This is a genomic window from Streptomyces tailanensis, from assembly GCF_008386495.1.
GTDB classification, from domain to species: Bacteria; Actinomycetota; Actinomycetes; order Streptomycetales; family Streptomycetaceae; genus Streptomyces; species Streptomyces tailanensis.
The window spans coordinates 89,819-146,432 of record NZ_VTHJ01000014.1; the positions used below are offsets into that span (position 1 = coordinate 89,819).

Annotated in this window: 51 protein-coding genes and 4 pseudogenes (1 of these 55 only partly in view); 29 read left to right on the forward strand and 26 right to left on the reverse strand. The window is 68.9% G+C overall.

What is annotated here, in order from left to right; genetic code table 11:
* The 6 genes from F3T56_RS13980 to F3T56_RS14005 form a co-directional block, all read left to right on the forward strand.
* Positions 1–156, forward strand: partial view of a LacI family DNA-binding transcriptional regulator gene (locus F3T56_RS13980; protein ID WP_149825499.1) — the 3' portion only. The gene continues 891 nt to the left of window position 1, outside the view; 156 of the gene's 1,047 nt are visible here — the last part of the coding sequence; its start codon lies off the left edge, out of view; its stop codon occupies positions 154–156.
* Positions 157–311: 155 nt separating this feature from the next.
* Complete coding sequence (locus tag F3T56_RS13985; protein ID WP_149825500.1) at positions 312–1,313, forward strand: ABC transporter substrate-binding protein; 1,002 nt, start codon at positions 312–314, stop codon at positions 1,311–1,313.
* A 228-nt stretch (positions 1,314–1,541) separates the two neighbouring features.
* Positions 1,542–3,080 carry a sugar ABC transporter ATP-binding protein gene (locus F3T56_RS13990; RefSeq protein ID WP_149825501.1) on the forward strand — a complete coding sequence of 513 codons (1,539 nt, stop codon included), beginning with the start codon at positions 1,542–1,544 and terminating at the stop codon, positions 3,078–3,080.
* Positions 3,077–4,171: an ABC transporter permease gene (locus tag F3T56_RS13995; RefSeq protein WP_149825502.1), complete on the forward strand. Its 1,095-nt coding sequence runs from the start codon at positions 3,077–3,079 to the stop codon at positions 4,169–4,171. Before F3T56_RS13990 ends, F3T56_RS13995 begins: the two co-directional genes overlap by 4 nt.
* Positions 4,168–5,211 (forward strand): galactofuranose ABC transporter, permease protein YjfF, encoded by a 1,044-nt coding sequence (gene yjfF, locus F3T56_RS14000; protein ID WP_149825503.1) that lies wholly within the window; start codon positions 4,168–4,170, stop codon positions 5,209–5,211. Before F3T56_RS13995 ends, yjfF begins: the two co-directional genes overlap by 4 nt.
* 197 nt (positions 5,212–5,408) lie before the next feature.
* Positions 5,409–6,170, forward strand: coding sequence for an SCO2400 family protein (locus F3T56_RS14005; protein WP_149825504.1), 762 nt, complete (start codon positions 5,409–5,411; stop codon positions 6,168–6,170).
* A gap of 30 nt (positions 6,171–6,200) precedes the next feature.
* Here the strand turns inward: F3T56_RS14005 and F3T56_RS14010 are convergent, their stop codons facing one another.
* Positions 6,201–7,040, reverse strand: a complete 840-nt coding sequence (locus F3T56_RS14010; RefSeq protein WP_149825505.1) for an alpha/beta fold hydrolase — start codon at positions 7,038–7,040, stop codon at positions 6,201–6,203.
* Between the two features lie 82 nt (positions 7,041–7,122).
* Here F3T56_RS14010 and F3T56_RS14015 point away from each other — a divergent pair, with 82 nt between their 5' ends.
* From F3T56_RS14015 to F3T56_RS14025, 3 genes and pseudogenes are all read left to right on the forward strand, one after another.
* A complete protein-coding gene (locus F3T56_RS14015; protein ID WP_246203611.1) occupies positions 7,123–7,668 on the forward strand; it encodes a hypothetical protein in 546 nt (181 codons plus the stop codon).
* A gap of 57 nt (positions 7,669–7,725) precedes the next feature.
* Positions 7,726–8,107: pseudogene (locus F3T56_RS14020) on the forward strand (type II toxin-antitoxin system RelE/ParE family toxin).
* The gene (locus F3T56_RS14025) at positions 8,104–8,472 is read left to right on the forward strand and encodes a helix-turn-helix domain-containing protein (RefSeq protein WP_149825506.1); all 369 of its coding nucleotides are present in this window, start codon (positions 8,104–8,106) and stop codon (positions 8,470–8,472) included. Before F3T56_RS14020 ends, F3T56_RS14025 begins: the two are co-directional and overlap by 4 nt.
* Before the next feature lie 16 nt (positions 8,473–8,488).
* Here F3T56_RS14025 and F3T56_RS14030 read toward each other — a convergent pair whose 3' ends face one another.
* Positions 8,489–8,926: a MarR family winged helix-turn-helix transcriptional regulator gene (locus F3T56_RS14030; RefSeq protein ID WP_149825507.1), complete on the reverse strand. Its 438-nt coding sequence runs from the start codon at positions 8,924–8,926 to the stop codon at positions 8,489–8,491.
* A gap of 89 nt (positions 8,927–9,015) precedes the next feature.
* Here F3T56_RS14030 and F3T56_RS14035 point away from each other — a divergent pair, with 89 nt between their 5' ends.
* Positions 9,016–10,014, forward strand: coding sequence for an NADP-dependent oxidoreductase (locus F3T56_RS14035; protein WP_149825594.1), 999 nt, complete (start codon positions 9,016–9,018; stop codon positions 10,012–10,014).
* A gap of 102 nt (positions 10,015–10,116) precedes the next feature.
* Here the strand turns inward: F3T56_RS14035 and F3T56_RS14040 are convergent, their stop codons facing one another.
* Positions 10,117–11,280: a serine hydrolase domain-containing protein gene (locus F3T56_RS14040; protein WP_149825508.1), complete on the reverse strand. Its 1,164-nt coding sequence runs from the start codon at positions 11,278–11,280 to the stop codon at positions 10,117–10,119.
* On the reverse strand, positions 11,270–13,864 hold the full coding sequence (locus tag F3T56_RS14045; protein WP_149825509.1) for a M14 family zinc carboxypeptidase: 2,595 nt from the start codon (positions 13,862–13,864) through the stop codon (positions 11,270–11,272). Before F3T56_RS14045 ends, F3T56_RS14040 begins: the two co-directional genes overlap by 11 nt.
* A 268-nt stretch (positions 13,865–14,132) precedes the next feature.
* On the opposite strand from F3T56_RS14045, the gene F3T56_RS14050 reads away from it, so the two are divergent.
* From F3T56_RS14050 to F3T56_RS14065, 4 genes are all read left to right on the forward strand, one after another.
* Positions 14,133–15,185, forward strand: coding sequence for a serine/threonine-protein kinase (locus F3T56_RS14050; protein WP_149825595.1), 1,053 nt, complete (start codon positions 14,133–14,135; stop codon positions 15,183–15,185).
* A 69-nt stretch (positions 15,186–15,254) separates the two neighbouring features.
* On the forward strand, positions 15,255–15,833 hold the full coding sequence (locus F3T56_RS14055; protein ID WP_149825510.1) for a TetR/AcrR family transcriptional regulator: 579 nt from the start codon (positions 15,255–15,257) through the stop codon (positions 15,831–15,833).
* 4 nt (positions 15,834–15,837) lie between these two features.
* Entirely contained in the window at positions 15,838–17,049 is a 1,212-nt protein-coding gene (locus F3T56_RS14060; RefSeq protein ID WP_149825511.1) for a GDSL-type esterase/lipase family protein, read from the forward strand.
* Positions 17,050–17,059: 10 nt separating this feature from the next.
* Positions 17,060–17,875 carry an EI24 domain-containing protein gene (locus F3T56_RS14065; protein ID WP_149825512.1) on the forward strand — a complete coding sequence of 272 codons (816 nt, stop codon included), beginning with the start codon at positions 17,060–17,062 and terminating at the stop codon, positions 17,873–17,875.
* Here the strand turns inward: F3T56_RS14065 and F3T56_RS14070 are convergent.
* Together F3T56_RS14070 and F3T56_RS14075 are read right to left on the reverse strand one after the other, a co-directional pair.
* On the reverse strand, positions 17,856–19,181 hold the full coding sequence (locus F3T56_RS14070; RefSeq protein WP_149825513.1) for a pyroglutamyl-peptidase I: 1,326 nt from the start codon (positions 19,179–19,181) through the stop codon (positions 17,856–17,858). The two genes, F3T56_RS14065 and F3T56_RS14070, sit on opposite strands and share 20 nt — an antisense overlap.
* Before the next feature lie 212 nt (positions 19,182–19,393).
* A complete protein-coding gene (locus tag F3T56_RS14075; protein ID WP_149825514.1) occupies positions 19,394–19,987 on the reverse strand; it encodes a TetR/AcrR family transcriptional regulator in 594 nt (197 codons plus the stop codon).
* A gap of 275 nt (positions 19,988–20,262) precedes the next feature.
* Here F3T56_RS14075 and F3T56_RS50055 point away from each other — a divergent pair, with 275 nt between their 5' ends.
* On the forward strand, positions 20,263–20,622 hold the full coding sequence (locus tag F3T56_RS50055; protein WP_425473572.1) for a glycoside hydrolase family 3 N-terminal domain-containing protein: 360 nt from the start codon (positions 20,263–20,265) through the stop codon (positions 20,620–20,622).
* A pseudogene (locus tag F3T56_RS50060) lies at positions 20,577–21,254 on the forward strand (glycoside hydrolase family 3 C-terminal domain-containing protein); the annotation flags it as partial. The gene F3T56_RS50055 and the pseudogene F3T56_RS50060, both read left to right, overlap by 46 nt.
* A gap of 5 nt (positions 21,255–21,259) precedes the next feature.
* Here the strand turns inward: F3T56_RS50060 and F3T56_RS14085 are convergent.
* Positions 21,260–22,175 (reverse strand): annotated as a pseudogene (locus F3T56_RS14085) (aldose epimerase family protein).
* A 51-nt stretch (positions 22,176–22,226) separates the two neighbouring features.
* On the reverse strand, positions 22,227–23,135 hold the full coding sequence (locus tag F3T56_RS14090) for an SGNH/GDSL hydrolase family protein (RefSeq protein WP_149825515.1): 909 nt from the start codon (positions 23,133–23,135) through the stop codon (positions 22,227–22,229).
* A 290-nt stretch (positions 23,136–23,425) separates the two neighbouring features.
* On the opposite strand from F3T56_RS14090, the gene F3T56_RS14095 reads away from it, so the two are divergent.
* On the forward strand, positions 23,426–23,920 hold the full coding sequence (locus F3T56_RS14095; protein ID WP_149825516.1) for a DUF3145 domain-containing protein: 495 nt from the start codon (positions 23,426–23,428) through the stop codon (positions 23,918–23,920).
* A gap of 72 nt (positions 23,921–23,992) precedes the next feature.
* Here the strand turns inward: F3T56_RS14095 and F3T56_RS14100 are convergent, their stop codons facing one another.
* The 5 genes from F3T56_RS14100 to F3T56_RS14120 form a co-directional block, all read right to left on the reverse strand.
* Positions 23,993–25,264 carry a beta-ketoacyl-[acyl-carrier-protein] synthase family protein gene (locus F3T56_RS14100; protein WP_149825517.1) on the reverse strand — a complete coding sequence of 424 codons (1,272 nt, stop codon included), beginning with the start codon at positions 25,262–25,264 and terminating at the stop codon, positions 23,993–23,995.
* Between the two features lie 105 nt (positions 25,265–25,369).
* Complete coding sequence (locus F3T56_RS14105; protein ID WP_007381745.1) at positions 25,370–25,618, reverse strand: acyl carrier protein; 249 nt, start codon at positions 25,616–25,618, stop codon at positions 25,370–25,372.
* 101 nt (positions 25,619–25,719) lie between these two features.
* A complete protein-coding gene (locus F3T56_RS14110) occupies positions 25,720–26,751 on the reverse strand; it encodes a ketoacyl-ACP synthase III (RefSeq protein ID WP_149825518.1) in 1,032 nt (343 codons plus the stop codon).
* A 12-nt stretch (positions 26,752–26,763) separates the two neighbouring features.
* Positions 26,764–27,678 (reverse strand): ACP S-malonyltransferase, encoded by a 915-nt coding sequence (locus F3T56_RS14115; protein WP_149825519.1) that lies wholly within the window; start codon positions 27,676–27,678, stop codon positions 26,764–26,766.
* A gap of 89 nt (positions 27,679–27,767) precedes the next feature.
* The gene (locus tag F3T56_RS14120) at positions 27,768–28,970 is read right to left on the reverse strand and encodes a PucR family transcriptional regulator (RefSeq protein ID WP_149825520.1); all 1,203 of its coding nucleotides are present in this window, start codon (positions 28,968–28,970) and stop codon (positions 27,768–27,770) included.
* A gap of 161 nt (positions 28,971–29,131) precedes the next feature.
* On the opposite strand from F3T56_RS14120, the gene F3T56_RS14125 reads away from it, so the two are divergent.
* Positions 29,132–29,794: a pirin family protein gene (locus F3T56_RS14125; protein WP_172638937.1), complete on the forward strand. Its 663-nt coding sequence runs from the start codon at positions 29,132–29,134 to the stop codon at positions 29,792–29,794.
* A gap of 7 nt (positions 29,795–29,801) precedes the next feature.
* On the opposite strand, the gene F3T56_RS14130 is transcribed toward F3T56_RS14125, so the two are convergent.
* The 3 genes and pseudogenes from F3T56_RS14130 to F3T56_RS14140 all read right to left on the reverse strand — a co-directional run bounded on the left by F3T56_RS14130 (position 29,802) and on the right by F3T56_RS14140 (position 32,514).
* On the reverse strand, positions 29,802–31,643 hold the full coding sequence (locus F3T56_RS14130; RefSeq protein ID WP_149825521.1) for a protein kinase domain-containing protein: 1,842 nt from the start codon (positions 31,641–31,643) through the stop codon (positions 29,802–29,804).
* Between the two features lie 130 nt (positions 31,644–31,773).
* Positions 31,774–31,874, reverse strand: a pseudogene (locus tag F3T56_RS47750) (serine hydrolase); the annotation flags it as partial.
* A 100-nt stretch (positions 31,875–31,974) separates the two neighbouring features.
* Positions 31,975–32,514: a hypothetical protein gene (locus F3T56_RS14140; protein WP_149825522.1), complete on the reverse strand. Its 540-nt coding sequence runs from the start codon at positions 32,512–32,514 to the stop codon at positions 31,975–31,977.
* A gap of 1,184 nt (positions 32,515–33,698) precedes the next feature.
* On the opposite strand from F3T56_RS14140, the gene F3T56_RS14145 reads away from it, so the two are divergent.
* The 6 genes from F3T56_RS14145 to F3T56_RS14170 all read left to right on the forward strand — a co-directional run bounded on the left by F3T56_RS14145 (position 33,699) and on the right by F3T56_RS14170 (position 39,773).
* On the forward strand, positions 33,699–34,310 hold the full coding sequence (locus F3T56_RS14145) for a peptidase inhibitor family I36 protein (protein WP_149825523.1): 612 nt from the start codon (positions 33,699–33,701) through the stop codon (positions 34,308–34,310).
* A 72-nt stretch (positions 34,311–34,382) separates the two neighbouring features.
* Positions 34,383–34,811 (forward strand): hypothetical protein, encoded by a 429-nt coding sequence (locus F3T56_RS14150; protein ID WP_149825524.1) that lies wholly within the window; start codon positions 34,383–34,385, stop codon positions 34,809–34,811.
* Between the two features lie 424 nt (positions 34,812–35,235).
* Positions 35,236–35,898 carry a GmrSD restriction endonuclease domain-containing protein gene (locus tag F3T56_RS14155; protein ID WP_342786925.1) on the forward strand — a complete coding sequence of 221 codons (663 nt, stop codon included), beginning with the start codon at positions 35,236–35,238 and terminating at the stop codon, positions 35,896–35,898.
* A 387-nt stretch (positions 35,899–36,285) separates the two neighbouring features.
* Complete coding sequence (locus F3T56_RS14160) at positions 36,286–38,529, forward strand: glycoside hydrolase domain-containing protein (protein ID WP_149825525.1); 2,244 nt, start codon at positions 36,286–36,288, stop codon at positions 38,527–38,529.
* Between the two features lie 6 nt (positions 38,530–38,535).
* Entirely contained in the window at positions 38,536–39,027 is a 492-nt protein-coding gene (locus F3T56_RS14165; RefSeq protein ID WP_149825526.1) for a hypothetical protein, read from the forward strand.
* An 11-nt stretch (positions 39,028–39,038) separates the two neighbouring features.
* Positions 39,039–39,773, forward strand: a complete 735-nt coding sequence (locus F3T56_RS14170) for a hypothetical protein (protein WP_246203613.1) — start codon at positions 39,039–39,041, stop codon at positions 39,771–39,773.
* Between the two features lie 549 nt (positions 39,774–40,322).
* Here the strand turns inward: F3T56_RS14170 and F3T56_RS14175 are convergent.
* Together F3T56_RS14175 and F3T56_RS14180 are read right to left on the reverse strand one after the other, a co-directional pair.
* Positions 40,323–40,520, reverse strand: coding sequence for a DUF397 domain-containing protein (locus tag F3T56_RS14175; RefSeq protein ID WP_149825528.1), 198 nt, complete (start codon positions 40,518–40,520; stop codon positions 40,323–40,325).
* Complete coding sequence (locus tag F3T56_RS14180; RefSeq protein ID WP_149825529.1) at positions 40,480–41,328, reverse strand: helix-turn-helix domain-containing protein; 849 nt, start codon at positions 41,326–41,328, stop codon at positions 40,480–40,482. The genes F3T56_RS14175 and F3T56_RS14180 overlap by 41 nt, the downstream gene beginning before the upstream one ends.
* 83 nt (positions 41,329–41,411) lie before the next feature.
* Here F3T56_RS14180 and F3T56_RS14185 point away from each other — a divergent pair, with 83 nt between their 5' ends.
* Positions 41,412–41,828 (forward strand): ATP-binding protein, encoded by a 417-nt coding sequence (locus tag F3T56_RS14185; RefSeq protein ID WP_149825530.1) that lies wholly within the window; start codon positions 41,412–41,414, stop codon positions 41,826–41,828.
* Positions 41,829–41,868: 40 nt separating this feature from the next.
* On the opposite strand, the gene F3T56_RS14190 is transcribed toward F3T56_RS14185, so the two are convergent.
* Positions 41,869–42,999 carry a DUF5954 family protein gene (locus tag F3T56_RS14190; RefSeq protein WP_149825531.1) on the reverse strand — a complete coding sequence of 377 codons (1,131 nt, stop codon included), beginning with the start codon at positions 42,997–42,999 and terminating at the stop codon, positions 41,869–41,871.
* A 286-nt stretch (positions 43,000–43,285) separates the two neighbouring features.
* Here F3T56_RS14190 and F3T56_RS14195 point away from each other — a divergent pair, with 286 nt between their 5' ends.
* Complete coding sequence (locus tag F3T56_RS14195; RefSeq protein ID WP_149825598.1) at positions 43,286–44,539, forward strand: RNA-guided endonuclease InsQ/TnpB family protein; 1,254 nt, start codon at positions 43,286–43,288, stop codon at positions 44,537–44,539.
* Positions 44,540–44,573: 34 nt separating this feature from the next.
* On the opposite strand, the gene F3T56_RS14200 is transcribed toward F3T56_RS14195, so the two are convergent.
* Together F3T56_RS14200 and F3T56_RS14205 are read right to left on the reverse strand one after the other, a co-directional pair.
* Positions 44,574–45,392, reverse strand: a complete 819-nt coding sequence (locus F3T56_RS14200) for a serine hydrolase domain-containing protein (protein WP_149825532.1) — start codon at positions 45,390–45,392, stop codon at positions 44,574–44,576.
* 19 nt (positions 45,393–45,411) lie between these two features.
* A complete protein-coding gene (locus F3T56_RS14205) occupies positions 45,412–45,882 on the reverse strand; it encodes a GNAT family N-acetyltransferase (protein ID WP_149825533.1) in 471 nt (156 codons plus the stop codon).
* Positions 45,883–45,978: 96 nt separating this feature from the next.
* On the opposite strand from F3T56_RS14205, the gene F3T56_RS14210 reads away from it, so the two are divergent.
* A complete protein-coding gene (locus F3T56_RS14210) occupies positions 45,979–46,446 on the forward strand; it encodes a MerR family transcriptional regulator (RefSeq protein WP_149825534.1) in 468 nt (155 codons plus the stop codon).
* Positions 46,443–47,456 (forward strand): aldo/keto reductase, encoded by a 1,014-nt coding sequence (locus F3T56_RS14215; RefSeq protein ID WP_149825535.1) that lies wholly within the window; start codon positions 46,443–46,445, stop codon positions 47,454–47,456. The genes F3T56_RS14210 and F3T56_RS14215 overlap by 4 nt, the downstream gene beginning before the upstream one ends.
* A gap of 114 nt (positions 47,457–47,570) precedes the next feature.
* Here F3T56_RS14215 and F3T56_RS14220 read toward each other — a convergent pair whose 3' ends face one another.
* The 3 genes from F3T56_RS14220 to F3T56_RS14230 all read right to left on the reverse strand — a co-directional run bounded on the left by F3T56_RS14220 (position 47,571) and on the right by F3T56_RS14230 (position 50,487).
* Positions 47,571–48,422 (reverse strand): DUF4429 domain-containing protein, encoded by an 852-nt coding sequence (locus tag F3T56_RS14220; RefSeq protein WP_149825536.1) that lies wholly within the window; start codon positions 48,420–48,422, stop codon positions 47,571–47,573.
* Between the two features lie 75 nt (positions 48,423–48,497).
* Positions 48,498–49,706 carry an alpha/beta hydrolase gene (locus tag F3T56_RS14225; protein WP_149825537.1) on the reverse strand — a complete coding sequence of 403 codons (1,209 nt, stop codon included), beginning with the start codon at positions 49,704–49,706 and terminating at the stop codon, positions 48,498–48,500.
* 124 nt (positions 49,707–49,830) lie between these two features.
* Positions 49,831–50,487, reverse strand: coding sequence for a TetR/AcrR family transcriptional regulator (locus F3T56_RS14230; protein WP_149825538.1), 657 nt, complete (start codon positions 50,485–50,487; stop codon positions 49,831–49,833).
* Positions 50,488–50,587: 100 nt separating this feature from the next.
* On the opposite strand from F3T56_RS14230, the gene F3T56_RS14235 reads away from it, so the two are divergent.
* On the forward strand, positions 50,588–52,213 hold the full coding sequence (locus F3T56_RS14235; protein WP_149825539.1) for an MFS transporter: 1,626 nt from the start codon (positions 50,588–50,590) through the stop codon (positions 52,211–52,213).
* Between the two features lie 571 nt (positions 52,214–52,784).
* Here F3T56_RS14235 and F3T56_RS14240 read toward each other — a convergent pair.
* Both F3T56_RS14240 and aceE read right to left on the reverse strand, forming a co-directional pair.
* A complete protein-coding gene (locus tag F3T56_RS14240) occupies positions 52,785–53,543 on the reverse strand; it encodes a potassium channel family protein (protein ID WP_149825540.1) in 759 nt (252 codons plus the stop codon).
* A 108-nt stretch (positions 53,544–53,651) separates the two neighbouring features.
* Positions 53,652–56,399, reverse strand: a complete 2,748-nt coding sequence (aceE, locus tag F3T56_RS14245) for a pyruvate dehydrogenase (acetyl-transferring), homodimeric type (protein ID WP_149825541.1) — start codon at positions 56,397–56,399, stop codon at positions 53,652–53,654.
* Positions 56,400–56,614: the final 215 nt, after the last annotated feature.

Genomic DNA, 56,614 nt, shown 5'->3' on the forward strand with positions numbered 1-56,614 from the left:
TTCGCGGCGGTGGGCAAGCAGGGCATCGCCCTGCTGCTGGACCTGATCGAGGGCCGTACCCCCTGCGGTACGTCCCAGGTCTCCATCGAGCCCCAACTCGTCGTCCGCGCAAGCACGTTCCCGTACCTTCCTCAGCCGGGAGCCGCTCCCGGCTGACACCGCACCACCCGGTCGCCTTTCGTTCTCCGGGCCGAGCGTGACCGACATTTCGAACGATGATCGACAGGCTGGACGCAGTGCAGCCGGTCCCACCGAGTAGCCAACGAGTACCAGCGGTCCATCCCAGGGCCGGCTCTTCAAAGGAGAAGAACATGCTCAACAGACGGAACTTCCTCACTGCGGCGGTCGGCGTGGCGGCCACGGCCGGTCTGGCGGCCTGCGCCAAGGAGGACAGCTCCTCCACCGGCTCCTCCTCCGGCGGCAGCGACACGATCACCCTCGGCTTCTCCCAGGTCGGCTCCGAGAGCGGCTGGCGCAGCGCCAACACCGACTCGGTGAAGTCGGCCGCCAAGGAGGCGGGCTACAAGCTGCAGTTCTCCGACGCGCAGCAGAAGCAGGAGAACCAGATCTCCGCCATCCGCAGCTTCATCGCGCAGAAGGTGGACGTCATAGCCTTCTCGCCGGTGGTCGTCACCGGCTGGGACGCCGTGCTCAAGGAGGCCCAGGCGGCGAAGATCCCGGTCGTCCTGACCGACCGGTCCGTCGAGAGCGACGAGTCCCTCTTCGCCACCCTGGTCGGCTCCGACTTCACCGACGAGGGCCGGCGCGCCGCCCGGATCCTGGAGAAGGTCCTGGAGAAGGCCGGCCACAAGGGCGACGTGAAGATCGCCCAGCTGGAGGGCACCACCGGTGCCGCCCCCGCGATCGAGCGAGCCAAGGGCTTCAAGGAGGTCATGGACGCCGACCACGCGGACGACTGGAAGATCGTCGTCACGCAGACCGGCGACTTCACCCGGGCCGGCGGCAAGCAGGTCATGTCGGCCTTCCTGCAGTCCAACCCGGACATCAACGTCCTCTACGCGCACAACGACGACATGGGCCTGGGCGCCATCCAGGCCATCGAGGCGGCCGGCAAGAAGCCCGGCAAGGACATCCTGATCATCACGGTCGACGGTGTGAAGGACGGCTTCATCGCCATGTCCGAAGGCAAGATCAACGCGATCGTCGAGTGCAACCCGCTGCTCGGCCCCCAGCTGATGGACGTCGTGAAGAAGGTCCACGCCGGCGAGACGGTCGAGCGCTGGATCAAGACCGAGGAGAGCGACTTCATGCAGGACCAGGCCAAGGACGCGCTCCCCACCCGTAAGTACTGACCGACCGCACCCACCGGCAGGGGCCTCCGGCCGACCGAATCTCGGTCGGTCGGGCCCTGTGGGCCTGCAGCGGCTCGTAGGAGCGCTGCCGTGACTCCGCCTCACGTGGGGGCTTCCAGCCAAAAGGCTGCGGTCCAGCCCGAACCGACCCCTTGCGGGGCGTAATCAACCTGACACGGAACGAATTCCATACCGGCAAAGCCGGTGACCCCCTCACTAGGGAGAGGTATGGCAGAGCCGCGGCCCGTCCTGGAGATGACGGGCATAGTCAAAGAGTTTCCGGGGGTACGGGCTCTGTCGGGCGTCGACTTCCGGCTCTTCCCCGGCGAGATCCACGCCCTCATGGGCGAGAACGGGGCCGGGAAATCCACCCTCATCAAGGTGCTGACCGGGGTCCACACCCTGGACGGCGGCACCATCACCCTCGACGGCAAGACCGTGCGGATCGGCAGCCCGCTGGAGGCCCAGCACGCCGGCATCAGCACGGTCTACCAGGAGGTCAACCTCTGCCCCAACCTCTCGGTGGCGGAGAACATCTTCATCGGCCGTGAGCCCACCCGCGGCGGCCGCATCCAGTGGAAGCAGCTGCGCAAGGAAGCCGCGGAGATGGTCGACCGCCTCGGCCTCGACATCGACGTGACGGCGCCGCTGTCCTCGTACCCGCTGGCCGTGCAGCAACTGGTCGCGATCGTACGGTCGGTGGGCCACGGCGACAGCGACGGCCAGGGCTCCGGCACCAAGGTGCTCGTCCTGGACGAGCCCACCTCCAGCCTCGACCGCGACGAGGTCCTCGAACTGTTCCGCCTGATGCGGCGCCTGCGGGACGAGGGCGTCGCGATCCTCTTCGTGTCGCACTTCCTCGACCAGATCTACGAGATCTGCGACCGCATGACCGTCCTGCGCAACGGCACCCTCGTCGGCGAGCACATGGTCGCCGACCTCGACCAGGTCGGGCTGATCGAGCTGATGATCGGCAAGGCCCTGGACCAGCTGGAGGAGCTCCACGAGCACCAGCTGCGCTCCGACGTCGGCGAGACGCTCGTCAAGGCCGAGGGCCTCGGCCGCACCGGCGGCATCGCCCCCTTCGACCTGGAGATCAAGAAGGGCGAGGTGCTCGGCCTCGCCGGACTGCTCGGCTCCGGCCGCACCGAACTGGCCCGGCTGCTCTTCGGCGCCGACCAGCCCGACAGCGGCAAGGTGACCATCGCCGGCAAGCAGGTCTCGATGAGCGCCCCCAACGACGCCATCGGCGCCGGCGTCGCCTTCTGCTCGGAGAACCGCAAGACCGAAGGCCTCGTCCCCGACCTCACGGTCCGCGAGAACATCATCCTCGCCCTCCAGGCGTCCCGCGGCTGGACCCGGCCCATCCCGGCCTCCCAGCGCGACGAACTCGTCGCCAAGTACATCAAGGCCCTCGACATCCGCCCCGCCAACCCCGAGGCCCGCGTCGGCCAGTTGAGCGGCGGCAACCAGCAGAAGGTGCTCCTCGCCCGCTGGCTGATCACCCAACCGAAGCTGCTGATCCTCGACGAGCCGACCCGCGGCATCGACATCGGCGCCAAGGCCGAGATCCAGAAGCTCGTGGTCTCCCTCTCCGAGGACGGCATGTCCGTGCTGTACATCGCCGCCGAACTGGAGGAGGTCCTCCGCCTCAGCCACACCATCGGAGTGCTCCGCGACCGCAAACTCGTGGCGCAGCTGACCAACGGGCCGGAGATCACCACCAGCAAGATCCTGGAGACCATCGCGAGCGGAGAGCACCAGTGAGTACCCCGGCAGTGACCACCCCCTCCCGCTGGCGAGCACTGACGCACCACCACCTGTTCTGGCCCGTCGCGGTCCTGATCGCCCTGCTGCTCGTCAACGTCCCCTTCACCCCCGACTTCTTCGCGATCCGGATGACGGACGGCCACCTCTACGGCAGCCTCGTCTCCATCGTGCTGTTCGGCTCGCCGCTGATCCTGGTCGCCGTCGGCATGACCCTCGTCATCGCCACCGGCGGCATCGACCTCTCCGTCGGCGCCGTCGTCGCCATCACCGGCGCCCTGACCTGCTCGTACATCAGCGACCAGGCCGACCAGAACGCGCTGGCCGGGGTGTTCCTCGCCATGGGCATAGGCCTGGTGGCGGCAGTGCTCTGCGGCCTGTGGAACGGCTTCCTGGTCGCCCGCATGGGCATCCAGCCGATCATCGCGACCCTCATCATCATGGTCGCCGGACGCGGTGTCGCCCAGCTGATCACCGACGGCCAGATCATCACCATCAACAGCGAGCCGTACAAGCTGATCGGCGGCGGCTACTGGCTGACCCTGCCCTTCTCCATCTTCGTCGTCGCCGCGGTCGTGGCCGTCACCATCGCCCTGACCCGCCGTACGGCGCTCGGCCTGCTCGTCGAGTCGGTCGGCGGCAACGCCGAGGCCAGCCGCCTGGTCGGCATCAGGTCCATGCGCATCAAGATCATGGTGTACATGTTCTGCGCCCTGTGCGCGGGCATCGCCGGCCTGATGATCAGCTCCAACACCTCGGCCGCGGACGGCAACAACGCCGGCCTGTGGATCGAGCTGGACGCGATCCTCGCGGTCGTCATCGGCGGTACCTCGCTGCTCGGCGGCCGGTTCTCCATCGGCGGCACCGTGATCGGCGCCCTCGTCATCCAGACCCTGACCACCACGATCTACACCATCGGCGTGCCCACCCAGACCAACCTGGTCTTCAAGGCCGCCGTCGTCATCGTCGTCTGCCTGCTGCAGTCCCCGAAGTTCCGGGCCAAGGTCTTCGGCGCCCGCGGGCGGGCCGCCGCCCCGGTGACGCCCGCCGCGCCGGCCGACGCCGCCCCGAAGATGGAGGTGTCGCGATGAGCGCGACCACCAAGACCCGTACGGCACCGGAAGGCGGTCCGTCCACGCCGTCACCGGCGTCCGCGTCCGCGGCCGCACGCCTGCTCGGCGACCGGCGGCTGCCCGTCCTGGTCACGGCCGGCCTGTTCCTCGCGATGTACATCGGCGGTCTCAGCCGCTACCAGAACTACGGTTTCGGCGAACCGCAGGTCTTCCTCAACCTGTTCATCGACAACAGCTATCTGCTGGTCGCCGCCGTCGGCGCCACCTTCGTCATCATGTCCGGCGGCATCGACCTGTCCGTCGGCTCGCTGATCGGCTTCACCACCATGTTCACGGCGTGGCTGGTGGAACGTCAGGGCCTGCCGCTGCTGCTGGTCATCCCGCTCGCCCTGGGTGTGGGCGCGTTCGGCGGCTTCCTCATGGGCTATGTGATCCACAACTTCGAGATCCAGCCGTTCATCGTGACCCTCGCCGGCCTCTTCCTCTTCCGGGGCCTCTGCCTGGTCATCAGCAAGGAGTCCATCTCCATCAGCGACTCCACGGTGAGCAGCATGGCCCAGACACGGGTGTCGCTCGGACTGGGGGAGCTGTCGATCGGCGCCATCGTGGCCCTGGTGGTGCTGGGAGCCGCGTTCTACGTGTTGCATTACACGCGCTTCGGCCGCCGGGTGTACGCCATCGGCGGCAACGAGCAGTCGGCGCTGCTGATGGGGCTTCCGCTGGGCGGCACGAAGATCGCCGTGTACACCGTGAGCGGCTTCTGCTCGGCCCTGGCCGGCCTGCTGTTCATGCTCTACATCCAGTCCGGTGACCCGCTGCACGCCGTCGGCATGGAGCTCGACGCGATCGCCGCGGTCGTCATCGGCGGCACGCTGCTGACGGGCGGCTCCGGCTACGTCCTGGGCACCCTGTTCGGCGTTCTCGTGCTGGGCCTGATCAAGAGCATCATCCAGTTCGAGGGCACGCTCAGCTCGTGGTGGACGAAGATCGCCACAGGTGTGCTGCTGTGCGCGTTCATCCTGATCCAGCGGGCGATGACGGCGCGGAAGCAAACGTAAGCCGAGGCAAGATATTCGGGCTGACGCGGCCCGTCGCACGTACGCCGTGCGACGGGCCGCGTGGCGTTCGCCGTGACGTTCGCGCCGAATGGTCGGGCTTGACCTCGACCGACCAAACAGGAAGGGCCAGTTCCGCACACAACTTTCACAGCAGCCGCTAGGAAAGGTGCGGGTCGGTTACCTAGTCTTCCCGCGTCATGGACTACTGCCACCCGTGCCGAAGGCACCTCAACGGCGCCCTCGCCTGCCCGGGGTGCGGCACCTCGGTCGAAGAACTCCACGCGTACGCGGAGGAGTCCGACGCGCGCCCCGACGACGAACCGGAGGCCGCGGCGGAGAGCGAACCGGGCTCCCGCGCCGCGCGCCGCCAAGGCGCCCGCGAGCGCGGCGCGAGCGCGGGGAGTGCGGGGAGCGCGGGGAGTGCGGGAAGCGCGGGGACGCGTTCCAACCGCCGCGACCGCAAGGCGGCGGCCCACCGGCGCCGCCGCAAGCGCGTGCTGCTCATCGGCAGCGGCCTGCTGCTGGCCGCCGGCGCCCTGAGCCTCGCCGAACTGGGCATAGAGACCCCCGGCTCCGGCTCGACGACCACGGCGGCGGACGAGGACTCCGCGGGCGGCGCCTCGGCCTCCCCCGACGGCGGGACGTCCGAAAAGGACGGCACGCCCGGAGCCTCCGGCAAGAACGCCTCCCCGTCCACGACCCCCTCCGGCTCGGCCTCCCCCTCGGCCTCCGAGTCGGAGAAGGCCGACAAGGGCGAGTCCGACAAGGACAAGAAGGAACGCGAGTCGGAGTTCGCCACGGCAGGCACCCGCCCCGACGCCACCCCTTCGGCCCCGGCCGTCTCCTCGGCCCCCGACCCCACGACCGAGCCCACCACCGACGACCCGACGGCCGACGACCCGACACCGGAGCCCTCGCCTTCGGAGACATGCGAGAAGATCCTCTGGTGGTGCGCGTAGGGGGTCGGCCGTCAGGTCAGGAACTCGCCGTCAGGCCAGGAACTCCGCGACGGTAGCCGTGAACCGCCCGGCGTCGTCCATCCAAGGATGGTGCGAGGCTCCGCCCTGAACGACCAGCCGGGCATCCGGGAAGAGTTCGGCGTACTCGGCCATCGCGCGCGGCGGTGAGTTGAGGTCGACCTCCCCGGCGAGCACGAGGACGGGGGCCCCGAAGCGGGCGAGGGCCGCCCGGCTGCCATCGGGGTCGAAGGCCCCGCCCGCCCCGAAGGCGCCAGCGGCTTCCTGGTTCTTCTGCGCGGAGTCGGCGGCGTGCAGCTCTTGGGCGGCAGAGTCCCAACGCCCATGGAAGAACGGCGCGATGGCCTCCCAGTGCCCGCCCTCCGCCCGCCCCGCCGCGATCTCCTCCAACGCCGCGAACGCCTCCCCGAACCACGTCTCGCCGTCCCGCGCCCGCGCGACCTCGAGCCGGTCCTCGACGCCGACCGAGATCCCGACACCGATGGGACTGGGCGTGACCAGCACAAGTCGGCCCACGCGCTCCGGATACCGACTGGCGTACGCCACCGCGAGATTCGCCCCGGCACAGTGGGCGAGCAAGTCGATCCGCTCCAGCCCCAGATGCACGCGCAGCGCCTCGATGTCGTCGACCTGCCGGTCGCAACGGTAGGTCGCGGTGTCCTCCGGGACGGCGGAATCCCCCGTACCCCTGAGATCGAGCCGAATCAACCGCCGATGCGCGGACAGCCCCCCGAGGTCGCCGAGATAGGCGGAGGCACGCATCGGCCCACCGGGAAGACAGACCAGGGGCGGCCCGTCGCCGAGGGCGTGGTAGGCGAGCGAAGTACGGTCGGTTGCGAGGAAGTTGGCCATGAGGGCGACCCTCACAGCCGGCCCCGACCCGGGCAACAGAATTCCTCGCCTCCTCCTCCCACCACCGGGATACCTTCGCCCCATGACGCACCTCCCCGCCGACCGCTCCGCCGACCCGCTGCACGACTGGTGGACCCGCCTGGACGACGAAACCCGCCAGGAGGCCGACACGAACGTCCTGCGCGACGGTTACGTGATGGCGGTCAGGACGGTGTGGGAGGCCCTACGCCAACAGGGCCTGCCCCTGCACGAGGCGGAGAAGCTGATCCACACCCGCTACGAGGCCCTCGCCGCCCACATCCAACGCACCCCACCCGACCCCCTCGACCTCCCCTCCCTCACCGCCCGCGCCACCGCGCACCCCGGCCGGGCAGCCGCGATCGAGGCCGTCTGGGACGGAGACACGGTCCACAGCTGGTTCGTCGTCCTGCTCGCGATCCTGGAAGACCCGCCAGGAGAAGCCCACCTGGCCACCATCTACGAACGCCGGGACGGCCCCTCACCGGCCACCCCCGCCACCGAGACCGGCCAGGCTTTGGCCCACCACCTTGGCGTACCGTTCCACTTCGCTTCCCCGGACGTACCGGACGACCAGGCCCCGCGCTGGCGATCGCGGCACATCGAGTGAGACCTGGGGAGCGAGGGCTGAGGGCCGCGGTATACAGATATCTGTGTAGTCGGCGATGTGGACGAGCCGTGGCAGATCGAGATCGAGCCGGAGGTTCGGCAATGGCTGGAGCTCCTCTCGGACCAGCACTACGGCAAGGCTGAGCGTGCCGCCGACATGCTCGCGGCTCAGCCGACGACCTTGGGGGAGCCGTACTCCCGGTATCTCGGCGGCAAGGTCCGCGAGCTGCGCTTCATGATGGAGGGGAATGCGGTCCGGACCACGTACTGGCTTGCTCCCGAGCGGCGGATCGTGCTCCTGAACGGTGTTCCGCAAGACAAGGCAGCGCGAGGCTGACGAGGTCGACCGTGCCAAGCATGCTCAGAAGGCATGTGAGGCGGACCACGGCCCTGCCCAGCACGACTACGACCGGATCCGCAGCGAGGAGGAGATCTCGTGAACCACTCTCAGTGGAAGACGCGCCGGACCCGGAGGCTCCTGGGGGAACGTGTCGAGGAGTCTCCGGCGTACGTCGAGGCCGGGTACGCGTTCGCTCTTGGCCAGGCCGTTTACGACCGCCGTATGGAACTGGGCCTTTCGCAGACCGAGTTGGCGCGCCGTGCCGACATGACCCAGCCGCAGATCTCGAACATCGAGGGCGGCGACTCCGTGCCGACGCTGCCCTTGCTCACCCGTCTGGCCAACGCCCTCGACGCGTCGCTGACGATCGACCTCGACGGCGACAGTTCGACCTTCGTCTTCACCGCCCACGGCAGCCGAGAGCCGGACGAGGCGCCGCCCGGCGGTCGGCACTCGGCGGCCTGACTCACCGATCGGGCGGCTACTCCCCGAGCATCCGCCGCAGCAGATTCCGCAACGACTCCCGCTCCTCGGTCGACAGCCCCGCCAGCGGCTCCCGTGCGAAGTCGAGAGACTCGCGGAGGCTGCGGGCCACCCGGCGCCCCTCCGCCGTCGCGGCGGCCAGCTTCACGCGGCGGTCCTTGGGGTCCGGGCGGCGTTCGACCAGCCCGCGCCTCTCCAGCCGGTCCACGATCCCCGTCACGTTCGACGGCTCGCAACGGAGTTTCTGGGCGAGGCGGCGCATGGGGAGGGGTTCAAGGGAGAGGAGGCCGAGGAGGCGGGCCTGGGCGCCGGTGAGGGCGTGGCCGGCGGCGGCGTCCTCGTACTCCTCGTGGTAGCGGGCCACGACCGTGCCGATGAGTTCGATGACCTCCAGGGTCAGCGGGTCGATGCGGGGGGTCGTCTTCTGTGGGGCCATGGACTCCAGCGTACCCCGTTACTTGACAACATGAAATATTCATGAGCATGGTTGTTTCAGGTACTGAACTAAATGGGAAAGGCTCCATGATGATCAACCGCGAATGGCACCTGCTCAGCCGCCCCGTCGGCTGGCCCAAGGACGAGGACTTCGCCCTGGTCGAGGCGGAGATCCGGCAGCCGGGCCCGGGCCAGGTCCTCGTGCGGAACAAGTACCTGTCCGTCGACCCGTACATGCGCGGCCGCATGAGCGACGCCAAGTCGTACGTCGCCCCCTTCGAGCTGGGCAAGGTCATGCAGGGCGGCGCCGTGGGCGAGGTCGTCGCCTCCGAGGCCGAGGGCATCGCCGTCGGCGACCACGTGCTGCACTTCGGCGGCTGGCGCGAGTACGCCACGTTCGACGCCGCGCAGGCCGTCAAGGTCGACCCGGACGCCGCGCCGCTCTCCACCTACCTCGGCGTCCTCGGCATGACCGGCCTCACCGCCTACGCGGGCCTGCTGCGGGTCGGCGCCTTCAAGGAGGGCGACGCGGTGTTCGTCTCCGGCGCGGCCGGTGCCGTAGGCAGCCAGGTCGGCCAGATCGCCAAGCTCAAGGGCGCCTCGCGGGTCATCGGCTCCGCCGGGTCCGACGAGAAGGTCAAGCTGCTGGTCGAGGAGTACGGCTTCGACGCCGCCTTCAACTACAAGAACGGCCCGGTCTGGGAGCAGCTCAAGGAGGCCGCGCCGGACGGCATCGACGTCTACTTCGACAACGTCGGCGGCGAACACCTGGAGGCCGCGATCGGCGCGCTCAACCTGCGCGGCCGGGCCGTGATCTGCGGCATGATCTCCCAGTACAACGCGACCGAGCCGACCCCCGGCCCCCGCAACATGGTCAAGATCCTCCAGAACCGGCTCCGCGTCGAGGGCGTCCTCGTCGGCGACCACTACGACCTCCAGCCCGAGTTCGTCCAGGAAGTCGGCCCCTGGGTCGCCTCCGGCGCCCTCAAGTACCGCGAGACCGTCGTCGAAGGCATCGAGAACAACCTGGAAGCCTTCCTCGGCGTCCTGCGCGGCGACAACACCGGCAAGATGATCGTCAAGCTCTGAGCCCACGACCGTGACGTCCGCCTGATCCCGTCGTTCACACGACGGAGTCCGCACCCCTGGACGTGGGGTGCGGACTCCGTCATGTGCGCGAACGTACGGGTCTCAGCTCGCCAGTGCCGCCGTGTGCACCGCCCGCACCAGCCCCTCGTTCTCCGGCGCCGCCCCGCCCGGGAAGGCCATCCGGCGGCGGGTGTAGCCGTACGCCAGGCCGCTGCGGGGGTCGGCGAAGGCCTGGCTGCCGCCCGCGCCGCTGTGGCCGAAGGTGCCGGCGCCGAGGAAGGGGTACAGGTTCTCGGCGGTGGCCTGGAAGCCGAGGCCGAACGCCCTCCGGTCGCGGGCGACGAGGTCGAAGCCGAGGGAGTGGATCTGGCCCACCTCGGCGATGGTGTCGGGCTTCAGCAGCGGCGGTCGGCCGTCCACCATGCTGATGGCCGCCGCGTACATCCCGGCGAGGCCGCGCGCGGAGGCGATGCCGCCCGCCGACGCCTGGCCGCTGGCGCGGACGGCGGGGGAGTTCGGGAAGTCCGTCAGCTCTCCCGGGTCCGGCACCTGGTTGTTGAACGCGATCGAGGACAGCGTGTGCGGGCCGCGCGGTACGGCGTCCAGCTCGGCCTGCTGCGCGGGCGTCGGGGTCATCGGCAGTACGGTGCGGAAGCGGCGCTCGTGCTCGGGCGGCAGCCCCAGGAAGAGGTCGAGGCCGTATGGGGCGCGGACCCGTTCCTCGTACACCTCCTGGAGCGTGCGGCCAGTCGCCCGCCGTACGACCTCTCCGGTGAGCGCCCCGATGGAGAACGCGTGGTAGCCGAAGGCGCTGCCGGGGCGCCAGAACGGGCGCTGGGTGGCGAGGCGTTCGGCGATGACGCGGTCGTCCGCCAACTCCTCTTCCGTGAACCCGGCGTCGGTGCCGATGAGCCCCGCCCGGTGTGTGATCAGCTCCCGCAGGGTCACCGCGCCTTTGCCCTCGGCCGCGAACTCGGGCCAGTAATAGGCGACTTCACGGTCCAGCTCCAGCACACCGTCCTGGACGAGGCGCGCGACGACGAGATGGGCGGCTCCCTTGGTGGACGAGAACACGCCGTACAGCGAGTCCCCGTCCGGCTGCCCCGCCCACAGGTCGACGACCCGCCGCCCGTGCACATAAGCGGTCAACTGCCCCTCGTAGTCGGCCCGTTCGGTGGCGACGAACGCGGCGAACTCCGCGCGCACCGCCTCGAAGCCGTCGGCGACCGTGCCGTGGACGGTGACCGTACCGGTCTCATCGATCATTCGCGCTCCCGTTGTTCGATACGTTCAGCAACGCCCGGCCCACCTGCGGGAATTCCCCCTTCGGGTGAGCGCGGAAGAGGGTTTCCGTGCCGAAGAGGACCGCGTTCGGGTCGCTGACCACGGATGCCTGCCCCGCCGCCGCTGCCGGGCCGCCGGTGCCGTCGTCCAGGGGGCGCCAGTGGCCGGAGACGAGCGGGTTGCCGGTGCCGTACGACTGCTCGACGGTGACCTCGGGGCCGAGGTCGGTGAACCAGACGGGCGCGTAGACGAAGCCATGGTCGGGCGCTCCGCCGGTGACGGCGCCATCACCCGAATTCACCACGCGGACCACGCCGTTGGCGTCCCCGTTGCCTTCCACCGCGGTCGCCTTCAGCAGTCCCGTGGCGGTGCTCAGTGCGGCCCCGGTCGTGCCCCGGCCGACCAGTCCGTGGGTGGTGAGGAAGCCGGTCAGGGCCGTACGGGCGGACGTGTTCAGACCGCCGTACGACAGTCCGGACGACACGAACAGCACATCGGCCTTGGACCAGTCGAAGCCCGCGTTGAGGATCGCGGTCGACACCGGGACGACGTCGAAGTTCATCTCCCGCAGAGCGAACAGTTCGCCTGCCGTGACGGCGGCGGCGACGCGGACGTGGTGGAGGGGGGTGCCTTTGACGGTCGTCGTCGCGTCGAAGGCCACGTCGTACGACCTGGCGAGTGCCTCGGCCTTCCGCCGCGCCGAGGACGGCACGAGGGCACTTCCGTCGGCCGCCTGCCGTACCGAAACCCCGTCGCTCAGAAGAGAGTTGAGCGCGGCGATCTCCTGCGGGGAGTCGAGGCGGAGGCGTAGATCGCCGCGCGGGGCCACGTAGCCGACGCGGGCCGCCGCCGTCACCGGGCGTGCGGGGACGGCCGACAGCCGGCCGCTCTCGACCTCCACCACGCTCGCGCCCCACAGCCGCCCGAGGCTCCAGCCGGAGATGTCGTACATCACCGAGACCTTGTCGCTGATGTCCCGCCCGTCGGCCAGCAGGACGTTGGTCAGGCCGCGCTTGGGCTGGCGCATGTCGACGACGTACGAGCCCCTCGCGTACGCGCGTCCGCCGAGCCGGAAGGAGTGGGTCGCGCGGGTGACGCGTACGTCGTTGGCGAGCAGGTGGTCGACGAGGCGCGCGGCGGCCGTGGCGGACCGCTGGGCGGTGCCGGCCGGGATGACGTACGCGCGCGGGAACTCGGTCGTGTAGACGTCCTCGGGGCCGATGCCGGGCACGCCGGGGACGGTCTCCTCGGAGACCGGGACCTGGGCGGCGCCCGTGGCACCGCGCCGGAAGACCTCGATCTGGTCGGCGATGAGGGAAGTTCGCTTCTGCCGCACGAAGTCGAGGGTCGCGTCCATGGTGGCGCCCGCCACGTCCACGTTGATCGCGGACCGGCGGCGCAGTTCGCTCACCGGCAGCGACTCGTACGCCGCGTTGTTGACCTGGAGCGGTATCTCCACGGTGTGCGCGGCGACCGTGCCGTGGAAGGCCGCGTACTGCGGGGTGAAGATCGGCGGCCAGTCGTCCCAGCCCTCCGCCGAGTCGCGGAAGGGGATCTGGACCGGGTCGACGCCGTCCTTCTCGGGCGTGTAGCCGAGGCCGTTGACGGCGGACTCCATGCCGAGGGCGTTGGCGTAGGTGTTCTTGAGGAAGAGGTCGTACTCGTAGTTCTCGCCGTGCGGGGGAGTGGTCGGCTCGATGAGGGTGCCGTTGACGTACCCGTGCAGGTCGAGCATGACGGCCGGCTGCTTGTCGATCTGGATCTGCCGCATCGCGCGTACCTCGGGCTGCGAGGCGGTCACGAAGTCCCGGTTCATGTCGAAGCCGCCTGCGTTCGTCCGCGTGCCCGCGACACGGCCGTCCGGGTTGGCGGTGATGTTGAAGTACAGCCGGGAGTGGGCGAGGAGGTCCTTCGTCTTCGTGTCGCTCGCGGTGGCGAGCCGCTCGATGAGCTTCAGGGCCGCGTCCGTGCCCTCCCACTCGTTGCCGTGGATGTTGTTGTTGAAGAAGACGGGTGTTTTGTACTTCTGCTTGACCGCCGGGTCCTTGGCCGCCAACTGCGGGGCGGATTCGATGAGTTCGCGCATACGCGCCTGGTCGCGGGCCTGCCGTGCGGTCTCCGGGGCGGTCACGGTGACGAGGTAGAGCCGGTGGCCGCCCGCCGAGCGCCCGGCGATCTCGACGCTCACCCGGTCGCCGAGCGTCTGGAGGGCGTTCAGCTTCGGCGCGATGGCGTGGTACGGGGTGAGGCCGAGCTTGAGGGACTTGTCGGTGGGGTTCTCCGGGTCGGGGGAGAGGATCTGTTCGCGGGGGTAGCCGCGACTGGAATCGGCCGTGTCGGCGAGGTCGGCGACCGGTGCCGTGAGGGCTCGCTGGGCCGCGCTCGCCGGGGCCTTGGCGGCGCCCTGCGGCAGCGCGGAGCCCTCGCGGACGGGGGGTTTCGGGTCGGCGCCCGCGGGGTGCGGGGCGATCAGGAGCGATCCTGCGGTGACAGTGACGGCGGCAAGGCTGAACAGTGCGGATCTGCTGAACAGTGCGGATCTCGGGCCGGGTCTCGGCGGACGCACGCTACCTCCTGGAGTGGGGTTCCTCGGATGTGCCGGTGCCAGTGCGAGTACGGGTGCCAGTGCGGGGGTGCGGGGGTGCGGGTGCCAGTGCGAGGGCGGATACGGATGTAGACCACGTGCGGTCGACCACAGGTGGTCTACCTGTTCGACTCCTGGGCAACAAGAGGGCGCCACCGTCACGAGCGCCTCGAACGGCCCCGATCCCGACGCTGATTACGTCCCGTGAGCCGCCTCCAGGTGCTACGCATCAGCGGTGAACTCTTCCGACATGTCACGCGGTGCGCGTCTGACCGCCCACGGCGCCGTCTCCACCGCCCTCGCCCTGCACAGCGACCACGCCCTGGCTGAACTCCTCGACACGGCCGCCCCGCTCGGCACCGGTATCGGCGGCAAGTCAGCGTTGCTGGAGGTCGCCGGAACCCCGGTCTTCGTCAAACGCGTGCCCCTCACAGACCCGGAGCGGCGCCCGGAACACGTCCACTCCACGGCGAACCTCTTCGGCCTTCCCCTCTACTGCCATTACGGCATCGGCGGCCCCGGCTTCGGCGTATGGCGGGAGCTCGCCGTCCACACGATGACGACGAACTGGGCGCTGGCGGGGGCGTACGACGGCTTCCCACTCATGTACCACTGGCGGGTGGTGCCGGACTCCACGCCCCTCCCCGAGGAACTGGCCGACATCGAACGCGTCGTCGCCTTCTGGGGCGGCGGACCCCACGTACGCGACCGCATCGAGGCCCTCCAGAAGTCCTCCGCGAGTGTCGCGCTGTTCCTGGAGTACATCCCGCGCAACCTCCACCAGTGGCTGGGCGAACGCACCGCCGCCGGTGCCGAGGCGGCCGACCGGGCCTGCGCCATGGTGGAGAGCGAGCTGGCGGCCGGACTCTCGTTCATGAACAGCCGGGGCCTGCTGCACTTCGACGCCCACTTCCAGAACATCCTGACCGACGGCCACCGCCTCTACTTCACCGACTACGGCCTCTCCTTCTCCTCCCGCTTCGACCTGTCCCCGCAGGAGAAGGCATTCTTCGACCGCCACCGCTCCTACGACCGCTGCTACGCCCTCAACCACCTGGTGAACTGGCTGGTCGCCGACCTTTACGGCTGCGGACCGGACAAGCGCGAGGAACGCGAGACCCGGATACGCGCGTACGGCCGGGGCGAGCGCCCCACCGGCATCCCCGACACCGCTGAGGCGATCATCACCCGCCACGCCCCGCTCGCCACGGTGATGGCGGACTTCTTCCGCCGCCTCAGAGGCGAGAGCAGGCAGACGCCGTATCCCGTGGACGCGCTTCGCCGGCTCGATCTCTCGGCCTAAAGATGAGTGGCAGTTGCCTAAAGGCTTTAGGTAACTGCACAATCGACATCGGCGAGCGAAAGGATGGTCATGTCACGCGTAGGGCTCACCCCGGAACGCCTGGCGCAGGCGGGCGCGGAGCTGGCCGACGAGATCGGCTTCGACGCGGTGACCGTCTCGGAGGTCGCCCGGCGGTTCGACGTCAAGGTCGCGAGTCTGTACTCCCATGTGAAGAACTCTCAGGACCTCAGGACCCGTATCGCCCTGCTGGCCCTGGAGGAACTCGCCGACCGGGGCGCCACCGCGCTCGCGGGGCGGGCCGGGAAGGACGCCCTCGCCGCCCTGGCGAACGTCTACCGCGACTACGCCCGCGAGCACCCCGGCCGCTATGACGCGGCCCGGCTGAAGCTGGACCCGGAGTCGGCGGCCGCGAGCGCCGGCGGCAGGCACTCCCGGATGACGCGGGCGATCCTGCGCGGCTACGACCTCGCCGAACCCGACCAGACCCACGCGGTCCGGCTGCTGGGCAGCGTCTTCCACGGCTACGTGAGCCTGGAGTCGGCGGGCGGCTTCAGCCACAGCGCCCCCGACCCGCAGGAGAGCTGGGAGCGGATCCTCGACGCTCTCGACGCCCTGCTGCGCAACTGGCCCGCCGACCAACAAGGTTGAGGTCATGGACACCACACCCGACTGGATCACCACCCCCATCACCGCCGACCTCCTGCGCGGCGCCCTCGACATCGAGCGCACCGAGCACGGCGTCCTCCCGCACCGGCTGCCCGCCCGGGCCCGCGCCCAGTGCACCGACCCGCAACTGGCCATGGCCGAGGCCCAGCCCTCGGGCGTACGACTGGTCTTCCGTACCCGGGCCACCGCCGTCGAACTCGACACCCTGCCCACCAAACGTGCCTACGTCGGCGCCCCGCCCCGCCCCGACGGCCTGTACGAACTCCTTGTCGACGGCCGTCCGGCAGGCCGGGCGAGCGTGCCCGGCGGCAACACCGTGACCATCGACATGACCACCGGCACCGTCGAGAGTCGACCGGGCACACCCGGCACCCTCCGCTTCGCGGACCTGCCCGACGCCCTCAAGACCGTCGAGATCTGGCTCCCGCACAACGAGACCACCGAACTCGTCGCCCTGCGCACCGACGCCCCCGTGGAGCCCGCCGAACCGGACCCGGACCGCAAGGTGTGGCTGCACCACGGCAGTTCGATCAGCCACGGCTCCGACGCCGCCGGCCCCACGACCACCTGGCCGGCCTTCGCGGCCTCTCTCGGCGGCGTCGAACTGATCAACCTCGGCTTCAGCGGCAGCGCCCTGCTCGACCCCTTCACCGCCCGCGCCATGCGCGACACCCCCGCCGACCTGATCAGCGTCAAGATCGGGATCAACGTCGTCAACCACGACGTGATGCGCCTGCGCGCCTTCACACCCGCCGTCCACGGCTTCCTCGACACCCTCCGCGACGGCCACCCCACCACACCCCTCCTGGTCGTCTCGCCCCTCCTGTGCCCCATCCACGAGGACACCCCCGGCCCCTGCGCCCCGGACTTCACCGACATCGCCGAAGGCCGCCTGCGCTTCCGCGCGCTGGGCGACCCGGCGGAGAGCGCGACCGGGAAGCTCACCCTCCGGATCATCCGGGACGAACTCAGCCGCATCGTGGCCCAGCGCGCCACCGACGACCCCCACCTCCACTACCTCGACGGCCGCGCCCTCTACGGCGAGCCCGACGCCACCACCCTCCCCCTCCCCGACGACCTCCACCCCGACGCCGCGACCCACCGCCACATCGGCGAACGCTTCGCCGAACTCGCCTTCACCGCCAGGAACGGTGCCTTCGCAAACCCGGTCGGCGCCGTTGTCGGTCCCCCTCGATAGGGTTCGTCCCATGAGCGATCTGGGGACGGGCTTCAAGTACCTGCTACGAGGACAGCGCTGGGTGGCCCAGCACGGCAAGCAGTACGGCTTCGGCCTGATCCCGGGCCTGATCACGATGGTCCTCTACCTGGGCGCCCTGGTCGCACTGGCCGTGTGGGCCCCGGACTTCGTCACCTGGGCCACGCCCTTCGCGGACGACTGGTCGAGCCCCTGGCTGGGCCTCTTCCGCGGTTTCCTCATCGCCGTCCTGTTCGCCCTGGCCCTCCTCCTCGCGGTCATCACCTTCACGGCCGTGACCCTCCTCATCGGCCAGCCCTTCTACGAGAACCTCTCCGAGAAGGTCGACCGCGACGTCTCACCCGACGGCACGGCCCCGGAGTCCGGCCTGCCGCTCGGGCGGGAGCTGTGGCTCTCGGCCCGGGACAGCCTCCGTATCGTCATACGGGCGGCTCTGTGGGGCGTGTTGCTCTTCGCGCTCGGTTTCGTGCCCTTCATCGGCCAGACGGTCGTCCCGGTGGTCGGCGTCTTTGTCACCGGCTTCTTCCTGACCGAGGAGCTGACGGCGGTCGCCCTCCAGCGCCGCCGCGTCGAACTCCGCGACCGCCTCGCCCTCCTGCGCTCCCGCAAGACACTGATCTGGGGCTTCGGCACGCCCCTCGGCCTCGCCTTCCTCGTCCCCTTCGTCGCCGTCTTCCTCATGCCCGGCGCGGTCGCGGGCGCCACGCTCATGGCCCGCGACCTGCTGGGCGAGGAGACGAACGACGAGGACGAGACCCCGGCTCAGGGCCCGGCCAACCCCATGTTCGTCAAGCCGCGGACTCCGTAGCACTGGCGTCGAGCGCCACCGTCACGATCGCCCGCACCTGCGCGATGATGTCCAGCCGGTTCCGTACGAACTCCGGATCCGTCACCGCCCCGGTCGCCGGATCCGTGTTGCCGGCCCCGAACTGCAGCACGGGTGTGTGCACATGCCCGCCCGGCAGCGTGTCGTGCAACCCCAGCCGGTCGCGCAGCAGCGTCGCCCGGTAGGCGATCTCGTTGGACAGGTAGTCACCGCCGCCCCCGGCCCGGGCGGTCGAGCCCGGGGTCGGCCCCTGCGGCCGTACGACCGCCGCGGTACCGCCCGCCGGGATCTCGGTCACGCTCGTGTTGTCGTACACGGGGAAACGTCCCGTGCTCGCGCCGACGATCGCCTCGTACGGCAAGGTCGTCGACGTCCACTGCGGCTGCGAGGCGGGGCCGGTGACCGGGATGGTCCCGGTCCGCCCGACGTTGTCGTTGTCGGCGAAGCCGCCGCGCCAGGCCCCGTTGGTCCGCTCGATGTCGAAGCGGCCGACCCGCCCCTGGCTGACGGTCGCGAAGAGGTCCACGTGGGGCAACTGCCGCCGGAGCGTGCGTTCGACGGTCCCGTCCGTGAAGTCCTGCCAGCGCACGGGGAAGACGGCGGTCTCGATACGCGCCGGCCCGTCGGCGGTCTGGATCACCGTCCCGTCGAGGGCGAGAGCCGTGGCCCCGGAAGGATTGGAGATCCGGACATCCCGGTCCAGCGTGAACGGATCGAACCCGGTGACAAGCACCCGCTTCAGCCCCTTGCCCCCGCCGGAGCCTGAATACCGGATGTCGTCCTGCCCCCGCGAAGCACGCTCCAACGCGCCCAGCAGAGCAGCCCGTTGCCGATCCGACAACCCGAACCGGGGCTCCCACCCCCGCACTTCCCGAGTCATCCCCAACCGAGCCCAGTACAACGGCCGATCATCATCCCGACTCAGGCCCACCCGTCGCCCGCCACCACCCGTCCAAGGAAGCGCTTCGCGCTTTTCATATTCCACCGGCCCACGCCCCTGCGCCCGCTCCACCGCCCGCGTCCACAACCGCGCCCCCTCCCGCACGACAATCCGCTCGGCCTGCGCATACGACCGCGCCCCACCCAGCGCCCGCGCCAACTCCGCCGCCACGCTGTCGAATCCGGAACGCCGAAGAATCTCCTGAGGCGCGGCCCGATCGAGCCGCCGCTCCTCGACGGTAAAGGCCACCGCCGAAGTGGCGGCGGCCGGGGAAGCCACGAGGCCGGCCACCAGGCCGGCCGACAGTCCGAGTACTACGGGCATGGCGAGCCGAACACGTATGGGCATCAAGGAAGTTCGGTCCTTCCGTCACTGTGGGGGTGTCGCCGGACGGCGGCAAGTATTCCGTGACACCCGAGGCATACGCCATCCACAGAGCCCTCTGGTAGCTGCGGGCAGTCGTGCCGCTGGGGCGATGGGGGAGGGTGGGCGCAGCGGCACCCGGCCGGCGCCGGTGAGCGAAACCAACCCCCGCTCAGCCCCAACCGCCGGGCAACCAGTCAGCCCCGGCCCGCGCCCCCGCCCTCCCCGAGCAACGTCAAGAAGTCCCGAAACGCCCCCGGCATATCAACCCCCTCCGGATCCAGCAGCCACTGGTACTGCAACCCGTCCATCACAGCCACCAGCAACGGAGCCGCCCGCTCGGGTGTCAGCCCATTCGGCAGCCGCTCCCCGTACTCGGCCCGCAGCACCTCCGCCATGGTCGCCCGCACCCTCCCGTACCGCTCGGTGAAGTACTCCCGCACGGGATGCCCCTCGGTGACACTCTCACCCAGCAGCGCCGAAAAGGTCTGGATGATCCCGGGCCGCATGGCGTTGTACTCCACCAGCGAGGCAAGCAGATCCACCCGCCACGTCGTATCCGGCACGGCATCCCACTGATCCCGCTCCTTGAGCACGGCGACGAGCAGCGCCTCCTTCGTGGGGAAGTAATGAAGCAACCCCTGCTGGGTGAGCCCCACCCGCTCCGCGACCGCGGCCAGGCTCGCCCCGCGATAACCACGCTCGGCGATCACCGCCAGTGCGGCCCGCACGATCTCCGCGCGCCGTTCCTCACTTCTGGTCCTGGCCGTCATGGCGCCACCGTACGACATGCACCGCCACCCACTATTACGGAAACATAACGAAACCTACCCATCTACTGGTGACACGTGCAGGATGGAGAGGCCCAGGCTTTCGACGAGGAGGTGCCGCAGTGGCGAAGACGGTGGCGGAAGCGGAAACGGCCCAGCGGGACGACAAGGCACGCGAGGCGGTGGTCGAGGCGGCCCTGGCCGAGCTCGACCTCGACGCCAAGGCCCGGCTGCTGTCCGGCCAGGACATGTGGACCCTGCCCGCCCTGCCCGAGATCGGATTGCGGTCCCTCGTCATGTCGGACGGCCCGATCGGCGTACGAGGAGTGCGCTGGACGGCGGACGACCCGTCCGTCGCGCTGCCCTCCCCGACCGCCCTCGCCGCCACCTGGGACCCCGAACTGGCTCGCAGGACAGGCGTGTTGCTGGCCCAGGAGGCCCGCCGCAAGGGCGTCCACGTCCTCCTCGCCCCCACGGTCAACCTGCACCGCTCCCCACTCGGCGGCCGCCACTTCGAGGCGTACAGCGAGGACCCGTACCTGACCGGTGAGATCGGCTCCGGCTATGTGACCGGCGTACAGTCCGGCGGAGTGGGCACCACGACGCGGCCGGCCGGGTCCGCGCCGTGGCGGCCGCCAACGCCGACACGATCGTGATCGTCAACTCCGGCTCCCCGGTGGAACTCCCCTGGCGCGACGAGGTGGCCGCGATCCTCCTCACCTGGTTCCCCGGCCAGGAAGGCGGCGCCGCCCTGGCCGACACCCTCACCGGCACCCACGAACCCGGCGGCCGCCTCCCCACCACCTGGGGCACCCTCACCGAGGCCCCGGTCACCCGAGTCCTCCCGTCGAACGGCGAACTCCCCTACGACGAGGACCTCTTCATCGGCTACCGAGCCTGGGAAAGGGAGAACAAGACCCCCACGTACCCCTTCGGCCACGGCCTCGGCTACACCGACTGGACCTACGAGTCGATCGAGATCACGGGACCGAGCACGGCGACAGTCCGCATCCGGAACACCGGCGACCGCCCAGGCCGAGAAACCGTACAGCTCTACCTGGCCCCGACAACCCCGGACGCGACCCGCCCGCCCCGCTGGCTGGCCGGCTTCGCAACGGTGGAGGCGGCTCCGGGCGAGACCGTAGAGGCAGTTGTCGAACTGCCCTGCCGAGCCTTCGAGACCTGGGACGAGGCAACCAACTCCTGGACATACGTGAACGGTTCGTACGAGGTAGAGGCCGCCCGCTCAATCGCAGACCGCCGCGTAAGGGCGACTATCGGAGCGTAAGGGGCCTACCGCACCCCAAACCCATAAACCGTCTCCGACCGATAGACCGCCCCCGGCCGCAACTCCGTACTCGGAAAGTGCGGCCGGTTGGGCGAATCAGGAAAGTGCTGCGTCTCCAAGGCGATCCCATCCCCGGGCCCGAACGGGCCCTCCAAGTGATCCGCCGTGTACAACTGCATCCCCGGCTCAGTCGTAGCCACACTCAACACCCGCCCCGACCCCGGCTCGAACAACTCCGCCACCACCTCCGCACTCCCCGTCGAACCGAGTCCCCTCCACCGCGGCCAACTCCCCCGTGGGAATCAGATCCGCGTCCACCGGCGTCACCCGCGACGCCTCGATCCGCAGCTCATGCCCACCCGCGCTGCCGGCGGCGGCCCCCGCGAGGTTCCAGTACGAGTGATTGGTGAGGTTCACGACGGTCGGCGCATCAGTGACCGCCTCGTACGAGACCCGCAGCGCACCCCCGCCCTCCTCCAAGGTGTACGTAGCGGACACCGACACCCGCCCGGGGAACCCCTCCTCCCCATCCGGACTGACGCGGAACAACCGCACACCGCCCTCGACGGCCTCCACGTCCCACACCCGCTTGTCGAATCCGACCGCACCCCCGTGCAGGGAGTTCGGCGGATTGTTGCGCGCCAGCTCGTACGTCCGTCCGTCCAGCGTGAACCGCCCGTCGGCGATCCGGTTGGCGTACCGCCCGATCAGCGCCCCGAAGAACGGCCCCTGATTCCGCAGATATCCGTCGAGGTCCGCGAACCCCAGCACCACATCCGCCGATCGCCCGTCCCGGTCCGGGACCTCGACGGACTGCACGATCCCGCCGTACGTCAGGATCCGCACCCGCGTGCGACCCCGCTCCAGCGTCCAGCGATGAACAGGCGTGCCGTCGGAAAGTGTGCCGAAAAGTTCGGTCATGAGCGAAACCCTAGGTCACCCCGGAACCCACGGTCACCCCGGAACCCCAGGTCACGCGCCCTTCCCGCTCACGACCCGATACGCGATCTCCGCCAGCCGCGCCTGCCCGTTCACGCTCGGATGGAACCAGTCCCACTGGCTGAGCTGCGCCTGCCCGAACCGGTAGTCGAAGACGGCGTCCCCGTCGTAGCGGCAGTGGCGGTCCTCGGCGCAGACCTCGCGCAGGACGTTGTTGTACGCCACCACGCGTCCCTGGACGGCGTCGCGCCGCTCGGTCGCGGCCGAGGTCATCACATCCGGGTCGGCGAGCATCGACGGACAGATGCCCAGCTTCCAGACCTGCTTGCCGAGCGGGTTCGTCCGCCCTTCGCTCCACAGCCGCTTCAGATCGGGCACGCTCGCCACGAACACCTGCGCCTTCGGCAGGCTCTTGCGCAGCGTGGCCATCGTGTCCTCGAAGTCGGCGCGGAAGTCGGCGACGGGGGTCATGTCGGTTTCGGTGGCCCGGCAGGCGTCGTTCGCGCCGATCATGACCGCGACCAGCTCGGGCTTCCGGGGCACGGCCCGCGCCACCTGGCTCGGCAGGTCGGCCATCCGGGCCCCGGTGACCGCGTAGTTCCAGCTCCGCTGGCCTGCCCCGGCCTTGCCCAGCAGCCGTACGGCGAGACTGTCGACGGACGCGTCACTGCCGGTGGCCCAGGACACCTCGGGGCAGTCGGAGAGCACCTCGCACGCGTCGAAGCCACGGGTGATGGAGTCCCCGACGGCGACCAGCGACTCGGGGGTGCTGTCCCAGGTGGGGGTGGGCGACGCGGAGGGCCGGGTCTTCGCCTCGGTGGCCCGGGGCGCGGCGGAGTCGCCACCGCTGGCGTCGCACGCGGCCGTACCCAGCAGGAACGCCGCCACGACGGCACCGACCCCCACCCTCGAACGGTGCGCACGGTGGCGTCGCTTCCGCATCCCTGGTCCCCTCTTCTCTCCGTACACGTGCAACCCCCACTCATGACAACGCACGAGAGTTCCCGACGAGGGGGCCCGCCGACGGAGAAAGATTGGGTTTGACGGGACGGAAGGTGCAACTGTTCCCATACGTACAGGCGTCCACTCGGATGAAACCCGAGTTCTTCCTGGCGCCGGCTCCGACGGTACGTCACACTCCTTGCCCCACCGCACGGTAGCCTCGCCACGTGGCCCGCTCCGCCACTGCCGTTCCGTCAAGTTACAAGAAGCACCGCTCTGTGGAGGCCCCGGTGACGACACGTGGAGTTCTGTACGTGCACTCCGCGCCGCGCGCGCTGTGCCCGCACGTCGAGTGGGCCGTCGCGGGGGTTCTGGGGACACGGGTGAACCTCGACTGGATCCGGCAGCCGGCCGCCCCGGGCCACTGGCGCTCGGAGTTCTCCTGGCAGGGCCAGGCCGGCACCGCCTCCAAGCTCGCCTCGGCGCTGCGCGGCTGGCACCTCATCCGCTTTGAGGTCACCGCCGAGCCCTGCCCCACCGCCGAGGGCGAGCGCTACAGCTGCACCCCCGACCTGGGCATCTTCCACGCCGTCACCGGTATCCACGGCGACATCCTCATCCCCGAGGACCGCCTCCGCGCGGCGCTCACGCGCTCCCGGAGCGGAGAGACGGACCTGGAGGCGGAGATCGCCAAGCTCCTGGGCAAGCCGTGGGACGACGAGCTGGAGCCCTTCAGATACGCGGGAGAGGGCGCCCCGGTCCGCTGGCTGCACCAGGTCGTGTAAGCGACAAGTCCGGACACGAACGAAGGGCTCCCACCGACCGGTGGGAGCCCTTCACGTTCGTACGACGGGAAATCAGACCGTCCGGAACGCCAGCACCACGTTGTGCCCGCCGAACCCGAACGAGTCGTTCAGCGCGGCGATGCGGCCCTCGACGGGAAGCTTGCGCGCCTCGCCCCGCACGATGTCGGCGTTGGCCTCGGCCTCGGGGTCGAGGTTGTCCACGTTGATCGTCGGCGGAGCCACCCGGTGGTACAGCGCGAGCACCGTCGCGACGCTCTCCACACCACCGGCACCGCCCAGCAGATGCCCCGTCATGGACTTCGTCGCGGACACGGCGAAGTGGTCGGTGTCGTCGCCGAACACCTTGCGCAGCGCCTTCAGCTCGGCGATGTCACCGGCCGGCGTCGAGGTCCCGTGCGCGTTGACGTGCATGATCTCCGCCGGGTCCAGGTCCGTGCGCTCCAGCAGGTGCTCCAGGGCGGCGGCGATGCCCCGCCCCTCCGGCTCCGGCTGCACGATGTCGTGGCCGTCCGCCGAGATGCCCTGCCCGACTGCCTCGGCGTAGACACGGGCGCCACGCGCGGCGGCGTGCTCCGCGGACTCCAGGACGATCACACCCGCGCCCTCGCCGAGGACGAAGCCGTCGCGGCCGGTGTCGTAGGGACGCGACGCGCCCTGCGGGTTCTCGTTGTTCTTGGACATCGCCATCATGTTGCCGAACGCGGCGATCGGCAGCGGGTGGATGGCGGCCTCGGTGCCACCGGCGACCACGACATCGGCGCGGCCGGTGCGAATCATCTCGATGGCGTAGCCGATGGCCTCGGCGCCCGACGCGCAGGCGGAGACCGGGGTGTGCACACCGGCGCGCGCGCCGACGTACAGACCGACGTTGGCGGAGGGGCCGTTGGGCATCAGCATGGGCACGGTGTGCGGGGAGACACGGCGTACGCCCTTCTCCTTCAGCACGTCGTACTGGTCGAGGAGGGTCGTCACACCGCCGATGCCGGAGGCGATGACCGCGCCGACCCGGTCGGCGTCGACGGTGCCGTCGTCGGCGGACGTCTCGGTGTAACCGGCGTCGGCCCACGCCTCCTTGGCCGCGATCAGCGCGAACTGCGCGGAGCGGTCCAGTCGGCGGGCCTGCGGGCGCGGAATGACCTCGGTCGGTTCCACGGCGATCTGCGCGGCGATACGGACCGCCTGGTCGGCGGCCCACTCCTGCTCCAGGGGGCCGACACCGGAACGTCCGGCGACCAGCCCCTCCCAGGTGGAAGTCGCGTCGCCACCCAGCGGTGTGGTTGCGCCGATACCGGTGACGACCACGGTGCGATTGGTCGAACTCACGGGAATTTTCTCCAACGGTTACGAGGAATCAGCGGCGCCACCGCCGGGTGGCGGGGCAAAGCGGACTGATCCGGGGACCGGGCCGGGGCGGCCCGATCCGGTGGATCAGGCCTGGTGCTTGAGGATGTAGTCGGTCGCGTCGCCGACCGTCTTGAGGTTCTTGACGTCGTCGTCCGGGATCTTGACGTCGAAGCGCTCTTCGGCGGCGACGACGACCTCGACCATGGACAGGGAGTCGACGTCCAGGTCGTCGGTGAAGGACTTGTCCAGCTGGACGTCCTCGACCGGGATGCCGGCGATCTCGTTCACGATGTCGGCGAGACCGGCGACGATCTCTTCCTGAGTGGCGGCCATGAGGGCGCTCCTTCGTAGATATCCAGAGGGTTGGGCGTCCGCCGCGTCGGCGGCAGGTGTTGCGTTTCCCGTGCCGGACCGCATGATCCGGCAGCGGTTGCCTAGGGGAGGGTAACGACCGTCGCTGCGTACACGAGACCCGCCCCGAAGCCGATGACGAGCGCGGTGTCGCCGCTCTTCGCCTCGCCGGTCGCCAGGAGCCGCTCCATCGCGAGCGGGATCGAGGCGGCCGAGGTGTTGCCGGTGGTGCGCACATCACGGGCGACCGTGACGTGCTCCGGCAGCTTGAGTGTCTTCACCATCGAGTCGATGATCCGCTCGTTGGCCTGGTGCGGGATGAAGACGTCCAGGTCGTCCGGCGAAAGTCCGGAAGCGTCCAGCGCCTCCTTGGCGACCTTCGCCATCTCGAACACGGCCCAGCGGAACACCGCTTGGCCCTCCTGCGTGATCGCGGGGAACTTGACGTTGCCCTCGCTGTCCAGCGGAAGCTTGTCGACGTCACCGATCCGGAACTCGTTCCACGGCACCGTCTGCTTGATCGTTCCGGCTTTGTCGCCCTCGGAGCCCCACACCGTCGGGCCGATGTGCGGCTCCTGCGAGGGACCCACGACGACCGCGCCCGCGCCGTCACCGAAGAGGAACGCGGTGGCCCGGTCCTCCAGGTCGGTGAGGTCGGACAGCCGCTCGACGCCGATGACAAGGACGTACTCCGCGGAGCCCTCGACGACCATGCCCTTGGCGAGAGTCAGGCCGTAGCCGAAGCCCGCGCAGCCGGCCGAGATGTCGAACGCGGCGGCCTTGTCGGTGCCGAGCTTGTCGGCGATCTCGGTGGCGACGGCCGGGGTCTGGCTGAAGTGCGAGACGGTCGAGACGATGACGCCGCCGATCTGCTCGGCCGAGATACCGGCGTCGGCGATCGCCTTGCCGGACGCCTCGATCGACATGGCGGCGACGGTCTCCTCGTCGTTCGCCCAGTGCCGGGTCTCGATGCCGGAGCGGGAGCGGATCCACTCGTCGGAGGAGTCGATCCTCTCCAGGATCACGTCGTTGGGCACCACCCGGACCGGGCGGTAGCCGCCGACACCGAGGATGCGTGCGTACGGGGCGCCCTTGCTCGGCCTGATCTTCGACATGCTCCAGGGCTCCTAGTTGAGGTGCTCGGCGACGAGCGCGCGAGCGGCGTCGAGGTCGTCGGGGGTCTTGAGCGCCACCGTCGGCACGCCCGGCAGGGCGCGCTTGGCGAGACCGGTGAGCGTGCCACCCGGGCACACCTCGACGAGCGCGGTCACGCCCAGCTCCTTGAAGGTCTCCATACACAGGTCCCAGCGGACCGGGTTGGCGACCTGGCCGACCAGCCGGGCGAGCACGTCGGCGCCGGTGGCGACGGCCTTCCCGTCCTTGTTCGAGACGTACGTGAACTTCGGGTCCGCAGGGGAGAGACCGGCGGCGGCCTCGGCGAGCGCGTCGACCGCGGGGGCCATGTGGTGCGTGTGGAAGGCGCCGGCGACCTTCAGGGCCACGACCCGGCGGACGCCCTCGGGCTTGTCCGCCTCCAGCGCTGCCAGCTGCTCCAGGGTGCCGGCGGCCACGATCTGGCCCGCGCCGTTCACGTTCGCCGGGGTCAGGCCCAGCTTCTCCAGATGCGGAACGGTCGTCTCGGGGTCGCCGCCGAGCAGCGCGGACATCCCGGTCTCGGTGATCGCGGCGGCCTCGGCCATCGCCAGACCCCGCTTGCGCACGAGGGCCAGGGCGGCGTCGTCGTCGAGGACACCGGCGAACGCGGCGGCGGTGATCTCGCCGACGCTGTGGCCCGCGACCGCGCCGGGGGTTACGTCACCGAGTGCCGTGGCGGACAGCAGTCCGGCCGCGACCAGCAGCGGCTGGGCCACCGCGGTGTCCCGGATCTCGTCCGCGTCGGCGTTCGTCCCGTAGTGGACGAGGTCGAGCCCGATGGCGTCCGACCACGCGGCGAGGCGGTCGGCGGCACCGGGGAGTTCGAGCCAGGGGGTCAGGAAGCCGGGCGTCTGGGCGCCCTGGCCGGGAGCGACGAGTACGAGCACTCTCACACTCTCTCTTGGGGACGGCCGACGCCGCCCGTGGGGACAGGGACGAAGAACGCGAGGGGGATTTGTAGCCCCCCGACAAAACCCTAGAGCTGAAGATCCCCATCCACCAGACGCCCCAGGATCAGCGCGATCCGCAGTGTGAACGCAGAGCGTACATCTGAAGGAGACCAACCGGTGACGTCAGTCACACGTCGAAGCCGGTAGCGCACGGTGTTGGGATGGACGAAGAGCATCCGGGCCGCGCCTTCCAGACTTGAGGCCTGTTCGAGATAGACGCTGAGCGTCTCCAGGAGCGCGGAGCCGGCCTCCTCCAGTGGTCTGTAGATCTCCTCCACCAACTGCTCACGGGCGCTCGGGTCCCCCGCGATGGCCCGCTCCGGGAGCAGATCGTCCGCCAGCACGGGCCGGGGCGCGTCCTGCCAGGCGGAACAGGCCTTGAGCCCCGCGGCCGCCGCCTGCGCGGACCGGGTCGCGGCCTGCAGGTCGGGCACGATCGGCCCCGCGACGACGGGTCCCGCGGCATACGGTCCGATCAGCGACTTCGCCACCTGCAACGGATCGTTGCTGCCACCGGCGATGACCACGAGCCGGTCGCCGAGCACCCCGGTGAGCACCTGAAGCTTGGCGTGCCGGGCCGCCCGCCGGATCGCCTCCACGGTCAGCTCACTGTCGCCGTCCGGGGCGGTGCCGAGGACCACGCACACATGCTCGGGGGAGTTCCAGCCGAGGGCGGCGGCCCTGCTCACCGCCCCCTCGTCGGCCTCCCCGCTGAGCACCGCGTTCACTACCAGCGACTCCAGGCGGGCGTCCCAGGCACCTCGTGCCTCGGCGGCCTGCGCGTACACCTGCGCCGTGGCGAAGGCGATCTCCCGCGCGTAGACGAGGAGCGCCTCGCGCAGCACGGACTCGTCACCGGGAGCGGCCACCTCGTCGATGGCGGACTCCATGACCTCGATCGTCGTCCGCACCATCTCCACGGTCTGCCGCAGCGTGATCGCCCGGGTCAGCTCACGCGGCGCCGTACCGAACACGTCCGTCGAGATCGCCTGCGGAGCGTCCGGGCGCCGGAACCACTCCGTGAACGCGGCGATACCGGCCTGGGCCACCAGCCCGATCCACGACCGGTTCTCCGGCGGCATCGCCCGGTACCAGGGCAGCGTCTCGTCCATCCGCGCGATGGCCTGCGCGGCAAGGCTTCCGGACGACTTCTCCAACCGCCGCAACGTTCCGGCGTGCGGATGGACGTGCGGTACGGGTTCGGATTTGCTGGCTTCGGGTTCGGGCACGGGACAAGACTGCCTTATCGCTGCGCTGGCGTGCGCCGTGGGTCGTGGGCCGGGGGCCGCGTGCCGCTGGGGGCTGCCGCCCTCAGACCCCCGCTTCGGCCTGAACGGCCTCGTCCTCAAACGCCGGACGGGCTGAACGGCACCGGCGATACCTTGGATGCGTGATCGACGTACGGCGCGCCCACGAGCGCTACCCCGGAGGCGACCCCGAGTCCGGGATCGCCTCCCTGCACGCCTTCTCCTTCGGGGCGCACTACGACCCGGACAACCTCCGCTTCGGCGCGGTGATCGCCTGCAACGAGGAGCGCCTCGCCCCCGGCGCCGGGTTCGACGAGCACCCGCACAGCCACACCGAGATCGTCACCTGGGTCGTCGAGGGCGAGCTCACCCACCGCGACACCACCGGCCACGAGACGCTCGTCCGCCCCGGCGATGTCCAGCGCCTCAGCTCGGCGGCGGGCGTCCGCCACGTGGAACGCAACGACGGCTCCGCGCCCCTGACCTTCGTACAGATGTGGCTGGCCCCCCTGGACCCGGGCGGCGACCCGTCGTACGAGATCGTCCACGGCATCGCCGACTCCACGCCGTACGCCGTCCCGGAGGCGGGCGCCATGCTGCACGTACGGCGGCTGGGCACGGCGGGGGAGCGCACCGCCGTACCGGACGCGCCGCGCACGTATCTGCACGTCGTACGGGGTGCGGTGCGGGTCGGGTCGCATGAGCTGGAGCCCGGGGATTCGGTGCGGGCCGAGGGGGAGAAGGGGCTGGAGCTGGACGCCGTTTCCGCCTCGGTGGAGGTGCTGATCTGGGAGCTGGCCGAGTGACGGGCCGTCAATTGTCGGTGGTCGGCTCCTCCGCGTTACGCCATACCGTGATGTCCAGCGTGACGTAGTCGCTGGGGTCGGACTGCGATGCCGTGCCCTTGAAGGTGACCAGGGCGATATGGCCGGAGGAGGTGTGCACGCACAACTGGGAGCCCTTCGTGATTCGGGAGAGCGAGATGTCCCTCGCGTATCTCGTCTCGTTCCGGCAGGTCTTGAGCGAGCCCTTCTGAGCGTTGTTCAGCAGGACGAGCTTCTCGCTGTTGCTGCCCAGCACCGGTGAATCGTCCTCGGAGTAGTACCACTTGTCGTCGTAGTAGAGGTCGCTGTCGTCGATCGAGTACGCGTCGCCGGATCCGTCCACCGGCTTGAGAGGCGAGTCGGCGAACCGGACGTAATAGCCCTTGGTGACGTCGATGCCCTTGTACGTCACCGGCTTCGGGTCGGGCAGCGGTGAGGAACTGCCGGAGCCCGAACTCCCACCGGAGGCCGAGCCGCTGGAGGAGCTGTCCGAGGAGGCCCCCAACTCCTTGATGAACGACACACAGCCGCTGACCCACACCAGACCGACCACCACCGCGATGCCGATCCCGATCCAACTGCCCACGCTCCTGCGCGGCTTGACGGCGAGCGGGCGCGGCTGGGGGTGCCAGGTGTGCGGCGGCTGCGGGTAGGGCGCCTGGTGGCCGGTCGGCACGGTGTGCGGCCCCGGCTGCGGGTGGTACGGCATGGTCGGCTGCGGGGGGTACGGCGTCGACGGCGGACCCGGCGGGGGCGGGGTCGCCGGACCGGCGTGCCCGGAGTGCATGGTCGGGGCCGCGTGCACCGGCGGTGCGGCGTGGCCGGCGGCCTGAACGTCCGGCTGGGTCACCGGGGCGGTGGGCGGTACGGGCGCGGGCGCCGCGGTCGGGGCCTCCGCCGCCTTGTTCCGCGCGGCCAGCAGCTCGGCCGACGCCGAGACCCGGCGCGTGATGTCGGCGCCGATCGCCTCCGGCAGCCAGGAGCCGGACTGGACCAACGGGGTGGGCGAGGCCTCCTGGCACAGGGCGATGACCTCTTCGGGCGAGGGTCGGTCCTCGGGGTTCTTCGCCAGGCAGCGCTCGATGAAGCGGAGTTCGTCCGGGAAGCCGGAGAGGTCCGGCTCCTCGTGGACGATGCGGTACAGCACGGCGTGCGAGGGCCCCTCGCCGTACGCGCCGCTGCCCCGCCCCGCGTACGCCGCCACCTGGCCCAGCGCGAACACGTCCGACGCGGGAGTGATCGGCTTCCCGGCCGCCTGCTCCGGCGACATGAACGCCGGGGTGCCGATGGAGACGCCCGTGCCGGTCAGGGCGGTGGCGTCGGCGGCGCGGGCGATACCGAAGTCGATGACCCGGGGGCCGTCGGAGGCGAGCAGCACGTTGGCGGGCTTCAGATCGCGGTGGACGATGCCCGCCGCGTGGATGACCTTGAGCGCCTCCGCCACCCCGGCGAGCAGCAGCAGGACCGAGGAGACCGGCAGCGCACCGTGCTCGGCGACCGCCGCGTGCAGCGACGGACCGGGCACGTAGGCGGTGGCCAGCCACGGCTGGGCGCCCTCGGTGTCGTAGTCGATGACCGGCGCGGTGTACAGACCCTGCACCCGCTGGGCGGCCTGGGCCTCCTGCTTGAACCTGCGGCGGAACTCGGGGTCCTCGCTCAGCTCCGGTCGGATCGTCTTGAGGGCGATCGGATGGCCACCCGGCGTGTACGACAGATACACCGTGCCCATGCCGCCCGAGCCGAGCCGCGCCGCGAGCCGGTAGCCCGCCACGGCCTTCGGGTCGCCGTCCTCCAGCGGGCGGAACTGCCCGCCCTGTTGTACCCCGCTCATCGTTCTCCCCCGAGGCCCTGCGTTCGCTGTGGCGTGTGTGCAGGGGGAGGTTATCCGAACGGATCAACCACTGTCCGTCGGGGAGCGGTTACCGACCGATCTCGGACAGCATCGCATTCGTGAACGGCGTTCACTCCTCAACCGCCCATGCCCGAAGGCCGGATCGGTCAACGCGACACAGGCCACCCCGGCCACCGGGTCGATCGACAGGAAGGTCCCCGACTGCCCGAACGGTCAAAGGGGTCAGCTGTCGAGGGTGTGTCGTACCGTTCTACGGGCTCTTCTCTCCGAGGACGTTTGGTTGGCGCCTTCGAATCTAGGGAGAAGAGTCCTACTCCCGTTGCCGCCTTGACGATTGTGCTCCGTCCTTCCGGCCGGCAGTCGTGAAGCGGCCCGGCCCGTCCTCGGTCAGCCGGCCGCGGTTCACGAGTCGTTTCAACTTCGCACGCAGTCCCTCGACCTTCGACTTGTCAGTGCTCAACCCGGCCGCGGTGGCCACCTGGGCAGCCCGCAACGGATGCCCGGCATCGACCAGGACCTCGACGATGTCCTGATACGCCTTCGGCAGCACCGCCACCGCGATACCCGGTCGCCACGGCGGCACCGTCAGCACTCCGACCGGCGAGGCCGGAGCGGACTCCACAGACACCGCTCCCGCCTCCGCGACCACGGCCGAACCGGCCTCCACATGATCCGAGCCCGCCTCGCCGAGGATCTCGGCGACCGTCTCCCGGGCGATCTCCAACCGAGCCAAACGCTCCTCGGCCTGCGCCAGACGCTCGTTCAACGAGTCGATCTCACGGCGGAGCCCGGCCGCCTCCTCCCGCGCTGCCGCCTCATGCCGATGCAGCTCTTCGATCAGCGAACTCATCTGACATCACCCTCGCTCCCACCCGAAACGGTAGAAGCCACCACGCCATCACGGCAGATCGACCCACAACTACGCAGGTCAACAAGTCACTTCAGGAGAGCTGCACCCAAGTCCGCTTCGCCGGCACGTGGGTCGGCAACGCCATGTGCGGCGCCATCGTGTATGCCGGCCGCCGCGGCGAAGACGGCACGATCGAACGTGCCCCGACCCACTCACCAGACCCGTGAGCAACAACTTCACGATGCGCACCTCTCATTGGGTGCGGCGGCGCGCGGCGGGATTTCGGAGCTGGTGCCTCTTGCTCGAAGGGTGAGATCTTCTGTGCGGCCTGATCGAGGTGGGAACTAAGGTGGACACGTTTGTAGTTGATCGGGGCTTGCTTAGCTCCGTGCGGCCGTTGATGAGGCTTGCCCTTCGGGGCATGTGCTGGTCTGCCATGCGGCAGCGGTCAGCGTAACTGATCTCTGCTCGACGGCAGTTGCACATTTTCAGTCAAGATCCGCCCGCCAACTGGATCCGGCCAACCTGATCAACACCCTCCACGGGAATTACTCCCTCCGCTTTCCCGACGGAAGACTGCAAGCGCTTACTGTGATGTGTGGAGTGCAGATTCCGTTTGACCGCGGCACGCGGCGGCTGATCCGGCCAGGCGCATTTTCAGGGATGTCTGACCCATAGCGGCTGCAACTACAGTGACCCGAGTTGCGCGGCAAGACGTCCTTGCTCGCTACACGCATAGAGCTGCGGACAGCAGGCCGTGTCACGTTCGGTGCTCAATCTGGGGGATGGATCGTGTTTTGGGGGAATACTGCACGGCTGCCGAACGGCCTCGCCTTCAGGCAGGCGCCTGCGCAGGGTTTCCTTACGGACAGCACGGTGTGCGAAATCCGGCTCCGGCGAGGGTGATCGTGCTTCTCTCCCGATGCATTGAGATCCGCTGATCTGTCGCCGTTCGCTCAATATCGCAGCATCGACTGTCCGGTTGCCCGTTACCGCCGACTGAGAGCGGTCAGGCAAACCCCATCACCTTCTTTCCTGTCCGGCCAGCTCCACGCTGCCTACAAACCGACTACTTCCCAGGGAGACCACACGTGCGCATTCGTCATCTCGCTATTGCCGTTGCCCTCGCGCTCGCGGCCACCACAGCCCCCGCCGTTGCGGCAGACACTGAAGAGACACCTGGGGTGATCACTGGCTTCCTCTCCCCTGAGGAGGAGGCCGAGATGCACGCCGCGGCCGACCCCGATCTCGAGATAGACATGTACTACAACGGCGAGAAGATCGATCCGGCCGGCGACTGGGAAGGTGCCCAGATCTGCGCCGAGGTCGACGAGGACGGCACCATGGAGTGCTTCGACGACGACACCGAGGCCAACACTCGTCTGGCCAGCGCCGCCCCCACCAAGGAGGCCCGACAGGGAGCCGCTGCTGCCCTCACCGGGCAGGCGAGACAGGCCATGGGCAGCGCTTCCGTGCTCGCCTATGACGACTGCCGCAGCGGGTGGGTCTGCCTGTGGCAGGACGCCAACTACAAGGGGCACCGCCTGCAGTGGCCCACCTACGACACCTCCAAGACCCGCCACCTCGACATATACTCGCCCTCCTTCCGGGACAAGGCGTCCAGCGCGGCCGTCATGCGCTCCCAGCGCGGTGTCACCCTGTACGACATCCGGAACAATCTGCCCGACCCCAAACTGATCCTCGCCTCCGGCTACACCATCTGGCCCCGCTTCAGTAGCTACGACTACCCCGTCAGCGGCAATTGGAACGACAAGGCCGACGCCATCCTGTTCTGACACACTGAGTCCTGCGCCCTTCCGGGCTTCGGCACCGGAAGGGCTCCTCTCGCCCCCCACGCTGGAGAGACCATGCGCGCAGTGATCACCCCGCTGCTGGGCATCGCAGCCACGGCCGCGCTGCTCACCGGATGCAGTCTTCAAGACGACTCAGTCGGGCCCGGTCCCACCGGCGTGGCCACGAAACTCCCCCAGGACACCGATCGGGCCAAGTCCTCCGAGCAGGCGCGGGAGTTTCGGTCGTGGGTGGACAAGCACGGTGACAGGAGCCAGCAGAAGGCGGCCGCGCGAGTCCAGAGGATCATCGGTGACTGGGACGACAAATCCGGAGCAGCCTTCATCTCCACCGACATCAACGGCGGCCCGACCCCGGTCAAGGACCCCATGTCCACGGCAGAAACCATCGTGAAGACGTTCACCGCCTACATAGAACCGCAGCAAACCCGCGTCAACGTCTACGACGTCTTCGGCCAGGTACTTACCGGCAACGCAGGGACGTGAGCTCGGTATCGCGTGCAGGGACCCCCAGTTCAGGAATTCGTCAACCGACGGTGATCCAGTCACGGCGTGCAAGCCAGAGACCGACAGCGCACATACGAAATCCTGCCGCTTCGGAGCTCGGCCCGGACAGAGGTCCCGTCCGCCACGCGGGCCGGCATAACGGTATTAGCGCGATAGCGGCAGCCCCCTTCGACCCTGGGCGCTGCTGCACCCGATGTCCGGATCGGTACGTCACCACCTGATCGCCCATCAACGTATGTGGCGTGAACATGGCCACCTCCACACCCTGGGCAGATAGCGTGCACGAGGTCCGATTGTCGAGCCGGAAGAGGCCAGAGTGCGGAACACGAACCATGAGCAGCGGCGACGGACATGGGGGCTGGCAGTGACCGTCCTGGCCGTCACGCTGACAGGGTGTTCAACGGTGACCGAGCCGACCCCCGACGCCAGTGGCGTCACCCCTGCGGGCGTCACCGCTCCCACTGAAGGCAGCGCTGCAGGAGCAGATGGCGGGCAGGAAAAGGCAGCGCCGAAGCTTCCGGGGCTGCCAACCACCGAAGCGGCCCGCACCGCGCTGAATGGTCTGAAAGTGGCGGCTCAGGGGTCGATGGCGGGCTACAGCCGCGCGAAGTTCGCTCACTGGTCCTCCCAAGGCGACAACTGTGACACCCGCGAAATGGTTCTTCAGCGCGACGGCTCCGATGTACAGCGCGATGACGAGTGCCGGGCCGTGTCCGGGAAGTGGGTGAGCGTCTACGAGAACAAGACCTTCACCGTCGCTGCCGACCTCGACATCGACCACACTGTGCCTCTGGCCAACGCCTGGCGCTCTGGCGCCGACACCTGGACACAAGACGAGCGCGAAGCTTTCGCCAACGACCTCACTCATCCGCAGCTGCTGGCCGTATCCGCCGCCACGAAGCGCTCGAAGGGCGACCAAGGACCGGACCAGTGGCAGCCACCGGAGATGTCCTACTGGTGCACCTACGGCCGCTCCTGGACCACCGTCAAAGCCGCTTACAAACTGAGCGTCACCCAGGACGAGAAAGCCATGCTCAGCAAGATGCTGGACACCTGCACCCCATGAACACGCCCTCAGCGCCGGACGGCATCACTGCCGCCGAGCAGAACGTCGGCGGTCCGAGTGGAGTTCCGGCAAAAGGTGCCTCAGGGTAGTGGCGAATATATCCACCTGCCCGTGTGCGGCACCTGCCTTCCAGTAAGTATTGAACCACTGGCTAATTTCTGCTGGGCCGCAACGGGCGAGCTGTCGCAGACCAACCGTCGATAAGCTGGCGGCCTTGTCTCGACGGTCCCCGCCGACGCAGGTGCCGTCCGGGAGCCGCGAACCGGGGCCCTTCCCTGATTGAGTCCGAGACCTGTTGGATCGAGCCCCCCTGAAACACGCAGGGAACGAATTCCCCTGCCTCCGCACGCCTGGATATTTCTTCTCCATTTCCATGAAAGGGACTTTATGGCTGACGAAATGGTGCGTCGAGCTCAGCAGTTCATCAACGCGACGTACAGCGACGGTGCGACGCTCGGCATTTCCAAGCTGGACGAGAACGGGCAGACCGGCTGGACCGTGATGTACGCCCTTACCCGGGCGTTACAGTATGAAATGGGTATCACGACCCTGTCGAACAATTTCGGTCCGACCACCCTTGCGGCGATCGGGGAGAAGTACGGAAAACTGGACGACACCACCATCCCGTCGGCGAACTTCTGCCGAATAATCCAGTCCGCCCTGTACTGCAAGGGCTACGACGGGGGTGACATCGATGGTAAGTACAACGACCGTGTCAAGGCCGCGGTGTGGAAAATCAAGCAGGACATGGGCGCGCATGTTCCCTATCCGGACGATGCCCTGTGGCCGAAGGTGGTCAAGGGTCTGTTCAACATGGACGCCTACGTCACCGTCAATAACGGTTCGAGCACCATCCGCCTGATCCAGCAGTGGCTGAACGGCCAGTACCTCCTCCGCAAGGACTTCTACATCATCCCCTGCGACGGCCATCACTCCCGTGACGTGGCCAAGTCGCTGATTCTGGCGGTCCAGTACGAACTGGGCATGGCCGATGGTGTCGCGAACGGAGTCTTCGGGCCTGGCACGCAGTCCGGCTTGAAGAACCGCACCCTGTCCACCGGTGACTCGGGCGTGTGGGTACAGCTCTTCTCCGGGGCCATGACGCTCAACGGCCGCCCGGAAACCTTCACCAGCTCGTTCCAGGCTGTGTTGGCCAATTCCGTCCGGGAATTCCAGGCGTTCCTCAAGCTGCCCGTAACCGGACAGGGCGACTTCCAGACCTGGTCCTCGCTGCTGGTCTCCTACGGCGACCAGTCCCGCAAGGGAGAGGCGTGCGACGGCGTCACGAAGATCACGCCCGCCCGTGCGCAGGCGCTGAAGGACGCCGGCTACAAGTACATCGGCCGCTACCTGTACAACCCTTCCACCACCGACCTCCCGGAGAAGGAGATCCAGCCCGGCGAGCTCGCGACAATCAAGGAGTACGGGCTCCGCTGCTTTCCCATCTACCAGACGTGGGCGCGCTCGGTCGACTACTACAGCGTCTCGCAGGGCGTCACGGACTGCCTGAACGCCGCGTTCAAGGCAGAGGAGCACGGATTCAAGCCGGGCTCACGCATCTACTTCGCGGTCGACTACGACGCGGTGAACGACGAGGTCACCTCGCACATCCTGCCGTACTTCCGGAGTGTCAGGGACGAGATGGACCGGCTGGGCAGCCCCTACAAGATCGGGGTCTACGGCCCACGGAACGCATGCTCCCGAATCTCCGAGGAGGGCTATGCGAGCGCCAGTTTCGTGTCCAACATGTCGTCCGGCTTCTCCGGCAACCTCGGCTACTCGATGCCGGAGAACTGGGCCTTCGACCAGATCGTCACCAAGGTGGTCGGCTCAGGTGGCGGCCGCATCGAGATCGACAACAACATCGCCTCCGGACGCGACTTGGGCCAGGGCGACTTCCACCCCGCTCCGTCCCAGAAGCTCGACATCGGCTTCGACATGGACCACTGGGACGCCTTGCTGAAGGAGGCCGACGACTACATGGAGTCGATCGGCAAGCCCGGCAGCACGGGCTACGTCTACACCCGACGGCAGTGCCTTGAAACGATCATGAGTCACGACGCAGCCATCACGTCGGCGGCCCGCAGGTACCGCATGCGCAAGTCGCTCATCCAGACGTCGGCCTTCTGGGAGTTCTGCCACTACAGCTACGTGGACGTGGCGCAGGACGCGGGCGTGGTGTTCTACCACACCGGTATCATCCCGGACTGGGGCAAGGACCTGCCAGGTGTCAGCAGGACGGTCGACAGCAGCACCGGCATCGCCAAGATCTCGGGACGTACGTGCATCCTGTCGCGGAACAACTCCATCCGGTCGGGGCTCCTGGAGGGTGAGATCCTCAACTCGGCCTCCGACGGCGACAGATGGGCGATGTGGCAGAAGGCCAACCAGGACAACGCGTTCAATCTGAGCACCGTCCCGCACCTGCACATCTGGGCGGCCGACGGAAAGGCGGGCGACCATGCCGAGACCCCGATCCGCCGCCCCGCCCTCGACTACACCGACACGGAGACCTTCGAGATCCTCCGCCGCTACCAGGGCTTCGGTGACCTGGCCGAGTCCCACGCGCAGCTGCGGATGCCGCTCTATGCGATCTTCGAGAAGTACAACCGCATCGTCCGCGAGTCCTGACCGCTCATGATCACGACATCCGACCCCTGGCAAGAGCACAGCCCCGGAGTGCTTCTCATCCTCCTGCTCACCGGAGCGGCGACCCTGCTGGGCCTCACCGTCTACCTGTGCTCACAGTTCGCACGGCACGCCCGCCGGAGGTACACCCCGTTCGCCGTATGGCGGGACATGTCCCTGGCGGCCGTCGCGGTGGCGCTCGCCCTCTATCTGTGGGGATGTCTCCACCTTCTCTTCCTCGAAGACGAGAAACAGGGCGAACCGTGCGAGCGGCAGCGCCCCGAGGGGATATCGAAACTGGTCGGCCGCCGAGCTGACTTCATCCCGCTGCGGCTCGTGTGCGAGGCGTCGAACGGCCGTGACTACTCCGTCGTCATCCCCGATTACATCAACCCGTCCGTCGCCGTCCTGCTGCTGCTCGGTCTCGTCTGCGCCGTCGTCTCCGCCGTTCTCCACCACAAGCAGCGCACGACAACACGGAAGAAAGGCCTGACCCGTTGAGTCACACCGATATGACCCGCAGACACGCTCTCACCGCGGCGGTCGGCGTCACAGCCGCCGTGAGCCTCGCCTCCACCGGTCTCCTCGCCACTCCGGCCATCGCCGCGCCCCAGCCTCTCAGGAACGACGACCTGAAGGAGGCTCTGCGACGCGTCGAAGCTCGACGCCGCCGCCTCCTCACGGGCCGTCCGTCCGCCAACCGGTGGGAGATGCAGAAAGCCACGGACGACGGTGGTGACATCGTGACCCGTCACGTGGAAGGCACCGGCCTCAGCGTCACCGTACGCATGGGAGACACGGAAACGCTCCTGGTCCATGTGATCCGCCGATTCCACTACGAGGTCGACGCCCTCGGCCTGCACGGCGAGCCCAACCCGGTCGAAGGCTGGGTGGCACCGTCCGCGGTCCGAGACAGTTCGCTCCCAGAATCCAACCAGGCGTCCGGCACCGCCGTTGTGATCCGGCCGGACTTCTACCCGCCTGGGGTGCGGGGCGGCTTCAGCGCAGGACAGCAGCTGATCATCCGTGACATTGTCGCCGACACCGAGGGGGTCGTCCGCTGGGGTGGCGAGGACCGCCGCCCCTACGAGGGCCTGTTCTACCTCACTGTGCGCCCCGGCGACTCCCGTCTGGCACGGGTAGCGACCAAGGTCCGGACCTGGGACGAGACGCCTGGGCTGGGAGCCGGAGTCATGGCCGATATGACACAGCCCTCCCGACGTCGCCGCGCCGCGCAGTACCAGTGAGCTTCGGCGGGCGTGCGCAGGCCGCCCGCCGACAGCCGCTTCAGCAGGCGTCGGGGTTATCGACCAGGGCGATTGCAAAGTCGTGGTGATCTCGCGGATGTGCAGGTCACGGCGGTATGACGATGCTGGTCGGGTGCGCGACCGGACGCAACGAAGCTCCGTTGTGGAGGTGACCTTCCCAAGTCGCCGTCCCGCAACGGAGCTTCGATGTGCCGTCAGTCTGCCACCGTCTGTCTGGTCAAGTCGCCTACTCGTCAGCACCGTGCGATCGGCCCGCTGGCCGAGCGGCTGCGGGCACTGGCCGATCCGCGGTGCCGGCGCGGGAAGCGTCACCCCTTCGTGGCAGTGCTGCTGGTCGCCTGCTGCGCTGTGGTGACCGGCTCGCCGAGCTGCTGTTCTAGGAGATGGCAGTCAGGTGAACGGACACGGTGGTGGGGCCGGAGGGGCGGCCTGATCCTTTGGCCGATTCCACTGACTCGCTTCTGCCGCACGAACGGCTACGGAGGAGGAGCCTAGGGGGTACCACTGACAATCGGACGGGCCTGTGGACTACCGCAGACCGTCGACGAACGCCTGCCAGGCGGACGCGCCGACGGTCACGACGGGGCCGGACGGGTTCTTGCTGTCGCGGACCGGGACGGCACCGGTCGGGCAGCCGTGGGCCACCTCGACGCAGTCGCCACCGGTGTTTCCGCTGTAACTGGACTTACGCCACCGTGCGTTCCTCAGGCTGGGCCTGGTCTCCATAGCGTTCCTCCATTACGCGGGCGATCAGTGCCGCGGAATCCTCTACGGAGAGGGCTGCGGCCTGTAGTCGAGCGTAACGGAGTGATGCCTCCCTGATGGTCTCGGGGTTAGCCGTCATATGGCCCGAGATCAGGTCCTCCGTGTAGACGATGTCCGGGTCGTCGTCGAAGCGGAGCAGGTTGAACGAACCGGCCAGACTGGCGTGTTCACCCGCCGAGTTCGGCAGCACCTGAATGTGCATCCAGCGATGACCCGTGAACTCCAACAAACGGGCCAGTTGGCGCCGCATGACGTCACGGCCGCCGATCGGCCGGAGCAGCGCCGCCTCGTCCAGAACCGCCCAGGCGAGGGGCGGCTGCTCACGCTCCAGGATGCGCTGGCGCTCCACACGGGCCGCCACCAAGCCCTCCAGGTCGTCCGGCATGCCGGTGGCCAGCACCGCCCGCGCGTACTCCTCCGTCTGCAGCAGCCCGTACACCAACTGGGCCTGGTACGTGGAGATGTACGTCGCCTTCGCCTCCATCTCCGCGTACGGCTGGAACCAGGTGGGCAGTTGGCTGCGCAGCACCAGGCCGACCAGCCGGGAGAAGACGCCGTCCGTGCCGAGGGCGGCATCGACGCGTTCGGAGAAGTCGCGGGTGGGGACCTTCTTCGTGGTCTCGATCTGGCCGACCAGCGAGCCCGTGCAGAAGATGATGTCGCCGAGCTGGCCCTGTGTCAGGCCGTGGGCCTCGCGCTGGCGGCGCAGTTCCCAGCCGTAGTAGTCGAGCGGGGAAGCGGTGGGATCGAGGATCTGGATGTTGGCCACAACGGCACCTCCGGCCTGCAACGCCTCACGGCGTTCGTTTCGTTGCGTAGCCGAGCGTATGCGGTGCGTCGCACTCTGGTGACATGAATCACGTAACTGCTCCGCAGGAAGCGGACTTTCAGCCGCAGTACCGCGCCGAGTTCACGCTGGGCGAGCACTCGGCACGCCACCTGCGCCGCATCCTGCGGCTCTATCTGAGGGGCTCGGGCCTGCTCGAACTGGTCGACGCGGCCGAACTGGCGTTGACGGAGCTCCTGGCCAACGTCGTCCGGCACGTACCCGGCCGCCGCTGCGGCATCTGCTTTCTGTTGCTGCCCGGCGCGGTGCGGGTGGAGGTCTGCGACAGCTGCCCGCGGCTGCCGGTCCCGGGCAGCGGGGACGCGCTCTCCGACAGCGGGCGCGGCCTGCTTCTCGTCGATGCGGTCACCGACCGGTGGGGCGTGACGTCGCGCCCCACCGGAGGAGGCAAGACGGTGTGGTTCGAGTGCCGGGCCAAGTAGTCAGCGGGGCCAGGCAGTCGATCGAGGGTTCCTGCCTGGCTCAGCCGGGCTTGTTGTTCGCCCTCCGCTCCCTGGCCGCCGCGCGGCGGATCTCCTCCTGATCCCACAGGGCCTTCAGCTCAAGGGTCCGTTCGTCGAGTTCGATCGGCGCGTCCTCGTCCTCCTCCGTCCACAGCCCCTGCTCCTTCAGCTGCCGGGTGTGGACCTCCACGGGCGGCTCCGGGTCGAAGTCGCTGGGCCGGGGGCCCTCCGGACCGTCGGGTCCGATACGGATCAGCCGCTCGACGCGGGTGACACGGAAACGGGTCCCGTCGATGCTCAGACTGTTGCCGCGCTTCTCGTCCAACCGGTCGGCCGCTCGCGCGTACTCAGCCTTCTTCTCGTCCGACAGCCGCAGTGTGAACGGCCCCATGACCCGCAGCCATGTCGCCAGGCTGTCGCGTGCCCCCTGCGGTGTGGCGTGCGATGCCCCGGGGTTGTGTGACCTCCACTCCCCGTCCACGCGCTCGGCGGTCATGAACACCGCCGGCAGCAGCACACCGCCCGGGTAGGTCACAGCGGCATGCCGTGCGTCGGCCAGTACGTCGTCCGGTGTGCCGGAGGCGGATGCGACGAGCTGCAGGAGATCAAATTTGAGCAGGCTGTCGGACAGCCCGGCGCTGGTGTACGGATCGACGACGAAGCCCTTGGTGCGTGACCGCACACGGTAGGCCTCACCGACCTCCGCCGGGTCGGGATCCGAGGGCCGGGGCGGTTCGGGCCCGCCGCTTCCCATGCGGATGAACTTCGAGGCCCGCACGATGCGGAACCGTTCGCCGCGGACACGGAGGTCGTCGACGACTTCCCGGTCCATACGCAGGGCGGCCGCCATCCACGCCTTCTGCGCCTTCGCGTCGCCGGCTTTCTCGGCTTCCGCGGAGCGCCTCCGGAAGTGCGACCCCAGCATGTCCCTGGAGCCCTGCGGGGTGTCGCTGCCGTACTCGGACAGCTCCCAGCCTCCGGCGTCGAGCTCCCGCGCATGGAAGAACTCCCCGAGGCCCACAACCATCAGCCCGGAATACCGCTCCCGCGCCTCCCATGCCTCCTGCTCGGCGAATGCCGCGATGGGGCCTTCCTGCGGGGCGACCCGGAAGGTCAGATAACCAGGCACCCTGTCTTCGTAACCGGTCATGTACTGAATGTGCCCGATTCCGGGGCGACTTCGCCGGAGAACGGGGGAATCACCTATTTCTTGCGAGGATGCCCCGGCGTTCACGCCGGGGGGGAATCGCATCTCGTGACGGTGACGCGGAGCGTCGCCGTGTCCGGTCTCCCGGGGCGCGGAGCGCCCGCAAGACCGCCGAGGGCGAGCCGAAAAAACGGACGCGCGTGCCCATGTTCGCTGGTTGTGGTGACTGTGGCGTGATGGGGCACGGGTGTACGTGTATCGCACGTACGGTCTCGTCATGGAAGCCGGGATGAGCGGGCGGGGTGTGGGAGGGGGTGTCGTGCTGGTGGTGAAGGAGGGTGGGGAGGGCGGGCATGCCCGGTACACGTTTCGGCTGCGTGTGTCGTCGACCGCCCTTACGCAGCTGCTGGCGGAGTGGGACCGGTGCCGGTGGATCTGGAACGAGTGCGTGGCCAAGTCCAGGGCTGTGTACGCGCACAACAAGGCGCACCCTGAAGAGAAACTGACGTGCGGCCCGGCCCAGCTCGACAAGATGCTGACCGAGGCCCGCGCGCGCACGCCGTGGCTGCGTGAAGGCAGTTCGGTGCCGCAGCAGCAGATCATCCGGGACTTCGGCACGTCGCGTGCGAAGGCGCAGAAGGACATCAAGGAACGCATGCCACTCAAGCAGCGGGCCGGGATGCCCAAGCACAAGAAGAAGCGCGAGGCCGACCCGACGCTGAACTACACCAAGCGTGGCTTCCGTCTCAAGGACGGCCGCCTGCACCTGGCGGGCGGCATCGTGCTGAGGGTGGTGTGGTCGCGCGAGTTGCCCGCCGAGCCGTCCAGTGTGCGCGTGTACCGCGACAGCCTCGGCCACTGGTACGCCTCCTTCGTCGTGCCCGCCGAAGTCCAGCCGCTTCCCGCCACCGGCGCGGTGATCGGTATCGACTGGGGCGTGAAGGAGACCGCGACCACCACCAGCGGCGCCCACGATCTCCCGCACGCCCAGCACGGCCGCAAGGCCCAGCAGAAGCTGTCGCGGTACGACCGGATGATGGCCCGCCGCAAACCCGCCAAGGGACAGGCGGCCTCGAAGGGCTACCGCGAGGCCAGACACCTGCGGGCGAAGGCGTGCAAGAAGATCGCCCGGCAGCGGCAAGACACCGGCCGCAAGTGGGCGAAGAAGGTCGTGACCGACCACGACGCCATCGCGGTGGAGGACTTCAAACCGAAGTTCCTCACCAGGACGTCGATGGCGCGCAAGGCGGCCGACGCCGCGATCGGCGCCACCAAGCAGGCCCTGATCGAGATGGGCCGCAAGCACGGGCGGGACATCCGTCTCGTGCACCCGCCGTACACCACCATGGACTGCGCCTCGTGCGGAGCGAGAACCAAGCACGCACTGCCGCTGTCCGAACGCACCTACACCTGCACCGCGTGCGGAGCCGTCTCCTCCAGGGACAAGAACTCCGCCCGCGTGATGCTCCTCCGGGCAGGTCTGAACCCGGCTGGTGTCGAGGGCATAAGACCACCCGGAGCGCCGCTCCGGGAGGCGGCCTGAGCCAGGAATCCCCTCCCAACAGGGAGGGGAGCATTCAAACCAACTCGGCCAGCACCGCATCTGTGAACGGCGTCCACGCCTCAACCGCCCACGGCCCGAACGCCCGGTCCGTCAACGCCACGCAGGCCACGCCCGCCGCCGGGTCGATCCACAGGAACGTACCCGACTGCCCGAAGTGCCCGAAGGTCCCCGGGGACGACGAAGTTCCCGTCCAGTGGGGCGACTTGGCGTCGCGGATCTCGAAGCCGAGGCCCCAGTCGTTGGGGTTCTGGTGGCCGTAGCCCGGCAGCACGCCCTTCGTTCCCGGGTACTGTACGGTCATCGCCTCGGCGACCGTGCGCGGGTCGAGCAGCCGGGGGGCCTGCACCTCGGCGGCGAACCGTACGAGGTCGTCCACGGTCGAGACGCCGTCCTTGGCCGGAGAGCCGTCGAGCGTGGTGGCCGCCATCCCCAGCGGTGCCAGCACCGCCTGCCGCAGATACTCCGCGAACGGGATGTCCGTCGCCTTGGCGACATGGTCCCCGAGCACCTCGAACCCGGCGTTGGAGTACAGCCGCCGCCCCCCGGGCGCCGCCGTCACCCGGTGCTCGTCGAAGGCCAGCCCCGAAGTGTGCGCGAGCAGATGCCGTACGGTCGCCCCCTCCGGCCCCGCCGGCTCGTCCAGCTCGATCGCCCCCTCCTCGTATGCGACGAGCACGGCGTACGCGGCGAGCGGTTTGGTGACCGAGGCCAGCGGGAACCGGTGCCCGAGCGGGCCATGGGCCCCCAGTACGGTGCCGTCCGCGCGCACGACGGCCGCGGCGGCGGTGGGTACCGGCCAGTTCTCGATCAGGGCGAGGCTCTGCAAGGACATGTGTACGAGACTATGCGGCTCAGAGGTTCAGCCGCATCGAGGGGTCCGGCTTGCGGACGAAGCCCAGGGAAGCGTAGAGCGGCTCGGCCTCGGCGGACGCGTTCAGATCGACCTGGGCGACGCCTTTCGCGCGGAACCAGTCCAGGAGGACCTCCATGCAGGCGCGGGCGTGGCCCCGGCGCCGGGAGTCGGGGTCGGTGGCGACGCTGAACACATACCCGACGGAGCCGTGCGGGTTCCCGGCCCGCCCGATGCGGTACTCGATGGTCCCGGCCACCAGCGTGGCGAGGGCGCCCGGCTGCTCCGTATGGTCGATCACGAAGGCCGCGAAGTCCCCGTCCGGGTCGGCGAGTCTGCGGCGTACCGTCGGCAGGGACTCCTCGTGCCAGTCGGTGGAGCGGTCCGCTCCGCGCAGCGAGTCGATCATCACCTGACGCAGCCGGAGCACTTCCTCCGCGTCCTCGGCCGTGGCACGTCGTACGAGACTCATGATCGGCACGGTAGTCAGCCAACTCGCCGGATGTCGCCGGAATTTCATCGGATTCCGCTTGCTTGGAGCGCACTCCAGGGTTTTAGCGTTGAGGCCATGACGGTGGTGGAGACGACGACAGGTACCAGGACCGAGAACTGCGCCGGACTGCCCTTGTACGAGCGGCGGCCGGAAGGACAGGACAAGTACACGATCAGCGAGGTCGCCACCCTCACGGGACTGACGGCGCACACCCTGCGCTGGTACGAGCGGATCGGCCTGATGCCGCACATCGACCGCTCCCACACCGGCCAGCGCCGCTACCGCAACCGCGACCTCGACTGGCTCGACCTCGTCGGCAAGCTCCGGCTCACCGGTATGCCGGTCGCCGACATGGTCCGGTACGCGGAACTCGTGCGCGAGGGCGACCACACCTACGCCGAGCGCTTCGACCTCCTCAAGTCGACCCGGGAGGACGTCCTGGCCCGGATCGCCGAGCTCCAGGACACCCTGAGCGTGCTCGACCGGAAGATCAATTTCTATGCGGACGCCGGGCAGGCCCTGGCGTCGGAGAGGGCCTCATGACGAACCGCAAGATCGCGAAGGCACGACTGGGAGCGGACGGCCCCGAGGTCGGCGTACAGGGCCTCGGCTGCATGGGCATGAGCTTCGCGTACGGCCCCTCGGACGCGGCGGAGTCGAGGGCCACCCTGGAACGCGCCCTGGAACTGGGCATCACGCTCTACGACACGGCCCACGCCTACGGCGCCGGCGAGAACGAGAAGTTCCTCGCCCCCTTCGTCAGGGCCCACCGCGACGAGGTCGTCATCGCCACCAAGTTCGGCCTGGCGGTCGACCCGGACGACCCCACCAAGCGGATCATCCGCAACGACGCCCCGCACATTCGCGAGTCCGTGGAGGGGAGCCTGCGACGCCTCGACGTCGATGTGATCGACCTCTACTACATGCACCGCCGCGACGTGAACGTCCCCATCGAGGAGACCGTCGGCGTCATGGCCGACCTCGTCCGCGAGGGCAAGGTCAAGCACCTGGGCCTGAGCGAGGTCACGGCCGGCGAACTCCGCACCGCCCACGCCGTGCACCCCATCGCCGCCCTCCAGTCGGAATGGTCCCTCTTCAGCCGGGACATCGAGACCCACGTGGTCCCCACGGCCCGCGACCTCGACGTCACCCTCGTCGCCTACTCCCCCCTCGGCCGAGGCTTCCTCACCGGCTCCTTCGCCAAGGCCGAGGACCTCACCGCGGACGACTTCCGCCGCCACCAGCCCCGCTTCACGGGCGACAACGCGGCGGCCAACGCGGCCCTCCTGGACCCGATCCGCGCCGTGGCCGACGCCCACGACGCCTCCCTCGGCCAGATCGCCCTGGCCTGGGTCCACCAGCAGTCAGCCATGCACGGCCTCCCGGTGGTCCCGATCCCGGGCACGCGCAAGCCGGGACGGGCGGAGGAGAACGCGGCGGCCACGCGCATAGTCCTGGGCGAGGAGGACATGGCGCTGCTGGAACCGATAGCGGCGAAGGTGGCGGGAGACCGCTACGCGGATATGCGGTTCACATCCGCAGGCAGGGAGTAAGCACAGCCAAGTCAGGGGCGCGGGGCTGTATCGATATGCGGCTCCGCCGCGTGGGCGCGACCAGCCACAACGAACCCGCAGCCGGCCAATCGGCGATCCCCAACGGCGAATCCCCTAAAGCTCAGCCAACAACTCCGCCTTCTTCGAACTGAACTCCTCATCCGTAACCAACCCCGCCTGATGCAACTCCCCAAGATGCCGGATCCGGTCGGCGATGTCGGCCGGATCCCGCCGAGGCACGGCAGCCAAGGCCACATCCCCAGACCCGGCGGAGCGCTCCCGCACCGCCGCCAGCACAGCCGCGGCGAACGGCAACGACTCATGCACCGGCCCGTACCCGAGCCCGAACACCACGGCCGCGGGATCCTGATCGGGCTGCGCATGCTGCTCCGCGTCCCGCCGCAGCAACCGCAGATACCCCTCGAACAGCTCCGGCGACCGCCACTCCACCCCACTGAGCGAACTCACCGGAAAACTCTGGTCCCCGGCCTTCCACTTCGTGGACGACGCACCTGTCCAGGACCACCGGAACGACACCGCCCGCCCGTCGAACGACGCCTTCCCGTCGTACGCCTTGAACTGCAACGGCACCTCGGGCGCCGCCACCAGAAACCGTTCGGCGGGCCCCGACTCGGTCAACCGGGCCCGCAGCTCATCGGCGTAGTACTCCGCGAGAGTCTCCCGCTCGGCCGGCATCACCAGCCGGTACGGATCGGAGCTCTGCTTGAGCTGGTCGGCGGCCGCTTCCATCAGCGGATCGGCGCCCGGTCTCGGCACGATCCGCAGTACCACGTTGCCCCGCTTACCCAGTGTCAGCGTCACGTCCGCGATCGCTTCCAACGGGACGCGCCGCTCGCCGAGCGCGGCGAACAGCTTCGGTGTACGGATCCCCCGTTCGAAGCGGATGAGCACGGAGTCGGACTCGAACTCCCAGGCGGCGTGAAATCCGGCCAGTACATCACCCATGCGGCTCATCGTATGCGCGCGAGGCGACGAAGTCCCGACCCGTGGCGAACCGCACTTTTCCGTCCTCTACGCGCGTCAGGCCGCGGCGGCGTCGGGCAGACCCTCCAGGCATACGTCATCCTCCTGCGCGCAGTGCACCGACTCGTAGGCGCCGATGCCGATTTCGGCGAAGTTGTACAGGCTCTCGGTTCCCGGCTCGAAATAACCGCTGTGCCCCTCGGCGTCGGACGCCGACAGGATCCGGGCCCCGAACTCCGGGGAGACCGGGTCGGCACCGTGCCCGAGCCCGCCGACCTCCAGGTAGGGAACGTCCTGGACCCAGTCGTCGGCGTCGCGCATGGCCCACACCCGGGCCGACGTACGCAGTTGGGAGGCCGTCTCGACGCGCATACCGGGGCTGCCCGCGACCGCTATGTCGGTCACCCGCGCCGGCAGTGCGCTCGCGGCGAGCCCGCACACCACCGAGCCGTAGCTGTGGCACACCAGCGCGACCGTGGAGGCGCCCGGCAGGGCCCGTACCAGCGCTTTCAGCCGGATCGAGCCCTGTTCGGCGCGGAGCGCGGTGGCGGAGTCCAGGCCGAGGCCGTCGGGCGCGGTGTAGTCGGCCCAGGCGATGACGGCCGTACGCGTCCGGGGGCTCGCCGCCCGCTCCGCCTTGTAGAGCGCCTTGGCCATGCCGGCGGGCGCCGAGTACCTGCGGTTGGTGCGCTGGTAGTTGAGGACGTTGGTGTCGACGCCGGGGACGACGACCGACACGCGCTCGGCCTTGTCGAGGTTCCCGAAGACCTCGGCGACCCGGCCGGCGCCCTCGGGGTCGAACGCGAGGATGTGCCGGTTCTTCGCGGCCAGCATGTCGTAGCGGTGCATCCGGCGGCCCGCCTGCTGCTGGCCGGTAGCGGAGAGCCGCTCGTCGTACATGCGTTCGCGTTCGCGTCTGTTCTGCTGCTTCAGCGCGATGCGGTTGGCCCGGTAGCGCAGCTCGACGGGGGCGCCGTTCATGTTGCCGATCGCGAGCGGATAGCGATGGGCGAGCCGGGTGCGCTGGCGTGCGGTGAGCGAGTCGAAGAACGACGCCAGTCGGTACGGGGACGATTCGGCGTCCGGCAGATCGCGTCCGTCGAGGTCTCCGCGTTGCCACGCGGAGAGCGACGCCTGCAGCGGCGACTCCCCTCTATGGCTGCGGAGCGCGGTCCAGCCGGTGGTCGCCAGCATCACGAAAACCACGGCCAGCGCCAGTAGTGCGCGCCAGACGTTCAGTTGCGGGGAGGAGTCGAAGGAAGTCACTGAAAGGACACACTAAGAGAACGGAAGGGTCTCGCGTTAACCGAGTGGGGGAGATCACGTTTCACGGACCCCTGTTCCGTACAGTGCGCAAAGAACATCCCGATGCTGCCGTTCCCCGTGTGTTTCAGCCCGTACGCCACTTCTCGGCCAGCGAGGGCCGTACGGCGTCCAGGTGAGCGGCCATCAGGTCGCGCATCGCGTCCATGGTGAGGTCCTCGCCCAGGGCCCACAAGCGCTCGGTGACACGAATCACTCCGGAGAAGAGAGCGACGGTCACCCGCGGCCGGGGATCGGCGTCCACGTCGACGCCCTCGCGCTCGGCGATGATCCGCGCGATCGCCTCCGCCGTCTCGTCGGAGCGGCGCAGATGGGCGGCGAGGAGCGCGGGCGTCGACTCGACCATGCGATAGGAGCGCAGGTAGAGGTCGACGGGAACGACCTGTTCGACGGCCTCGGTGATGTCGTCCCAGCCCTCCAGGACGGCGTTGCGCATGGCCTCCAGGGGCGCCTCGTGCGGCGGGCGGTCGCGCACCGCCTCGGCGAAGTAGTCCTGGGCGATGTCCTGGACGGCGAGGGCGGCCTCCTCCTTGCCCGCGAAGTAGCGGAAGAACGTGCGCTGCGAGACATCGACGGCCTCCGCGATCTCGTCGACCGTCGTCGCCTCGTACCCCTTCGTCGTGAACAGCTCCAGCGCGGCCCGCAGCAGCGCGTCGTGCGTGCGCCGCTTCTTGCGTTCGCGCAGCCCGGGCCGCCCTTCCGGTGTCGCCGTCACCGTCTTCATGAACCCTCGTCTCCACCCGCCCTTGCGGCAAGTGACGTGACAGTTACCGACTTGTGAATTGGTTTGTCAACTGTCAGCGGCTGTCATTAGCCTCGAACGCATGACTAGTCAGACCACTGTCGACAAGACGGGACCGGAGGACAAGGCGCCAGCAGCCCCGTCCGACCCGACACCGAGCCAGGGCCGCGGCCTGCGCGGTCACCCCTGGTTCACTCTCCTCACCGTGGCCGTCGGCGTCATGATGGTCGCCCTCGACGGCACCATCGTGGCGATCGCCAACCCGGCCATCGCGAAGGATCTGGGTGCCACCTGGGCCGATGTCCAGTGGATCACCAACGCGTACTTCCTGGCCCTCGCCGTCACCCTCATCACCGCCGGCAAGCTGGGCGACCGCTTCGGCCACCGGCAGACCTTCCTCATAGGCGTGGTCGGCTTCGCCGCCGCCTCCGGGGCCATCGGTCTGTCGAACTCGGTCGCCTTCGTGGTGACCTTCCGCGTCTTCCAGGGCCTGTTCGGCGCGCTGCTGATGCCGGCCGCGCTCGGCCTGCTCCGTGCCACCTTCCCCGCCGAGAAGCTGAACATGGCGATCGGCATCTGGGGCATGGTCATCGGAGCCTCCACCGCGGGCGGCCCGATCCTCGGCGGCTTCCTCGTCGAGAACGTCAGCTGGCAGTCCGTGTTCTGGATCAACGTCCCGGTCGGCATCCTCGCCGTGGTCCTGGGCGCCCTGATCCTGCTGGACCACCGGGCGGAGAACGCCCCGCGCTCCTTCGACGCCCTGGGCATAGCCCTGCTGTCGGCGGCCATGTTCAGCCTCGTCTGGGCGCTCATCAAGGCCCCGGAGTGGGGCTGGGGCGACGGCCAGACGTGGGCGTTCCTGATCGCCTCCGTGGCGGGCTTCGCCCTCTTCGCCTTCTGGGAGACGAAGGTGAAGGAGCCGCTGATCCCGCTGGCGCTGTTCCGCTCGGTCCCCCTTTCCGCAGGCGTCGTCCTGATGGTCCTCATGGCCATCGCCTTCATGGGCGGCCTGTTCTTCGTCACGTTCTACTTGCAGAACGTGCATGGGCAGAGCCCCATCGAGGCGGGCCTGCACCTGCTCCCGCTCACCGGAATGATGATCGTCGGCTCACCGCTGGCGGGCGTACTGATCACCAAGCTGGGCCCGCGCGTTCCGCTGGCCGGCGGCATGGCCCTCACCGCGATCGCCATGTACGGCATGTCGACGCTGGAGACCGACACCGGCAGCGCGGCGATGTCCCTCTGGTTCGCGCTCCTCGGCCTCGGCCTCGCCCCGGTGATGGTCGGCGCCACCGAGGTCATCGTCGGCAACGCCCCGCTGGAACTGTCCGGTGTCGCCGGTGGTCTCCAGCAGGCCGCGATGCAGATCGGCGGCAGCCTCGGTACGGCCGTACTGGGCGCTGTGATGACGTCCAAGGTCGACAGCGATCTCGCGGGCAACTGGGTGGACGCCGGCCTTCCGCCGCTCACCGACGCTCAACTGGCCCAGGCTTCGCAGGCGGTTCAGCAGGGCGCCGCCCCGGTGCCCGAAGGCACCCCGGTGGAGATCGCCGCGAAGATCACCGACGTCGCGCACGACACGTTCATCTCCGGCATGAGCCTGGCATCCCTCGTCGCTGCCGGAGTGGCCACCGTCGCGGTCCTGGTCGCGTTCCTGACCAAGCGCGGCGAGAACGCGGAGGCGGGCGCCGGAGCCGCGCACATCTGACGCGTTCACCTATCAGGGTGACAAGGCTAAAGATCGCTCGCACCGGACACACACCCTGGACCACAGTGGCGGACCGAGGTCCTGCGCGCGCTGCCGGAGGGGAGCGGCGCGCGCAGACGGAATTAGCTCGATCGTGTGATCATCCACTTGCGGGCTTGTGGAGTCCTGGTCCGACCGGGCTAACGTGATCCTGCGATCTGGGACGCCGGGTACGGCGTCAGCGTGCGGGGCCCCTGCTCCACCGGAGTGATGGTTCAGGGCCTCTCCGTCGCCTCTAACTGCACCCAATTGGCCAGGTCGCGCAGGGAACTGGCCTCCCGGGCTCGGACCACGTACAGGATGCGTGTCGCCGCCCCGGGGTTGAGTACGCCGGGGACCTGGGGGTACCTCCCACGCCCTTGAGGCAGTGGGGGAGCGCCCAAGACCGTTCGGGGCGTGCGGCTGAGCGGGCTCACTCACGCTCGGTCCACAGGAACGGTACCCGCCGTTCTGTACTCGAACGGTCCGCAGTGAGAGAAAAGGGCAGGGCCCCTCGGCAACCAAAGCCGAGGGGCCCTCAGTGGCCCTACGGTCATAGGCGCTGCTTCGGCACAGCCCCTCCAGAAGACCGCAACGCCGCGACCTCCGCCCGCAGCAACCGAACCTCCTCCGTCAGCTCAGCGATCGCCGCCGTCTGCCGCCGCTCCTCCGCGTCATCCTTCTCGAACCGCGCGATGAACCACGCGGCGATGTTCGCGGTCACCACACCCAACAACGCGATCCCCGACAGCATCAGCCCAACCGCCAACACCCGCCCCAGCCCAGTGGTCGGCGCGTGATCCCCGTACCCCACGGTCGTCATCGTGGTGAACGACCACCACACGGCATCGCCCAGCGTATGGATGTTCCCGTCCGGCGAGTTCCGCTCCACGGACAGCACCGCCAGCGACCCGAACATCAGCAGCCCGACCACCGACCCGCCGACGTACGTCGTGAGCCGTATCTGCGAAGCGATCCGCGCCCGCTGCCCGACCAGCAACAACGTCGCCACCACCCGCAGCAATCGCAGCGGCTGGATCATCGGCAGCACCACCGCGCACAGGTCCAGCCAGTGCGACCGTACGAACTCCCGCCGGCGCTCGGCGAGCGCGACCCGGACGAGGTAGTCGAACGCGAACGCGCCCCACACCGCCCACTCGGTGACCTCGCACCACCACTTCACGTCCGCGCTCGCGTCCGGCTGGACGATCGGTACGGCGTACGCGACGGCGAAGACCGCGGCCAGACCGAACAGCGGCTGCTGTGTGTGCTGTTCCCAACGGGCCTGCGCCGAGCCCGATCGCTGCTTCATGCTCCGCATCGTAGAAAACGCGTCGTAGAAAACGTGAAGGGGTGGTGAACCCATGGGTCCACCACCCCCTTGACACCGAGCTTCAGGACGGCTCAGCCAGCGCAGTGTTTACGCGTCGCCGCCCGCCGCGCCCGGGTCGGCCGCGGCCACGTCGAGCAGCTGGTACCGGTCGATCGCCTGCTTCAGTGCCGACCGGTCGACCTTGCCCTCGCGGGCGAGCTCGGTCAGCACCGCGACCACGATCGACTGGGCGTCGATGTGGAAGTACCGCCGGGCCGCACCCCGCGTGTCGGCGAAACCGAACCCGTCGGCGCCCAGCGACTGGTACGTCCCCGGCACCCACCGCGAGATCTGGTCCGGCACCGACCGCATCCAGTCGGAGACGGCCACGAACGGCCCCTCGGCGCCGTTCAGCTTCCGCGTCACGTACGGGACGCGCTGCTCCTCCTCGGGGTGCAGCAGGTTGTACCGCTCCACGTCGATCGCCTCGCGGCGCAGCTCGTTCCAGGAGGTCGCCGACCAGACGTCCGCCTTGACGTTCCACTCGTCGGCGAGGATCGCTTGCGCCTCGACCGCCCACGGCACCGCGACACCGGAGGCGATGATCTGCGCCGGGATCGCGCCGGACTCGCCGGCCTTGAAGCGGTGGATGCCCTTGAGGATGCCGTCCACGTCGACATCGGCGGGCTCGGCCGGGTGCTGGATCGGCTCGTTGTAGACGGTGAGGTAGTAGAAGACGTCCTCGCCCGGCTTGCCGTCGGCGGTCTCGCCGTACATCCGGCGCAGACCGTCCTTCACGATGTGCGCGATCTCGTACCCGAACGCCGGGTCGTAGGCGACACAGCCCGGGTTGGTGGAGGCCAGCAACTGCGAGTGGCCGTCCGCGTGCTGGAGACCCTCACCGGTCAGCGTCGTACGCCCGGCGGTCGCTCCCAGCACAAAGCCACGCGCCAACTGGTCGGCCATCTGCCAGAACTGGTCGCCGGTGCGCTGGAAACCGAACATCGAGTAGAAGACGTACACCGGGATGAGCGGCTCGCCGTGTGTCGCGTACGCCGAACCGGCCGCGATCAGCGACGCCGTGCAGCCCGCCTCGGAGATGCCGTCGTGCAGCATCTGCCCGGTCGGCGACTCCTTGTACGCGAGCAGCAGCTCGCGGTCCACCGACTCGTACTGCTGGCCGAGCGGGTTGTAGATCTTCGCGCTCGGGAAGAAGGAGTCCATGCCGAACGTGCGGTACTCGTCCGGCGCGATCAGCACGAACCGCTTGCCGATCTCCTTGTCCCGCATGAGGTCCTTCAGCAGTCGTACGAACGCCATGGTCGTGGCGATCGACTGCTGGCCGGAGCCCTTCTTCACGCTCGCGTACGTCTTGTCTTCCGGCAGCGGGAGCGGCTTGGCGCGCACGACACGCGTGGGGACGTAACCGCCGAGCCCCTTGCGGCGGTCGTGCATGTACTGGATCTCCTCGGAGTTCCGCCCGGGGTGGTAGTACGGCGGAAGCCCGCTCTCCAGCTCCTTGTCGGAGATCGGCAGGTGGAGGCGGTCGCGGAAGCCCTTGAGGTCGGCGACCGTCAGCTTCTTCATCTGGTGCGTGGCGTTGCGGCCCTCGAAGTTCGGGCCCAGCGTCCAGCCCTTGATCGTCTTGGCCAGGATGACCGTCGGCTGGCCCTTGTGTTCGTAAGCCGCCTTGTAGGCCGCGTAGATCTTGCGGTGGTCGTGACCGCCACGGCCCAGGTGCAGGATCTGGTCGTCGGTCATGTTCTCGACCATCGCGCGCAGCCGGTGGTCGTCACCGAAGAAGTGGTCGCGGATGTACGCGCCGGTCTCGGTGGCGTACGTCTGGAACTGGCCGTCCGGCGTGGTGTTCATCTTGTTGACCAGCACACCGTCGCGGTCCTGCGCGAGCAGCGGGTCCCAGGTGCGGTCCCACACCAGCTTGATGACGTTCCAGCCGGCGCCCCGGAAGACCGACTCCAGCTCCTGGATGACCTTGCCGTTGCCGCGCACCGGGCCGTCGAGGCGCTGGAGGTTGCAGTTGACGACGAAGGTCAGGTTGTCGAGGCTCTCGCGCGCGGCGATCGTCAGCTGGCCGAGCGACTCCGGCTCGTCCATCTCGCCGTCGCCGAGGAACGCCCAGACGTGGGACTTGGAGGTGTCCGCGATCCCGCGCGCCTCCATGTACCGGTTCATCCGCGCCTGGTAGATCGCGCCCAGCGGACCGAGGCCCATGGACACGGTCGGGAACTCCCAGAAGTCCGGCATCAGGCGCGGGTGCGGGTAGCTGGACAGGCCGTTGGGGGCCTTCGACTTCTCCTGGCGGAAGGCGTCGAGCTGCGGCTCGCCGAGCCGGTCGAGGAGGAACGCGCGGGCGTAGATGCCCGGGGAGGCGTGCCCCTGGAAGAAGATCTGGTCGCCGCCGTCGCCCCCGTCCTTGCCCCGGAAGAAGTGGTTGAAGCCCACGTCGTAGAGGGAGGCGGACGACGCGAACGTCGCGATGTGACCGCCGACGCCGATGCCGGGGCGCTGCGCCCGGGACACCATCACGGCGGCGTTCCACCGGGTCGCGTTGAGGATCTTCCGCTCGATCTCCTCGTTGCCCGGGAAGAACGGCTCGCTCTTGGTGGGGATGGTGTTGACGTAGTCCGTGCTGCGCATCTCGGGCACGGCCACGCGCTTCTCGCGGGCCCGCTCGATGAGCCGGAGCATCAGATAGCGCGCACGCTCACGGCCGCGCTCGTCCACGGCGGCGTCGAGCGAGTCCAGCCACTCCTGGGTCTCCTCGGGGTCGAAGTCAGGGACCTGACTCGGAAGGCCGCCAATGATGATCGGATTGCGATCGGATCCGGAAGCCACGCTGTTCCTTAGCTGTCAGAGGGCCACTCTTCATGGGTATTCATGGGTGCCTGCACCGTTCCCCATCGTGTACCTCGGGGGCGCAAACGTCATCTCTACCGAGAGGTAACCAGGGCGATTACTTGCTCCGTAAAGGTAGTAGAGCCATTCGGCCCTCGTACCCCCGGATGCTTACCGAATGCACAAACCGGGCAGATGGGTGTGTCGTGTGTCAC

Bases quoted from the DNA above. Each gene is read 5' to 3' on its own strand.
- F3T56_RS13985 (WP_149825500.1), top strand. From the start codon at position 312: ATGCTCAACAGACGGAACTTCCTCACTGCGGCGGTCGGCGTGGCGGCC.
- F3T56_RS13990 (WP_149825501.1), top strand. From the start codon at position 1,542: ATGGCAGAGCCGCGGCCCGTCCTGGAGATGACGGGCATAGTCAAAGAG.
- yjfF (WP_149825503.1), top strand. From the start codon at position 4,168: ATGAGCGCGACCACCAAGACCCGTACGGCACCGGAAGGCGGTCCGTCC.
- F3T56_RS14005 (WP_149825504.1), top strand. From the start codon at position 5,409: ATGGACTACTGCCACCCGTGCCGAAGGCACCTCAACGGCGCCCTCGCC.
- F3T56_RS14010 (WP_149825505.1), bottom strand. From the start codon at position 7,040: ATGGCCAACTTCCTCGCAACCGACCGTACTTCGCTCGCCTACCACGCC.
- F3T56_RS14015 (WP_246203611.1), top strand. From the start codon at position 7,123: ATGACGCACCTCCCCGCCGACCGCTCCGCCGACCCGCTGCACGACTGG.
- F3T56_RS14030 (WP_149825507.1), bottom strand. From the start codon at position 8,926: ATGGCCCCACAGAAGACGACCCCCCGCATCGACCCGCTGACCCTGGAG.
- F3T56_RS14035 (WP_149825594.1), top strand. From the start codon at position 9,016: ATGATCAACCGCGAATGGCACCTGCTCAGCCGCCCCGTCGGCTGGCCC.
- F3T56_RS14040 (WP_149825508.1), bottom strand. From the start codon at position 11,280: ATGATCGATGAGACCGGTACGGTCACCGTCCACGGCACGGTCGCCGAC.
- F3T56_RS14050 (WP_149825595.1), top strand. From the start codon at position 14,133: ATGTCACGCGGTGCGCGTCTGACCGCCCACGGCGCCGTCTCCACCGCC.
- F3T56_RS14055 (WP_149825510.1), top strand. From the start codon at position 15,255: ATGTCACGCGTAGGGCTCACCCCGGAACGCCTGGCGCAGGCGGGCGCG.
- F3T56_RS14060 (WP_149825511.1), top strand. From the start codon at position 15,838: ATGGACACCACACCCGACTGGATCACCACCCCCATCACCGCCGACCTC.
- F3T56_RS14065 (WP_149825512.1), top strand. From the start codon at position 17,060: ATGAGCGATCTGGGGACGGGCTTCAAGTACCTGCTACGAGGACAGCGC.
- F3T56_RS14070 (WP_149825513.1), bottom strand. From the start codon at position 19,181: ATGCCCATACGTGTTCGGCTCGCCATGCCCGTAGTACTCGGACTGTCG.
- F3T56_RS14075 (WP_149825514.1), bottom strand. From the start codon at position 19,987: ATGTCGTACGGTGGCGCCATGACGGCCAGGACCAGAAGTGAGGAACGG.
- F3T56_RS50055 (WP_425473572.1), top strand. From the start codon at position 20,263: ATGTCGGACGGCCCGATCGGCGTACGAGGAGTGCGCTGGACGGCGGAC.
- F3T56_RS14090 (WP_149825515.1), bottom strand. From the start codon at position 23,135: ATGCGGAAGCGACGCCACCGTGCGCACCGTTCGAGGGTGGGGGTCGGT.
- F3T56_RS14105 (WP_007381745.1), bottom strand. From the start codon at position 25,618: ATGGCCGCCACTCAGGAAGAGATCGTCGCCGGTCTCGCCGACATCGTG.
- F3T56_RS14110 (WP_149825518.1), bottom strand. From the start codon at position 26,751: ATGTCGAAGATCAGGCCGAGCAAGGGCGCCCCGTACGCACGCATCCTC.
- F3T56_RS14130 (WP_149825521.1), bottom strand. From the start codon at position 31,643: ATGAGCGGGGTACAACAGGGCGGGCAGTTCCGCCCGCTGGAGGACGGC.
- F3T56_RS14140 (WP_149825522.1), bottom strand. From the start codon at position 32,514: ATGAGTTCGCTGATCGAAGAGCTGCATCGGCATGAGGCGGCAGCGCGG.
- F3T56_RS14150 (WP_149825524.1), top strand. From the start codon at position 34,383: ATGCGCGCAGTGATCACCCCGCTGCTGGGCATCGCAGCCACGGCCGCG.
- F3T56_RS14160 (WP_149825525.1), top strand. From the start codon at position 36,286: ATGGCTGACGAAATGGTGCGTCGAGCTCAGCAGTTCATCAACGCGACG.
- F3T56_RS14165 (WP_149825526.1), top strand. From the start codon at position 38,536: ATGATCACGACATCCGACCCCTGGCAAGAGCACAGCCCCGGAGTGCTT.
- F3T56_RS14170 (WP_246203613.1), top strand. From the start codon at position 39,039: ATGACCCGCAGACACGCTCTCACCGCGGCGGTCGGCGTCACAGCCGCC.
- F3T56_RS14175 (WP_149825528.1), bottom strand. From the start codon at position 40,520: ATGGAGACCAGGCCCAGCCTGAGGAACGCACGGTGGCGTAAGTCCAGT.
- F3T56_RS14185 (WP_149825530.1), top strand. From the start codon at position 41,412: ATGAATCACGTAACTGCTCCGCAGGAAGCGGACTTTCAGCCGCAGTAC.
- F3T56_RS14190 (WP_149825531.1), bottom strand. From the start codon at position 42,999: ATGACCGGTTACGAAGACAGGGTGCCTGGTTATCTGACCTTCCGGGTC.
- F3T56_RS14195 (WP_149825598.1), top strand. From the start codon at position 43,286: ATGAGCGGGCGGGGTGTGGGAGGGGGTGTCGTGCTGGTGGTGAAGGAG.
- F3T56_RS14200 (WP_149825532.1), bottom strand. From the start codon at position 45,392: ATGTCCTTGCAGAGCCTCGCCCTGATCGAGAACTGGCCGGTACCCACC.
- F3T56_RS14205 (WP_149825533.1), bottom strand. From the start codon at position 45,882: ATGAGTCTCGTACGACGTGCCACGGCCGAGGACGCGGAGGAAGTGCTC.
- F3T56_RS14210 (WP_149825534.1), top strand. From the start codon at position 45,979: ATGACGGTGGTGGAGACGACGACAGGTACCAGGACCGAGAACTGCGCC.
- F3T56_RS14215 (WP_149825535.1), top strand. From the start codon at position 46,443: ATGACGAACCGCAAGATCGCGAAGGCACGACTGGGAGCGGACGGCCCC.
- F3T56_RS14220 (WP_149825536.1), bottom strand. From the start codon at position 48,422: ATGGGTGATGTACTGGCCGGATTTCACGCCGCCTGGGAGTTCGAGTCC.
- F3T56_RS14230 (WP_149825538.1), bottom strand. From the start codon at position 50,487: ATGAAGACGGTGACGGCGACACCGGAAGGGCGGCCCGGGCTGCGCGAA.
- F3T56_RS14235 (WP_149825539.1), top strand. From the start codon at position 50,588: ATGACTAGTCAGACCACTGTCGACAAGACGGGACCGGAGGACAAGGCG.
- F3T56_RS14240 (WP_149825540.1), bottom strand. From the start codon at position 53,543: ATGAAGCAGCGATCGGGCTCGGCGCAGGCCCGTTGGGAACAGCACACA.